Consider the following 52212-nt stretch of genomic DNA (forward strand, 5'->3'; position numbering starts at 1 on the left):
CCGCTCTACCGCGCCGAACTCCTTGGCCTTCGCCAACGCACGAAAGCGGCCGTAGGAAAACCATCTACATGATGAATGTGTAAGCGATTGCCGTGGGCGTTCCAGGCAGGGGAAACGCACCGGCCGCGCGAAGGAGAAGACAGGAAAGCGCTCATGAGGTAAATTACGCCATGGCAAGGTGGCCTGACCAAGGGTGGGTATGAGACAAAATACTATGAGCCGCCGAGGATGGGGGGCGTTTGCACTCGGGCTGGCAATGACCAGCCTGTTTTCCTCTGCGGAAGCGAAGGATCTGATGTTGGCGGAGATTCATCCGCCCGGACATATCATCGTCAAGGCGGAAGAACTGTTCGCCAGCCGGCTGGCCGAACTGACCAACGGGACAATCGCGATCCAGATCAAGCATAGCGCCCAGCTCGGCAATGAAGGGAAGTACTGGGAGAGCGTACGCAACGGCTCGGTCGATGTGGTCCGGATCAACCTTGGCGGCATGGTCAAGGACATCCAGTCGGCGCGCTTGCTGAGCCTGCCGTATCTGTTCCGCTCGCGCGAACACATGTGGCGGGTGCTCGGCGGCGAGTTCGGCAAACGGGTCAAGGCGGAGGTCGAGAAAACCGGCGCTGTCGTGCTGGCCTACTACGACAGCGGCGCCCGCTCGTTCTATACGACGCAAAAGCCGATCCAGAAGCGCTCGGATTTCAACGGCTTGCGCATCCGGGTGCAGGACTCGCCGGTCTACAAGGATCTGATCTCCGAACTGGGCGGCACGCCGGTCGTCGTTTCCTACGAGAAGGTCAACGAGGCGTTCAGCAAGGGCGAGATCGACGGCGCCGAAAACAACCTGCCCTCGTACGTGTCGAGCGGACATCACCAGTACGCCCGCTACTACAGCATGGACGAGCACTCGTCGGTGCCGGAAATCCTGCTGATGTCCAAGAAGACCTGGGACGCCCTGACACCCGAGCAGCAGAAGGCAGTGACGACCGCCGCCGCGGAATCGTCCGCCTACATGAAGAAATTGTGGGCGGAATCGGAAGCCCAGTCGCTGGCGAAAGCACGCAAGGACGGCGCGGTGATCCTGGAAAAACATCAGGTTTACTTGAGCGGCATTGAAACATACGCGATCAAGGTGTACTCGAAATACGTGACGAACTCCGGGGATCTCGGGGTCATCCTCGACATCTTGCGTTCCGACTAAGCCGTCGGCGAAGCGGGAGGAACGAAATGCAGGCGACACACGAATTGCGTTTGCTTGTCCTAGGCGCCGGCGGGATCGGCGGCTATTTTGGTGCGCGGATCCACGCCGCCGGCGGCGACGTCACCTTTCTCGTGCGTCCGGCGCGGGCGGCCGCCTTGCGCGAAAACGGGCTGAAGGTGTTCAGTCCGCACGGGGATCTGCAGATCCGGCCAAAGGTGCTGACGCGTGACGAGTTGCGCTGGCCGTTCGACGCGGTGATCCTTTCCTGCAAGGCCTATGACCTCGATGCGGCGATGGACGACATCGCCCCGGCCGTCGGGCCACGGACGCTGCTGCTGCCGCTGCTCAACGGTGTCTCGCATATCGACCGTCTTGCGGCTCGCTATGGCCGCGAGCGCGTCCTCGGCGGCGTCGCGCAGGCGGCGCTGCTGGTCACGCCGGAGGGTCACATCCGCCATTTCAACGCCACGCACCGGCTGATTACCGGCGTGTTGGATCGTTCCGGCGAAACGCCGCCGGGCCTGCCTGAGCTGGCGCGTGTGATTGCCGCATCGGGCGTAGATTTCATCCTCGCCGACGACATCGAGCAGGCGATGTGGAACAAGTTCGTCTTCTGGTCGGCCCTGGCCGGGGCAACCTGTACCTTGCGTGCCAACATCGGAATCATCCTGCAGACCCTTGGCGGGGAAGAGTTCGTCACCGGCCTGATTGCCGAGTGCGGACGCCTCGCCGAACTGGCCGGGCACGCGCTGACCGTTCCGCAGCTATCAACCTGCCGCTCCCTGTTGACCGAAAGCGGGTCCGTTCTCGAAGCGTCGATGCTGCGCGACATCGAGCGCGGCAACCAGACCGAGGCGGCATACACGCTCGGCGACCTGGTCGAGCGCGCCTGGACGCTGGGCATCAACGCCCACTGCCTGCGTCTGGCGTATACGCACATGCAGGCCTACGAAATTCGCCGCCGTATGAGGTAACACGTGCGCCCGGCAGAAGCGGAAAACGGTAAAGTAGCACCATGACGCCGGTTGCTTCTGCGAGGGGCGCAGCAGGGCCGACGGATTTCTCGGGGGAGATGAAAAATGCGGGTGCTGGTGTTGGGAGCAGGGGGAATCGGCGGCTATTTCGGGGCCCGAATGCAGGCGGCGGGCGGCGACGTGACCTTTCTCGTGCGGCCCGGCCGGGCCGCACAGCTGCGCGAGAAGGGCTTGCAGGTATCCAGCCCGCTCGGCGATCTGCAACTGGTGCCGAAAGTCGTCACCAACGAGGAATTGAACGAGGCTCGCGAGGTCTACGACGTCATCGTGCTGACCTGCAAGGCCTTCGATCTGCCGTCGGCGATGGAGGCGATCGCCCCGGCGGTCGGCGAACAGACGGCGATCGTGCCCTTGCTCAACGGCGTTCGCCATATCGACACGCTGGTCGGGCGCTTCGGCGCCGGCCGCGTGCTCGGCGGTGTGGCCCTGATCTCGGTAACGCTGATGCCGACCGGCGAAATCCGCCACCTCAACCAGTTGCATCGCTTCACCATCGGTTCGCTCGGCTGGCGGCCGTCCCCGTGGCGCGAGCCGTTCGCCAGATTGATGGAATCATCCGGCGTCGATTTTGTGCTGTCCGACAATGTCGGCCAGGCGATGTGGGACAAGGTTGTGTTCCTCTCTACCCTGGCCGGAGCGACCTGTCTGATGCGCGCCAGCATCGGCGTCATCATGGGTACGCTGGCCGGCGAGGGCTTCATCAACGGGTTGCTCGACGAATGTGCGGCAATCGCCGCCGCCAACGGCCGCAAGCTGGCGGATACGCAACTGACGGTGTACCGCAACATGCTGACCGACCGCAATTCGCCGCTGGTCGCGTCGATGCTGCGCGATGTCGAGGCCGGCAAGCCGACCGAGGCCGATCACATCCTCGGCGACATGGTCGCCTGGGGGGAGAGCAAGCAGGTCACCGCTCCCCAGTTGCGCCTCGCCTACTCCCACCTGCAGGCGTATGAACGCCGCAGGCAGGCCGACGCGCGCTGATTCCCGCTATTCGGGGGCCGAGGAGCGGATCAGGTAATCAAACGCCGAGAGCGAGGCCTTGGCCCCCTCGCCCATGGCGATGATGATCTGCTTGTACGGCACCGTCGTGCAGTCGCCGGCCGCGAACACACCGGGCATCGAGGTCTGACCACGATTGTCGATCTCGATCTCGCCGCGCGGCGAAAGGTTGAGCGTACCCTTCAGCCAGTCGGTGTTCGGCAACAGGCCGATCTGCACGAAGATGCCTTCGAGTTCAATCGTGAGTTTCTCACCGCTGGCGCGGTCCTTGTAGACCAGGCCGTTCACCTTTTCGCCGTCGCCGGTCACTTCGGTCGTCTGCGCCTGGGTAATGATCGTGACGTTGGGGAGACTGCGCAGCTTGGCCTGCAGCACCGCGTCGGCACGCAGCACCGGATCGAATTCGAGCAGCGTGACGTGGGCGACGATGCCGGCCAGGTCGATCGCCGCTTCGACGCCGGAGTTGCCGCCGCCGATCACCGCCACGCGCTTGCCCTTGAACAGCGGGCCGTCGCAGTGCGGGCAGTAGGCCACGCCGCGGGCCTTGTATTCCTGCTCGCCGGGCACGTTCATGTTGCGCCAGCGCGCGCCGGTGGACAGGATCACCGTCTTGCTCTTCAGCGTCGCGCCGCTGGCCAGACGCACTTCCGTCAGGCCGTCCGGGCAGCTTGAGAGCGCCTCGGCGCGCTGCAGGTTGATGATGTCGACTTCGTAGTCGCGCACGTGCTGTTCGAGCCCGGCGGCCAGCTTCGGCCCGTCGGTTTCCTTGACCGAAATAAAGTTCTCGATCGCCAGCGTGTCGAGCACCTGGCCGCCGAAACGCTCGGCAACCACGCCGGTGCGCACGCCCTTGCGTGCCGCGTAGATGGCTGCTGCCGCACCGGCCGGGCCGCCACCGACGACGAGCACGTCGAAGGCTGCCTTGGCCGCGATCTTTTCCGCTTCACGCGCGGCGGCGCCGGTATCGATCTTGGCGACGATCTCTTCGAGCGTCATGCGCCCCTGGCCGAACGGTTCGCCGTTCAGATAGACGGTCGGAACGGCCATGATCTGGCGTTCCTCGACTTCCTTCTGGAACACCGCGCCGTCGATCATCGTGCTGCTGATGCCGGGGTTGAGCACGGCCATCAGGTTGAGCGCCTGGATCACATCCGGGCAGTTGTGGCACGAAAGCGAAATGAAGGTCTCGAAGCGGAACGAACCGGAAATTGCGCGGATCTGCTCGATCGTCGCCGCCTCGACCTTCGGCGGGTGGCCGCCGGTCTGCAACAGGGCAAGGACCAGCGAGGTGAATTCATGGCCCAGCGGAATGCCGGCGAAACGGATCCGGGCGGACTCCCCCGGGCGGCCGACAGTAAAGGACGGGCGGCGGGCGTCGTGGCCGTCCAGACGAATCGAGACCTTGGCTGAAAGCGAGTCGATGTCTTCGAGCAGGCCGTGCAGCTCCTGCGATTTGGTGCTGTCGTCGAGCGAGGCGACGAGTTCGATCGGCTGCTGCAGGCGCTCCAGATACGCTTTGAGCTGGCCCTTGATGGCGGCGTCGAGCATTTTTTTTCTCCCTATGACGCGGATTGGCAATGAACAAACGATAAAACGGGCGGCACGTCCGAGCCCCGGCTTGCGCCGGGGCGACGGTCAGCGAGAGACTCAGATCTTGCCGACGAGGTCCAGCGACGGGGCGAGCGTCGCTTCGCCCTCCTTCCACTTGGCCGGGCAGACTTCACCGGGGTGCGACGCGACGTACTGGGCGGCCTTGACCTTGCGCAGCAGTTCGGAGGCGTCGCGGCCGATGCCGCCGGCGTTGATTTCGATGATCTGGATCTTGCCTTGCGGATCGATCACGAAGGTGCCGCGCTCGGCGAGGCCGGCTTCCTCGATCATCACGCCGAAGTTGCGGCTGATCACGCCGGTCGGGTCGCCGACCATCACGTACTCGATCTTCTTGATCGTATCCGACGCGTCGTGCCAGGCCTTGTGGGTGAAGTGGGTGTCGGTGGAGACGCTGTAGATCTCGACGCCCAGCTTCTTGAATTCATCGTAGTTGTCGGCGAGGTCGCCCAATTCGGTCGGGCAGACGAAGGTGAAGTCGGCCGGATAGAAGAACACCACCGACCACTTGCCGCGCAGGTCAGCGTCGGAAACGGCGACGAACTTGCCGTTGTGGTAGGCGGTGGTGTTGAACGGGAGGACTTCGGTATTGATCAGCGATTTCATTGTTTTATCTCCTTGGGTGGGTTGTTTATCGAAGCGACGGAAGAATGGTAGCGAGGGTTGATCTGTTTTTGAAATTAATTGTTCCAATATTGTCGATAGTTTTTATCTATCGATAAACCACCTTCCAGTAAGGTGGTGAAAATGGACACGAGGGCTCCACAAAATGTTCCGGATCAAGCGCTTTGCCGGGTGCTAAGATTGAAAAGAGCGCCACCCGGGCCGACTCGCTTCAAACAACCGAACTGTCGCCGGCGGGAGAGACGGTTCAAATAGGGAGGTCACGGTGCGCAAGCAGAATAAAGGCTTCGCCGCCGGAATGTCGGCAATGCATCGCTTTGACGGCTTCTTGCAAGCACTGCGGGAAAGGTCCATGTCACCTCGCTTCGCCTTGAGCGTAAGCCTGCTTGTGTTTGCGATGGCCTTGCTGCTCTCGGAGGCACTCCTGCGTTTCCGGGAGGCAGAGCAAGCCTCCCAGCGCAAGGTCGCCGCCGTGGGGTTCGCCTCTGAGTTGCGCGCGCGTGTCGACCGGGAACTCAACTCCGTACTTTATCTGGCAAGCGGCCTTGTCGGCTATCTGGTGGTCAGGCACGACCGCCTGGATGCAGACGAAGTCAACCGCATTCTCGGTGCTGTTCATGTCTTCGGTCGCCACGTGCGCAATTTCTCGATTGCCATCGACTACCGCATTTCCCACGTTTTCCCGATCAAAGGCAACGAGCAGGCACTCAATCGCGATTATCGGGAGATTCCCGAGCAATGGCCGACAGTCAGGAGATCTGTTGAATCTGGCGAGAGCGTGCTGACCGGGCCGGTTGCGCTGTTGCAGGGCGGTTCGGCGCTGATCTACCGGACGCCCGTCCAGATTGAAGGAAGGTACTGGGGCCTGCTATCCACGGTCATCGACATGCCATCCTTTCAGAACGCCGCCTTCACGGGACTTGACCAGAATCGTTTCGACTTTGCGATCCGCAGTCGCGACTTCACTGGCGCCGGCAGCGTGTTCGTCGGCAGCTCGGAGTTGTTTGACGACCCCTCAGTTATCACGCTGCAATCCGATGTCCCGGGAGGCCGTTGGGTGTATGCCGTCCGCGCGCGCGAGCCGGACGGATTCGGCAGACCGTCGGGAATGAGGATCCTCGGAGGATTGTTGGCGATGTTGGCGGCGTTCAGCATCCATACCGTTTTGCGACAACGCGGCGAACTGGCCCGCCACGCCGGTTTCGACAGCCTGACGGGGCTGCCCAATCGCCGCCTGTTCGACGACCGGCTGGACCAGGCCATCCGGCGTCAGGCGCGTACGAGATCGGGGTTGGTTGCCGCGCTGTTTCTCGATCTTGACGGCTTCAAACAGATCAATGACCGGTATGGACACAAGATCGGCGACGTCGTCCTGAAAACCGTCGCCGAGCGACTCCGCACCGAGGTTCGCCTGGTCGATACGGTCGCCCGCTGGGCCGGCGACGAGTTCGCCGTTGTCATCGAAGACGCCAGCCGGACAAATGTCGAGCAGTTGGTGGAGCGTCTGCGCGAGTGCGTTGCCCAGCCGATCGAACTCGCGAACGCATCGCTGCAGACGGGAACGTCGGTAGGCGTGTCCTTCTATCCCGACGAGGCCGTCACCGCCAATGAACTGCTGGAGTTGGCCGATCGACGGATGTTTGACGATAAGGCGCGACGGCGCAAAGCCTGAGCCTATTCCGAAGAGGCCCGACGCTGCCAGACATGCTCGGGTACAATACGCCTCTTTTTTAATCAACGACTTCCGGGGTTTTTGAGTGCTCGTCGCGTCCAACATCACCATGCAGTTCGGGGCCAAGCCCCTTTTCGAGAACGTTTCCGTCAAGTTTGGCGAGGGCTACCGCTACGGTCTGATCGGCGCCAACGGCTCCGGCAAATCGACCTTCATGAAGATCATCGCCGGCGAACTGGAACCCTCGGCCGGCAACATTTCCAAGGACGCGCACGAGCGCATGGCCTTCCTGCGCCAGGACCAGTTCGCCTACGAAGACCAGCGCGTCATCGACGTGGTGATGATGGGCCACCAGGAGATGTGGGCGTGCATGCAGGAGAAGGATGCGATCTACGCCAACCCGGAAGCGACCGAGGAAGACTACCTGCACGCGGCAGAGCTTGAGCACCACTTCGCCGAGTTCGGCGGCTACACGGCCGAAGCGCGTGCCGGGGAGCTGCTGCTCGGCGTCGGCATCCCGTCGGAACAGCATTACGGGCCGATGAGCGAAGTCGCGCCGGGCTGGAAACTGCGTGTGCTGCTGACGCAGGCGTTGTTCGCCGACCCGGACATCCTCTTGCTCGACGAACCGACCAACAACCTCGACATCGCGACGATCCGCTGGCTGGAAAACGTGCTCAACGACCGCAACAGCACGATGATCATCATCAGCCACGACCGCCACTTCCTGAACCAGGTGTGCACCCACATGGCGGACCTGGACTACGGCAAGATCACCGTCTATCCGGGCACCTACGACGACTTCATGGAGGCTTCGTCGCAGGCCCGGCAGCAACAGAAGAACGCCAACGAGCGCGCCAAGGAGCGCATCGCCGAACTGCAGGAGTTCGTGCGCCGCTTCTCGGCCAACAAGTCCAAGGCCAAGCAGGCCACCAGCCGGATGAAGCTGATCGACAAGCTCAAGCCCGAGGACATCAAGCCGTCGTCGCGGCAGTATCCGTGGATCCGCTTCGAATACGACGAGAAGGAAAAGCTGCACCGTCAGGCCTTCGAAATCGAGAACCTGTCGTTCGGCTACGACGGCGGTCCGAAGCTCTTCAACAACTTCGACCTGTCGCTGAACGCCGGCGACCGCCTTGCCGTGATCGGCGAAAACGGTGTCGGCAAATCGACGCTCCTCAAGCTGCTGGTCGGCGACCTCACGCCGCAGCACGGCGAAATCCGCTGGACCGAGAAGGCGCGCTTTGGCTACTACGCGCAGGACCATGCCGAGGACTTCAAGAGCGACACGCCGCTCACCGAATGGGTCGCCGAGTTCGCCCGCGCCAACGCCGCCGAGGGCGAGGATCTCGAGACGCTGATCCGTGGCACGCTCGGCCGCCTGCTGTTCTCCGGCGACGAGGTGAAGAAGCCGGTCAAGGTGATCTCCGGCGGCGAGCAGGGCCGCATGATCTTCGGCAAGCTGATGCTGCAGAAGCCGAACGTGCTGGTCATGGACGAACCGACCAACCACCTCGACATGGAGTCGATCGAGTCACTGAACACCGCGCTGGAGAAGTTCAAGGGCACGCTGGTCTTCGTCTCGCACGATCGCGAGTTCGTTTCCTCGCTGGCCACGCGCATCCTGGAAATCCGCACCGACGGGACGATCGTCAATTACCTTGGCACCTACGAGGAATACCTCGCCAGCCAGGGTATCGAGTGATCGGCGGGTGAGCGCCCACTGACCGTGATGCTGCGCCGGCTGTCCTCGCTGATCCTGCGCAGCATCGGCTGGCAGCCGGTCTTCGTGGCGCCACCGTGCCCCAAGTCAGTGGTGCTCGTCTATCCGCACACCTCGAACTGGGATTTTCCGCTGGGCATGCTCTTCCGTTTCTGGTGCGGCATCCGCTTTCACTGGGCTGGCAAGGATTCGCTGTTCCACGGGCCGTTGGGCGGGCTGTTCGTCCGGCTGGGCGGCATCCCGATCAACCGGCGCGAGCCGAACGGGACGATCGCCCGACTGGCCGGCGCTTTCGCGCAGAAAGAGACGATCCATCTGTGCATCGCGCCCGAGGGCACGCGTGCCCGCGTCGAACACTGGAAAAGCGGTTTCTACCACCTGGCCCGGAGCGTCGGCGTCCCGGTCGGCCTCGGCTTCATCGACTACCGCCGAAAGCGCATCGGCGTCGAATGCTGGATCGAGCTGACGGGCGACAAAGCGCGGGACATGGCACGCATTCGCGCCTATTACGCGGAAACTGCCCCGCTGCGTGCGGAAAATGCCGGCCCGATCCGGCTGAAGGAGCCGTGATTCATTGGCCTTGCTGTTTGGCGGCGGCCTTGGCTTCCGCCTTCGCGCGTTCCTTCGCTTTCTTTTCGATCTGCTCGGCGTGCTTCCTGGCGCGCTTTTGCTGTTCTGCCTGCCGCTTCGCCTGTTCCTCGGCCAGTTTTTTCCGGTTCTCCGCGGCCTTGCGCTCCTTGTCCGCCTGCTTCTGCGTGCGCTCGGCAGACTTGGCGGCTTCCTCCTCGCGGTAACGCTCGGCGCTTTTCCGTTGTTCGGCCTCGCGCACAGGGCGCTCGGCCTCGCGTTGCGCCTTTTCGGCCTCGACTTCGGCACGGTGAGCCTCGCGCTGGAATTCGCGCGCCGGCGCCTCGAGTTGGCGCGCGTCGATGATCGTTTGCGTGTAGCGCTTCTTGGCATCAACCAGGCAGTCATTGACCAGAATTTTCTGGTAGCAGGCGGCTTGCTCCGCGGCGTAGCGCTTTTCCGCATCGTTACGCATCGTCGCCGCCTGCTTTTGCTGCGCCTCGGCCTGTTCCAGCGTTTGCGGCACGGGGGCCGCGGATTGCGCCCACGCGGGCAAAACAGTCAGCAATGAAAGCAGGGCAATGGTTCGGCGCAGCATGAGCAGGTCTCCTTCGGGGCGCTAATCTATCAGAAATCCGGGGGCGCCTTGTATGCTACGCCGAAGGCCGTGATGTTGCCCTCGGCACGCTTCGCCGCTGGACTTTCATGCGTTCAGGATTATGCTGAATGAGCGTGCTACCATCCGGCGGTCATGCAACGCCGATCAGGATTCCCATCATGATGCTCACGGTCTGGTCCCGGATATTCCACCTGGCATCGGGCGGCCTCGCCCTGTTGGCGCTTCCGTTGGTGGTTGCCGCGCAACAGGCGGACGACGCCGGAACGTTCTCCCTGCACGGTTTCGGCACCCTTGGGGTGGCCCGCGCAAGTAATGGCCGGGCGGAAATTGCGCGGGATCTATCGCAGCCGGACGGCGTCTCCGACCATTGGTCGGGAAAAATCGACTCCAATCTGGGCGTGCAGGCCAATTACCTCGTCAACGACACTGTGGAAGCGGTCGTTCAGGCGGTCAGTCGCTACAGCCATCGCGGGAATTTTGCGCCGCAGATCACTGAAGCGCTCCTGAAGTACGATCCGAGTCCGTACCTCAGCGTGCGTGCAGGACGGGTGAGTACGGATTTCTTCATGCACGGCGATAGTCGGCTGATCGGTTATTCCCAGCTCAGCGTGCGCCCCAACATCGACTATTACTCGTCGCTGGCGATTTCTTTCCTTGATGGCGCGGATGCACAAGTCACCGCGCCGATCGGCGACGGGTTGTTGCGCGGCAAAGGCTATATCGGGTTCCTCGGCGAGAAGCTGCCCTTCGGCGGCGGCTACCTCGACCTGCGCGGCTCGCGGGCGATGGGCGCCTATCTCGATTATCAGGAAGGGGGGTGGCAGTGGCGGGGTGGAGTCGCCCAGATCCGTTTCAGGCACCGGATGCCCGATGCTGTCGGCGAATTGCAGGAGGATTTGCGGAACACCGCCCAGCCAGCGGCTCGGGACGCCGCAGATGCCTTTGACTTGCAGGGCACCCGCGCGCATTACTATTCCGCCGGGGTCGTCTATGACCGTGGGCCGTTCATGGCGCAATTGATGCTGGGGCGCCTGAGCTATGAAATGGACGCGATGCAGGATCAGGACGCCCTCATGTTCCTGACAGGCTATCGGGTTGGCGAGTTCAAGCCGTTTGCCGGTTATTCGAGAACTCGTACGCGCAGTGCGCGCGTGTCGTCCGGATTGCCGGATTCCGGCAGCAGCGCAGCGATCAACGCGAGGCTCGCCTCCATGCTGGCGGAGTCCGGGATGGATCAGCACACCTATACGCTGGGCATGCGCTGGGACTTCCGGCGCGACATGGCGCTCAAGGCACAGCTGGACATGATTCGCGGCAAGCCGGACTCCCTGTACACCTTCCGCAACGAAATGCCCGGCTGGAACGGCAGGACCAATGTCGTCACGTTGACCCTGGATTTCATCTTCTGATGAGTCGCGCCATGCGCCGCCACATGCTCGTCTTCGTGCTTCTGCTCATGCCGCTGCTGGCGGCGGCGGAGTCGATCGTCGTCGTCGCCAATCCCGATAGCGGCGTCACCACGCTGAGCCGCAACGAGGTGATCAACATCTTTCTCGGTAGCTTCCGGCAACTGCCGTCGGGCCTTGTCGCCTCGCCGGTCGACCTGCCTCCCGGACACCCGGTACGGGCGGAGTTCTATCGACGGCTGGTGGGGAAAAGTCCGGCCGAAATCAGTACGTACTGGGCGCGTCTTGTTTTTTCCGCCAGGACGCGGCCGCCGATCCAGACGGAACGGCTGGAGGACGCACTGTCTCTGGTCAAGGGGAGCGCGACGGTAATCACCTACCTGGAACGCAGCCAGGTGATGGGCCGGCTGCGGGTGGTGTTCGAACTGGCCGAGTAAGATGACGGGCCGTTGTTTTTCAGGTGGTTTTTCGAGATGAGCTGCATGCAATCATTCTGGCGACGAAGCATTGTCTGGCTGGCGGTTTCGCAGGTTGTCGGGGTCGCGCTGGTGGTCGGCCTGGCATTCGTGCTGGTGACCGCCTATGCCACGGAGTACTACACGCGGCAGGGCATGTCGCAGCGGATCACGGAGCTTCTCGCCACCGTGGAGAGCACGGCGCAGGTTGCCTGCTTTACCCGTGACCAGACGCTGGCCGGCGAAGTGGTCAAAGGCCTGGCGACGAACGGCGAGGTTTTCGCCGTCACTCTGGTCGGCGGAGGCGAGGTGCTTGCCTCCCATGTTCGCGACGCCGTCGATGGCGAACGAAGCCGCCAGGCTGCCGCTGCGCGGGTCAGCCAGCGAATCACCTCGCCGTTCGATCCCTCGCAGATGGTCGGCGAACTGACCATCGACCCCGATCCGGAAATCATTCGCCAGCGCGTCAGGGAGAACGGCGGTTTCGTCGCGCTGTTGCTGGTGTTGCAGTTGCTGGTCGTCGCCGCCGCGGTCATCGCGGCCGTCCTGTTGTGGATCGTGCGCCCGATCAAGAAGATGTCGGACCGGCTGCACGTGATGGATGCCAGCTCGATCGCGCCACTCCCCGTCCCCGATGGCCACGAAGGGACCGAAATCGGGCGGCTGGTGGCCGACATCAACCAGCTCGGCAGCCGTCTCGTCGCCGCTCGTGACGACGAACATCGCCAGCACGTCCAGCGCGAGATCGGCGAGCGGAAGTACCGGGCGATTTTCGAGAACGCCGATTCGGGAATCTTCGTGGTCGATTCGCGCGGGGTTTTCCAATCGTGCAACCAGGCGTTCTTCCGCCAGCTGGACCTGGCAAGCCCCGCGGAACGCAGCGGCGAGCTGGGCCTGGCAGGATTGCCCTGGTGCCAACCGGATCACCTCGTCGCACTGATCGAACGGTGCACTGTCCTGAACCAGTCGGTATCCGACGACTTCGAGTATGTATCCGGCAAGGACGATGCCCGCTGGCTTTGCGTCACGCTGACACCGGTCGGGGACGGGTTGATCCAGGGACAACTGACTGACATTTCGCGGCACAAGCTGGCAGAGCTGATGGCGCAACAGGAGGCCATTACCGATTCGCTGACCGGCTTGCTGAACCGCGACGGCTTCCTGCAGAAAATCGAGGAGGAAATCGCCGCCTGCGGCAACGAAATGAACGCCGGTTTTGCCATTCTCATCGTTGACCTCGACGGCTTCCGACGCGTCAACGAATCGATGGGACTGGCCTCCGGTGATCAGATCCTGTCCATCACGGCGCAGCGCCTTCGCTCCTGCCTGAAGAGCGGCGACATCGTTTCGCGTCTGGGAAACGACTCCTTTGGCATCGTGTTGCGCTCCGCACTTACCGAACAGGAGGCTGCCAACATCGCGGCACGCATCGCCACGGCCTTGAAGGGCTTCTTCGAGATCGGCACGACATCGTTGCAACTGGGTGGTTGCCTCGGCATCACCCTGTACCCGGCGGACGGAAGCGACCCGGCGACGCTCCTGCGCAACGCCGAGATGGCGCTCGATCATGCCCGTCTTGCCGGCAACGGACGCTACAGCTTCTTCGACGTGACCATGGCGAGGAATGCGGAACACCGCCGCAAATTGGAAAACGATCTGCGGTTCGCTGCGCGGCGCAACGAGCTCGCAATCCTCTTCCAGCCGATCATTGATTTGCCACAGCGGCGCATGGTCGGCGCGGAGGCGCTGATTCGCTGGATGCATCCCGAGCGCGGCATGATTCCGCCCGATGTGTTCATTCCTCTCGCCGAGGAGACCGGCGCGATCATCAACATCGGTCTCTGGATCGTCGAAACGGCATGCCAGCAGCTGGCAACATGGAAAAAGCAGGGGGCCGGATACTACATCTCGATCAACATCTCGGCGCGGCAGATTCCTGACGGCCTGCCGCCGATCACCCTGATCGAAACGGTCAACCGCTACGGAGTCGATCCGGGCAGTCTGGCGATCGAGATCACCGAAAGCGTCTTCATGGGCGATTCCGATGCCGCGCAGACTTGGCTCGATGCCGTGCACGAACTCGGTTTCCGGATCTATCTCGACGACTTCGGCACAGGCTACTCATCCCTGTCCTACATCAAGCGCTTTCCGGTCGACGTCCTCAAGGTAGACAAATCCTTCGTGCGCGACATGAGCGAGGACAACAGCGACCGGGCGCTCGTCGGAGCGATCATCAACATGGCCGGCAGCCTCGGCCTGACGGTCGTCGCCGAAGGCGTTGAGTCCGCGCACCACCTTGAACTGCTCGCGCAGGCCGGTTGCCGCTGCGTGCAGGGGTACTATCTTTCCCGCCCGGTACCGGTCGCCGAGATCGATGCTGCTGCCGAGCGGGTCGCCGGGTTGCTCGACGGAAATGTTCGGCCCCCCGGGGATGATGTGACAGTCGGCTTGCTTTCCGATAAAAAGCCTGTATAATCCGCGCCTCGCTCGTTTGATGTCTCAGACGGGCAGTTGCTGGGGAGTCGCCAAGTTGGTCAAGGCACCGGATTTTGATTCCGGCATTCGAAGGTTCGAATCCTTCTTCCCCAGCCATCCGGTTTCTTCCAGTCGGGCAGGTAAGCTTACCTGCCCGTATTGCTTTCAAGCTGTGCCCCGGGATCTTTGCTATGGCCTACGATAGCCTGATGGTCTTCACCGGCAATGCCAATCCGAAATTGGCTGCCGATGTCGTCAGACGACTGAATATCTCACTCGGCCGAGCCAAGGTGGGTCGCTTCTCCGACGGCGAGATTTCCGTCGAAATTCAGGAGCACGTACGCGGTCAGGATGTCTTCATCCTGCAATCGACCTGCGCTCCGACCAACGAAAACCTGATGGAGCTGCTGATCATGGTCGACGCGCTGAAGCGCGCCTCGGCCGGACGGATCACCGCCGCCATCCCCTATTTTGGTTACTCCCGACAGGATCGTCGCGTGCGCTCGGCGCGCGTGCCGATCGCCGCCAAGCTGGTGGCCGATCTGCTGGCCGCCGCCGGCGTGCAACGGGTGTTGACCATGGACCTGCACGCCGAGCAGATCCAGGGCTTCTTCAACATCCCGGTCGACAACATCTACTCGTTGCCGATCATGCTGGCCGACGTCTGGAAGCAGGATTTCGATGGACTGATGGTCGTCTCGCCCGACGTCGGCGGTGTCGTGCGCGCGCGGGCGCTGGCCAAGCGCCTCGAGTGCGACCTGGCGATCATCGACAAGCGCCGCCCGAAGGCCAACGTCTCCGAGGTGATGAACATCATCGGCGATGTCACGGGACGCACCTGCGTGCTGATGGACGACATGGTCGATACCGCCGGTACCTTGTGCAAGGCGGCCGCCGCGCTCAAGGAGCACGGGGCGAAAAAAGTGCTGGCGTACTGCGTACACCCGGTGCTTTCCGGTGCCGCGGTCAGCCGCATCAACGATTCGGCGATCGACGAACTGGTGGTCACCGATACGATCCCGCTTTCCGAGGATGCGCAGAAATGCTCGCGTATCCGCCAACTGTCGGTGGCCGACGTGCTGGCCGAGACGATCCGGCGGATCAGCAACGAGGATTCCGTGTCGTCGCTGTTCATCGAATAGTTTTTTCCCATACCCCGCCTGGTCGCGGGCGGGTTTTTACTTCAACCAGGAGTTGTCATGCAATTTGAACTGAACGCGCAAGCGCGCACACTGCAGGGGTCCGGAGCGAGCCGCCGCCTGCGTCGCGCCAAGAAGGTCCCGGCCATCATCTACGGCGGTACTGCCGCTCCGGAAATGGTCGAGCTCGACCATAACGACCTGATCCTCTCCCTCGCCAAAGAGGCGTTTCACTCGTCCGTCATTACGCTGAAGGTCGATGGCAAGCCCCAGACCGTCCTGCTGCGCGACGCCCAGATGCACGCCTACAAGCCGCAGGTCCTGCACGCCGACTTCCAGCGTATCGATGCAACGCACGCCGTGCACCAGAAGGTGCCGCTGCACTTCGTCAACGCCGAAGCCGCGCCGGGCGTCAAGCTCGCTGGTGGCACGGTGTCGCATGCGATGAATGACGTGGACGTAACCTGCCTGCCGCAGGATCTGCCGGCTTTCATCGAAGTCGACCTGAAGGATCTGCAAGCTGGCCAGACGCTGCACGTTTCGCAACTCGTTTTCCCGCAAGGCGTCAAGCCGATCATGCACGGCAGCGACGATCCGGTCGTCGTCGCCATCACGGCCAAGAAGGCGGCTGCAGCCGAAGGCGAAGAAGCTGCTCCTGCTGCCTGATCCATCGCCGTTTCGATGTGACAAGCCGTCGCCGGTTAATGCCGCGACGGCTTTCCGTTTTGGAGCGTCCATTTCGTGAGTAGAGCATGCCCGCCCCGCGTCTGATTGTCGGCCTCGGCAACCCCGGCGCCGAGTATGCGGACACCCGCCACAACCTTGGTTTCTGGTTCGTCGACCGGCTGGCCGGTGACCTGCGCGTCACGCTTGCATCGCAAAGTAAATTCCATGGCCTCGTCGGACGCAGCGGCGACCTGTGGTTGCTCAAGCCGTCGACCTTCATGAATCGCTCCGGCTTGGCGGTCCTGTCGCTGGCAAACTTCTACAAGATCCTGCCGAATGAAATCCTTGTCGTCCACGACGAGCTCGACCTGCCGCCGGGCGGGATACGCATCAAGCAGGGCGGCGGCAACGGCGGCCACAACGGCTTGAAGGACATCCAGTCACATTTGGGCACCCCGGACTTCTGGCGCCTGCGCCTCGGCATCGGCCATCCCGGCGATCGCAACGAAGTCATTAACTACGTTCTCAAGGCCCCGCGCCGCGAGGAGCAGGAACAAATCGACCGGGCGCTTGACCGCTGCCTGCTGGCCTGGGCGAGGCTCGGCGCGGGCGACTACGCGACCGCGCAACAGGCCCTGCACGGCAAGGCCACCTAAATGCTAAACGAATTGCAACGAACAGGATTATTACCATGAGCCTCAAATGCGGAATCGTCGGCCTGCCCAACGTCGGCAAGTCCACCCTCTTCAACGCGCTGACCAAGGCCGGCGTGGCGGCGGAGAATTACCCCTTCTGCACAATCGATCCGTCGGTCGGTGTCGTCGAGGTGCCGGACAAGCGCCTGGCCGCGCTCTCGGCCATCGTCAAGCCGCAGCGCGTGGTTCCCGCAGTGACCGAGTTCGTCGATATCGCCGGCCTGGTCGCGGGTGCCTCGAAGGGCGAAGGACTGGGCAACCAGTTCCTGGCCAACATCCGCGAGACCGACGCGGTGCTGCACGTGGTGCGTTGCTTCGCCAACGACAACGTGATTCACGTCTCCGGCAGCGTCGATCCGATCCGCGACATCGAGGTCATCGACACCGAACTGGCGCTCGCCGATCTGGCCACCGTCGAGAAGGCACTCAACCGCTACCGCAAGCCCGCCAGCGCGGGCGACAAGGAGGCCAAGCTGCTGGTCGCCGTGCTGGACAAGTGCTACGCCCAGCTCGATCAGGGCAAGCCGGTGCGCGCCCTCGACCTGTCGAAGGAGGAATGGGCCAACCTGAAGCCGTTCTGCCTGATCACCGCCAAGCCGGTGCTGTACGCGGCCAACGTCGCCGAGGATGGCTTCGAGAACAATCCGCGGCTCGATGCGGTGCGCGCGCATGCCGCGGCGGAGGGTGCCGAGGTCGTGGCCATCTGCGCTTCCATCGAAGCCGAAATAATCGAGCTGGACGATGAGGAAAAGCAGATGTTCCTCGCCGATCTCGGGTTGGAAGAACCGGGACTGGACCGCCTGATCCACACGGCCTACCACCTGCTCGGCCTGCAGACGTACTTCACCGCCGGGGTCAAGGAAGTGCGCGCGTGGACGATCCACAAGGGCGACACCGCACCGCAGGCCGCCGGGGTGATCCACACCGATTTCGAGCGCGGCTTCATCCGAGCACAGACCATCGCCTTCGACGACTTCATCACCTACGGCGGCGAGCAGGGCGCCAAGGAAGCCGGCAAGATGCGCTCCGAAGGCAAGGACTACGTGGTCAAGGATGGCGACATCCTCAATTTCCTCTTCAACGTCTGACGACGTTCCGGCGGCGAACCCGGGTCGCTACCGCGGCCGTTTCGCCCCGTCGCCGACCGGGCCGCTGCATTTCGGTTCCCTCGTCGCGGCCGTCGGCAGCTATCTCGATGCGCGCGCCCGCGGGGGCGAATGGCTGGTGCGCATCGAGGATATCGACGCACCGCGCACGGTGCCCGGGGCGGCTGACCATATCCTGCAGACGCTCGACAGCTTCGGCTTCGAGTGGGACGGCGAGGTAATCCATCAGAGTCGCCGTCTCGATCTTTATCACGCGGCGCTGGTGCGCCTGCAACTTGCCGGGCTGGCGTACCCTTGCGCCTGCTCGCGCAGCGAGATTGCCACGTCGGCGAGCCGCGCCTCGATCGATGGCGGCCTGCTCTATCCCGGGACCTGCCGCGCCGGACTGAAGGCGGGCGCGGCGGCGCGCGCCTGGCGCTTGCGCGTGCCCGACCGGGAATTCGTCTGCCATGACCGCATCCAGGGCGAGACGCGGCAGAACCTGGAAAAGGATGTCGGGGATTTCGTGTTGCTGCGCGCCGATGGGCAATACGCCTACCAACTGGCGGTCGTCGTCGATGATGCTGATCAGGACGTCAATGCCGTGGTGCGCGGCGCCGACCTGCTCGATTCGACGGCACGGCAAGTCTGGCTGCAGCAGTGTCTGGGGGTTCCGACGCCCGTCTACGCCCACTTGCCGGTTGCGGTCAATGCGGCCGGGGAAAAGCTTTCGAAACAGACCCGCGCGGCCGCCGTCGACCCGACGGACGGGGTGGCCATGCTGCGCCGCGTCATGCGTTTTCTCGGCCAGGCGGAGTGCCCGGACCGGAACGGCGGATCGCTGCGCGAATTCTGGCAATGGGCGATCGCCGCCTGGGATATGGCCCGCGTCCCCGCCGCGCGTGCCGTTTCCTCTGCCGAAACCTGCAGTCCTCAGTCGAAGGACAAAAGCGCCGACAACGCGGCGTGATCGGAGATGCGCGACCAGGGCGCGCCGGAATGTACCTTGGCCTGTTTTACTGCGAAGCCCCGCGCGTAGATCCGGTCGAGGCGAAGCACGGGACGTTTTGCCGGAAAACTGCGTCCCGGCGAACCGGATTCCCCGCTCTCGCCGGCAAATATCTCGCACAGGCCGAGGCGCCGCGCCAGCCGCGTGTCAGCCTCGTTGCGCCAGTCATTGAAATCGCCGGCAATGATCAGCGGCGCGTCAGGCCCGGCGACCTCCTCCAGATAGGCTGCCAGCGCGTCCATTTGCCGTCGCCGCGAGCGGGCAAAGAGCGAGAGGTGCACACAGACGCAATGGACGGGCACCGGCGTTCCCGGAATGCTGATCCGGCAGTGGAGCAGTCCGCGCCGTTCGAAGCGCAGGTGCGTGACGTCCTGGTTGAAAGCATGCTCGATCGGGAAGCGCGAAAGGATCGCGTTGCCATGGTGGCCATGATCGTAGACGACATTGCTCCCATACGCCGTCGCCTGCCAGACCTCGGCGGCCAGAAAATCATGCTGCGCCTCCTCCGGCCAGTTCTCGATCCGCGCGGCATGCAAGCTGTGCGCGCCCTGAACTTCCTGCAGGAAAACAATGTCCGCGCCGAGCTGCCGCAACTGCTCGCGCAGTTCGTGCACCATCATGTGCCGGTTGAACTGCGAGAACCCCTTGTGGATGTTGTAGGTGACGATGCGCAGGCCGGAGTTCTTCATGGCGCTCACGATACCGCGAGCATCCTCTCCAGCGCCAGCTTGGCCTCGACAAGTTCGTGTTGGGGGACGCGGATGGGATTGACCACGTGGCCTGCGGCGAGGTTTTCCAGCGTCCACGCCAAATGCTGCGGGTCGATACGCTGCATGGTAGAGCACATGCACACCGTCGGAGCCATGAACTGGACGGTCTTGCCTTCCGGCTTCACTTCTTCGGCCAGGCGGTTGACCAGGTTGAGCTCGGTACCGACCAGCCAGCGCGTGTTGGCGGGTGCTTCCTTGACGATCTTGACAATGTGCTCGGTCGAGCCAACGTAGTCGGATAGCTGGCAGACTTTGAAACTGCATTCCGGATGGGAGATGACCAGCCCGTCCGGATGCTCGCTGCGGAACTTGCGGATGTGCGCTGGCTGGAACATCTGGTGGACGGAGCAGTGCCCCTTCCAGAGCAGCAGTTTCGCCTTGCGGATTTGTTCGGGAGTCAGTCCGCCGAGTTCGAGATCGGGATCCCAGACCAGCATCTCGTCGAGCGGAATGCCCATTGTATGGCCGGTCCAGCGCCCGAGGTGCTGGTCGGGGAAGAACAGGATCTTCTCGCGCTGGCCGAACGCCCATTCGGCGATCGTCCGCGCGTTCGACGAGGTGCAGACGATGCCGCCATGCCGTCCGCAGAAGGCCTTCAGATCGGCGGCCGAGTTGATGTAGGTGACCGGGGTGAACTGCTCCTCGGCGTTCAGCACTTCGTTCAGTTCGCGCCAGCAGCGCTCGACTTTCGCCAGGTTGGCCATGTCGGCCATCGAACACCCCGCGGCCAGGTCGGGGAGGATCGCGGTCTGGTGCGGCCTGGACATGATGTCGGCCACTTCGGCCATGAAATGCACACCACAAAAGACGATGTACTCGGCGTCGGTTTGCGACGCCAGGCGGGCGAGCTTCAACGAGTCGCCGGTCAGGTCCGCGTACTGATAGACGTCGGCGCGCTGGTAGTGATGGCACAGAATCACGGCCTTGCTGCCGAGCTTTGCGCGGGCCGCGCGAATACGCGCATGGCACTCGGCGTCTGGCATTTGGCTGTACAGGGCGAAGTCGATGCTTGGGGCGTTCATGGATGCGTCTCTTGAATGACCGGAGACTTGCTCCGGGATGGATTTGATCAACTGTGCCAGGGCAGTCCGGCGAATCGCCAGCCGCCCAGCTTGCCGCGCTGGCCGTTGGCGTCCACGTTGCCTTCGAAGCCTTCGAGCACGTTGTAGCACTCGGTATAGCCAACCTCTGTAGCCAGGCAAGCGGCATTGTGCGAGCGGGCCCCGCTGCGGCAGATGAACATGACGAGCGACTCGGTGTCGATCTGGCGTTTGAGCTGGGCCAGAAAATCGGGATTCGGCTGGCCACCGGGATAGCTTTGCCATTCGATCTCGATCGCGCCCGGGATGCGACCAACCCAATCCCATTCAGCACGGGTGCGGACGTCAACGAGCTTGGCGCCGGGAGCATTCTGCCAGACGGCCCATGCTTCGGCGGGGGTAAGTGCCCCGGCATAAGGCAGGACGAGTTCCGCGACGCGGTCTTTCGCCTGTTCAAGTGTTCTGGAAAGCGATCCCATCGATATGGCTGCGAGTGTGGGTGAGGACAAAGTATAAACCGTGAATGGCGTTTCTTCGTTCCCTGAGGCAGCGTCAGGCGGCCATAGGTTCCGACAAGACCGAGTTTCAGTGCCGGACGAAAGCTGATAACGTGTGCGCCGACCGGAGCGAATATTGCTGGCGCACTATTGTGGTGCGACATTCTTTGTTTTTTGCACTATTGTGGTGATATTGCAGCCGAATCAGGCGGTGGCTGTTGCATATCTCGTGGTGGTTCGTTGGTGTGTGTTGGGTGGCATGGTTTCTGCTAGTACCCAGAGCACTTTTTTCATTGTCGCCGGAATGACCGGTACTCGCTGAGGAGACTTTGCAAATGGCAAGCCCGCAAGACGTTATCAAGATGGTCAAGGAAAACGAGGTCAAGTTCGTCGATTTCCGTTTTACTGACACCCGTGGCAAGGAACAGCACGTTACTGTACCGGTCAGCGCGTTCGACGAGGACAAGTTCGAGAACGGCCACGCTTTCGATGGCTCGTCCATCGCCGGCTGGAAGGGTATCCAGGCGTCCGACATGCAACTGATGCCCGATCCGGACACTGCCTACATCGACCCGTTCTTTGACGAAACCACCGTGGTCCTCACCTGCGACGTCGTCGATCCCGCCGACGGCCGTGGCTACGACCGCGACCCGCGCTCGATCGCCAAGCGCGCCGAAGCCTATCTGAAGTCAACCGGCGTTGGCGACACCGCCTACTTTGGCCCGGAACCCGAATTCTTCATTTTCGACGGCGTCGAGTGGTCGGTCGACATGTCCGGCTGTAACCTGAAGATCCATTCCGCTGAAGCGGCCTGGAATTCCGGCGAAAAGAACGAAGGCAACGGCGCCACCGGTCACCGTCCGGGTGTGAAGGGCGGCTACTTCCCGGTTCCGCCGGTCGACAGCCTGCACGACATCCGTTCGGCCATGGTGCTGACGCTCGAATCGCTGGGCGTCCCGGTTGAAGTGCATCACCACGAAGTAGCCAACGCCGGCCAGTGCGAAATCGGCACCCTGTTCAGCACGCTGGTCAAGCGCGCCGACTGGACGCAGATCCTCAAGTACGTCGTGCATAACGTGTCGTACCAGTATGGCAAGACGGCGACTTTCATGCCCAAGCCCATCGTTGGCGACAACGGTTCCGGCATGCACGTCCACCAGTCGATCTGGAAGGACGGCAAGAACATGTTCGCGGGCAACGGCTATGCCGGCCTGTCGGAAATGGCGCTGTTCTACATCGGCGGCATCATCAAGCACGCCAAGGCGCTGAACGCGATCACCAACCCCGGTACCAACTCGTACAAGCGTCTGGTTCCGCACTATGAAGCGCCGGTCAAGCTGGCCTACTCGGCGAAGAACCGCTCGGCCTCGATCCGCATCCCGCACGTCGCTTCCGACAAGGCGCGCCGTATCGAGACCCGCTTCCCGGATCCGATCGCCAACCCGTACCTGTGCTTCTCGGCCCTGCTGATGGCCGGCCTCGACGGTATTCAGAACAAGATCCACCCGGGCGATGCCGCCGACAAGAACCTGTACGATCTGCCGCCGGAAGAAGACGCGAAGATCCCGACCGTTTGCGCCAGCCTCGAAGAAGCCTTGGCCGCTCTCGACAAGGATCGCGAGTTCCTGACCCGGGGCGGTGTCTTCTCCAACGAATGGATCGATGCCTACCTCGAACTGAAGATGGACGAAGTCAACAAGGTGCGCATGACGACCCACCCGGTCGAGTTCGAGCTGTACTACAGCTGCTAAGCGGTTCGCGGCCAACGGAAAGGACGGGGACTCCCCGTCCTTTTTTATCGCTCGCAGTAACCGCCATTGCATTGTCTTTGCCTGACCCATCCAATACACTGACGGCCGGACCCGAGGCTTTTCCGGTAATTACAAGGGAATAGGATGATGGCGTTGTTTCCCCGACTTTGCATTTCAGGAATTCTGTTGGCGGCGATTCCGCTGGCGCACGCCGACGTCATGTATCAGTGCGTCGATGCCCACGGTCACAAGACGTTTTCCAACGTCAAGCTGTCGACCCCGGGAATGAAATGCTCTGCGATGGATCTCGGGCCAGCGACGACCGTCCCGCCCGCGCGCCCTGCCATCAAGACGCCCTCGCCGGCGAGCTTCCCCAAGGTCGGCGAAAACGATCAGAAGGCACGGGACACCGACCGACGGCGCATTCTGGAGAGCGAACTGGCGGCCGAGCAACAGAACCTCGAACAGGCGAAGAAGGAACTGGCCGCGCAAGAAGCCGTCCGTAGCGGTGATGAACGCAACTATCAACGGGTTCTCGATCGACTGGAACCCTTCAAGAACAAGGTGGCGCTGCATGAACGCAATATCGAAGCCATCCAGAGGGAGCTGGACAAGCTGCGCTGAGCACGCTCCGGCCGGGAGCACCCATGAATGAGCGTCCGAACCTCCCGTTCAGCGGGCTGGATCTACTTTCATCCTCGGTCATCCTGCTCGACGAGAATCTGGCCATTCGCTACCTGAATTCCGCCGCCGAGGATCTCCTGGCGATCAGCGGGAAAACCGTCGCCGGAGCAAAACTTTGCGACGTCGCCGCCTGCCCTTCGACTTTGCTAGACGCGCTGGACAACGCCTTACTGCATGGCTGGGGGCATAGCGGCCAGAACATCGAAATCCGACGAAACGACGACCTGCTGCTGCAACTGAACTGCACCGTCAATCGGGTAGACGCCGGTGACATCCGCCTGCTGGTCGAGCTCTGGCCGATCGACCAGCAGATCAAGGCGACCCGCGAGGAGCGGCTGCTGGAGCAGCAACTGGCCAACCGCGAACTGATCCGCAATCTGGCACACGAAATCAAGAATCCGCTAGGCGGAATTCGCGGCGCGGCGCAGTTGCTCGAACATGAGCTCAACAACCCCGCGCTGCGCGAATACACCCAGGTCATCATCAAGGAAACCGATCGCCTGCAGGACCTGATGAAGCGCCTGCTCTCGCCGCATCGTCCGATGCAGCCGGGTTCGGTCAACATTCACGAGATTCTTGAACGCGTACGCAGCCTGCTGAAGGCGGAATTCCCCAAGGCGCTGATGATCCGTCGCGATTACGACACGAGCCTGCCCGAGCTGATCGGCGATCGCGAGCAACTGATCCAGGCCGTGCTGAACATCGCGCGCAACGCGGCACAGGCGATCATGAACCGCCCGGAGGCAGAAGCCGAGGGGCTGATCACCTTCCGTACGCGCGTCGCGCGGCAGGTCACCCTGGCCAAGAAGCGTTTTCCGCTGGCGATCGAGCTGCAGGTCATCGACAACGGCCCGGGGATTCCGGAAGACATCCGGGAGCGGATGTTCTACCCGCTGGTTTCCGGGCGGGAAGGGGGCAACGGCCTCGGCCTCACGCTGGCACAGAACTTCGTGCTGCAGCATCAGGGCACCATCGAGTGCCAGAGCCGACCGGGATTCACCTGCTTCACGCTCCGCATGCCGTTGAATCTTGGTGAGGGGAAGGCGGCGGGTTGATGGCAAGCTATTTGCTATACCCTCCACATCCTGATCACGATGCCTGAGAAAAAAATGAAACCTGTGTGGATTGTCGACGACGACAAGTCGATTCGCTGGGTGCTGGAAAAGACCCTGTCGCGCGAGCAGACGCCGTTCAAGAGCTTTGCCTCGGCGACCGAGGCACTGGCGCAACTCGATGCCGGTGCCGAACCACCGCAGGTCCTGGTATCCGACATCCGCATGCCCGGCGAGTCGGGGCTGGATCTGCTGAGGAAGGTCAAGGAGCGCTTCCCCGCGCTGCCGGTCATCATCATGACCGCCTACTCCGACCTCGACAGCGCCGTCGCCGCCTTTCAGGGTGGCGCGTTCGAGTATCTGCCCAAGCCTTTCGACGTGGACCAGGCGCTGGAACTGATCCGCCGAGCCGTCGATGAGAGCTTGCACCAAGGTGGTGCAACCGACGAACTGGGCATGGTGCCGGAAATCCTCGGCAAGGCCCCGGCGATGCAGGAGGTCTTCCGCGCGATCGGACGACTCAGCCAGTCGTCGGCGACGGTAATGATCACCGGCGAATCAGGGACCGGCAAGGAACTGGTCGCGCGCGCCCTGCACCGGCACAGCCCGCGCGCGGACAAGCCGTTCATCGCCATCAACACAGCGGCCATCCCGAAGGACCTGCTCGAATCCGAACTGTTCGGCCACGAGCGTGGCGCGTTCACTGGTGCGGCCACGCAGCGCCGCGGACGCTTCGAGCAGGCCGAAGGCGGTACGCTGTTCCTCGACGAAATCGGCGACATGCCGGCCGAACTGCAGACGCGCCTGCTGCGCGTCCTCTCCGACGGAAACTTCTATCGCGTTGGCGGACATTCGCCGATTCGCGCCAACGTGCGCATCATCGCCGCCACGCACCAGAACCTGGAAGAGCGGGTCAAGGATGGCCTGTTCCGGGAGGATCTCTTTCACCGCCTCAACGTCATCCGCGTCCGCCTGCCGAGCCTGCGCGAACGGCGCGAGGACATTCCCATCCTGGCCCGCCACTTCCTGCAGAAGAGCGCGCAGGAACTCGGCGTCGAGGCCAAGCGGATTTCCGACGCGGCGCTGCGCCAGTTGTCGGCCCTCGATTTTCCGGGCAACGTCCGGCAACTGGAAAACGTCTGCCACTGGCTGACCGTCATGGCGCCGGGCCAGCTCGTCGATGTCGGCGACCTGCCGCCCGAGCTGCGCGAGGCGGCACCGGCAGCGGGCGGCGCCACCGACTGGGAAGGGGCGCTGGCGCAGGTGGTCGACCGTATGCTGAGCACCGACGAGGGGCAGGTGCACGAGAAGCTGACAAACGCCTTCGAGCGCATCCTGATCAACCGCGCGCTGATGCATACCGGCGGACGGCGGATCGAAGCGGCCCTGGCGCTGGGCATCGGACGCAACACCATCACCCGCAAGATCCAGGACCTCGGCCTCGACGGCGGGCGGTCGGATGAAACGGGGCAGGCGGCCGGATAATCGGCGATAATGGCGCCCTCGAAAGGTGCTGCCCGATGTCCGAATCTTCCGCCCAGCTGATCGATCCTTCGCGTTTGCCTGAACTGCTCGCCGAGACCCGCGGGCGGTTCAACGTCGTCGCACTGGCCGAGTGCGCATCGACCAACACGGTGCTGCTGCAGCTTGCCGAGGAGGGCGCGCCGTCCGGGACTGTCGTGGTCAGCGACCGGCAAACGGCCGGGCGCGGCAGTCGCGGGCGAACCTGGATGGCTTCGCCGGAGTCCAGCCTGACCTTCTCCGTATTGTGGGCTTTCCCGGGCGGGCTGGAACGCCTGTCCGGCCTGTCACTGGCGGTTGGCGTTGCCGTGGTGCACGCCTTGAGTCGTTGTGGCGCGACTGGCGTGCAGTTGAAATGGCCGAACGACATCCTTTACGGCCACGGCAAGCTCGGCGGCATCCTGGTCGAATTGCATGCCGATGAACAAGGCGCCAAGGCGATCATCGGCATCGGTCTCAATCTTCGCCTGCCGGAGAGTATCGGCGAACCGAGTGTTGCCGCCCTTCCCGCCGCGGCGCTCGAGCAGATCGTCGCCGAACTGCCTGAACGCCACCAGCTGCTTTCCCATCTGCTGCGTGCGCTGGCCGAAACATTCGATCGCTTCGCCGCCGACGGATTCGCTGCTGTCCGTTCCGACTGGCACGCCTGTCACGCCTGGCAGGACCGGCCGGTGCGCCTGCTGCGCGACGGTCGCGTCGACAAGGAGGGCGTCTGCGAGGGGGCGGATCTCGATGGCGCGCTGCTGGTGCATACCGCGCATGGCGTTGAGCGCTGCCTGTCCGGCGACGTCTCGCTCAGGCCGCTATGATCGTCGCCATCGACGCCGGCAACTCCCGCATCAAGTGGGGATGCCACGACGGGACTGCCTGGAAGGAGCGCGGCAACGTGCCGACCGATGAAGCCGAACGCCTGGCCGATGTGGCTGCGCGTTGGCCGGAGACGGCACGCGTCGTCGCCTGCAGCGTCGCCGGGCCGGCCGTCGAAACGGCTGTGCAGCACGCGCTGGGCGCAAGCGGTTTCTCCGTGCAATGGGTTCGCCCGGAGCCGTTCGCCCACGGCGTGCTCAATAACTATGAACAACCGGAGCGCCTCGGCGCCGATCGCTGGGCCGCGCTGGTCGGCGCCCGGCGCAAGGTGGCGGGGCCGTGCGTGGTGGTGTGCTCCGGTACGGCGACAACGGTTGACTGGCTCGATGGCGCGGGAAACTTCCGCGGCGGGCTGATCCTTCCCGGCATGCATCTCATGCTCACCGCACTGGCCCGCGGCACGGCACAACTGCCGCATGCCCGCGGGCATTTCCGCGACGAACCGCGCAACACCATGGATGCCATCGCCTCCGGTTGCCTGCATGCGCAGGCCGGCGCCATCGAGCGCATGTTTGCCAAGGTGGCCGCGGAAGAGCGCGGCGCACTATGCGTGCTGACGGGCGGCGCGGCACTCCGGCTCGTGCCGTGTCTCGGGGTTCCGTGCCGTGTGGAAGAAACCCTCATCCTCGACGGTCTGCTGCAATACGCCTCCGCAAGCTGAGCACGCCAGGGCGCCAGCCTCTATACTTCGGCTTTTCCGATTCGGCATCCATTTCCGGGAGTTCTCATGGAATCGTTGCGCTTTGTCCTTCCCCAATCCGAAATTCCGACGCATTGGTACAACGTCGTCGCCGACATGCCCAACGCGCCGCTGCCGCCGCTCGGGCCGGACGGCAAGCCGGCGACGCCGGAGCAGATGGGGGCCATCTTCCCGATGGCGATCCTCGAACAGGAGATGTCCGCCGAGCGCTGGATACCGATTCCCCAGGAGGTGCGCGAGATCTACCGGCTCTGGCGCCCCTCGCCGCTGGTGCGCGCGGCACGGCTCGAGGAAATGCTGGGAACGCCGGCGAAGATCTACTACAAGAACGAGGGCGTCTCGCCGGCCGGATCGCACAAGCCGAATACCGCCGTGCCGCAGGCGTACTACAACCGCCAGGCGGGTATCAAGCGCATCACCACGGAAACCGGGGCCGGCCAGTGGGGCTGCTCGATGGCTCTAGCCGGACAGATGTTCGGCGTGGATGTGCGCGTGTACATGGTCAAGGTGAGCTACCAGCAGAAGCCCTATCGGCGCTCGATGATGCAGACCTGGGGCGCCGAGGTGTTCGCCAGCCCGTCGGAAATGACCCAGACCGGACGCGATGCGCTGGCCAGGGATCCGGGCAACATGGGTTCGCTCGGCCTGGCGATTTCCGAGGCGGTCGAGGAAGCCGCCTCCCGCGCCGACACCAACTACGCACTCGGCTCGGTGCTCAACCATGTGGCGCTGCACCAGACGATCATCGGTCTCGAGGCGAAGAAGCAGTTCGAGATGGCCGGCGACTGGCCGGACGTGGTTTTTGCGCCCTGCGGCGGCGGATCCTCGTTCGCCGGGATGGCCTTCCCCTTCCTCGCCGACAACGCCGCCGGTGGGCGCAACGGCCGCATGGTGCGCCTGGTGGCCGTCGAGCCGAGCTCGTGCCCGTCTCTGACCAAGGGCAAGTACGCCTACGATTTCGGCGATTCGTCCGGCTTCACGCCGCTGATGAAGATGTTCACCCTCGGCCATGACTTCATGCCGCCGGGCATCCACGCCGGCGGCTTGCGCTACCACGGGGCATCGCCGCTCGTCTCGCAGCTCTACCACGAAGGCTTGATCGAGGCGGTGGCCGTGCCGCAACTGGCGACCTTCGAGGCCGGCGTGATGTTCGCCCGTGCCGAGGGGATCGTGCCGGCCCCCGAGTCGTGCCACGCCATTCGCGGCGCGATCGACGAGGCGCTGCGCTGCAAGCAGACTGGCGAGCCGAAGACGATCCTCTTCAACCTCACCGGGCACGGGCATTTCGACATGGCGTCGTACGATCGCTACTTCGCCGGCGAGCTCGAGGATTTCGCCTACCCCGAGGAAGCGATCCGGCAATCGCTGGAGCATCTTCCCAACGTCGGCTGACGTCACGGCATGAGAGGGCAATAATGCGCATCTTCGTATTCCTGCTGTTTCTGGCCAATCTGCTGTTCTTTGCCTGGACGCGGGGTTACTTCGGCGTTGCGGAGAATGCCGACGCGCTCCGGCTCAATCAGCAGTTGCGCGCTGATCAGGTACGCATCGTCGCCAACGATGTGCCGCCGCCGGAGGTCGCGCGTCCGGAGAAGAAAGTCGCCAAGCCCGAGGAGAAGGCGCCGGTCGAAACCTGCATCCTGTTGGCCGAACTGCCCCCGGCCGATGCCGATCGCCTGGAATCCTCCCTGACGGAATCCCTTGCCGGGGTCACGGCGGCGCGCACCAACTTTCCGGACACCTCGAGTTTCTGGGTGCATATTCCGCCACTGAAGACCAAGCGGGACGCTGAGATCAAAGCAGGTGAGCTGAAGGATCTTGGCATCAAGGAATACTTCATCGTGCAGGAGAGCGGCGCCAATCAGCTGGCCATCTCGCTGGGGCTGTTTTCCTCGTCGGATGCGGCGACGGCTGCACTCGCGAAGCTGCGCGAGCAAGGAGTGCGTTCCGCCCGGATCGCCGAGCGCCAGCTCAAGCCCGCGCTGGCACAGCTCGAACTCCGCGCCCCGGAAGCCAAAGCCGGAGAACTCGAGCAATGGCTCGCCAAAACAGCGCCGGGCGCCCGTCGCAGTGCCTGCAAGTTGCGGAACGCCTCCGGACAATGAGTTTCGTTGTCGGAGTGACAGGCGGCATCGGCAGCGGCAAGAGCACCGTCGCCAACCTGTTCGCCGAACTCGGCGCGGCCATCGTCGATACCGACGCGATTGCCCACGATCTGACCGGACCGTGCGGAGAGGCAATGCCCGAGATCGCCCGCGCCTTCGGCGCGATCATTCTGCACACCGACGGGAGTCTCGATCGCGCGGCGATGCGGCAACTGTGTTTTTCTGATCCCGAGGCTCGCAGGCGGCTGGAAGCAATCCTGCATCCGCTGATCCGCCGCGAGAGCGTAACCCGTTGCCGGCGCGCCAGTCATGCCCCTTACGTGCTGCTGGTCGTGCCGTTGCTCGTGGAGTCCGGCGCCTATCGCGAACACATCGACCGGATCCTGGTCATCGACTGCGCCGAGTCGGTACAGGTGGCACGGGTCAAGGCGCGCAGCCACCTGACCGACATTGAAGTTCGTGCCATCATGGCGACCCAGGCGAGCCGCGAAGAGCGCCGCGCGGCGGCCGACGACGTGCTGACGAACGACGATGGCCTCGATGAGCTACGCCCGCAAGTTCTTCGCCTGCACCACTGTTACGTCGAACTTGCCCGGAAGGCCCCGGTACGGGAAGATACTTAAGGCGGACTGTTGAGATTTGTTCGCAAATGTCTCAGAATGCAGGAAATTTCATCAATATTCCCTCCCCGGCGGCAATGTGACTACCTACGAATATCCCTTCAACGAGCGCATCAGGACCCTGTTGCGTCTGGAGGATTTATTCGAGAAGGCTGCCTACTTCATTCAACAGGAAGGGCCGCGCGAGCATCATGTGGTTCTCCTGTCGCTGTTCGAGATTCTTGAGGTTGCCGGGCGTGCCGACCTGAAGCTCGACCTGATTCAGGAGCTGGAGCGGCAACGCCAGTCGCTGCTTGCCTTCCGCAACAACCCGGATATCTCCGAGGAAGCGCTTTCCGGAGCGCTCTATGAAATCGAACAATCCTCCGCGGCCCTGCTGGCCATGACCGGCAAGATCGGCCAATACCTGCGGGAGAACGACTGGCTGATGGCCATCAAGAGCCGGGCGGTGATTCCCGGAGGCGTCTGCGAGTTCGACCTGCCGTCCTACCACTACTGGCAACATCAGGACGCGAAGACCCGGCAGGAGGCCTTGCAGGGCTGGCTGAAGCCACTGACGGCGCTACGCGATGGCTTGTCGATCGTCCTGCGCTTGCTGCGCGCCAGCGGAACGCCGGAAAATCAGTTGGCCAAGGGCGGTTCGTTCCAGTTGATGCTGGGCGGCAGCACATCGCAGATGGTGCGCGTCTCGCTCAAGGAGCCGCTGGCGTTCGTCCCGGAAATCAGCGCCAACAAGTATGCCTTGAACATTCGCTTCATCCGCCAGGATCTCGAAGCGAGACCGCGTCATCCCGACGCGGCGGTGGACGTTCCCTTTGAAATAGTGTTCTGTAATCTGTAGCAACATTTCTGGACGACGCTGGACGTCGCACAACACCCCAGGAAAGCCCCGCCGTAGCGGGGTTTGTTGTTTCTGGACGTCGCTGGACGTATCATGGCAGCGCGCCCTTTTTGAGTAGCTACGTGAGTAGCTAACGGGTGTTCTGAGTAGCTAAATTCACGGCAATGAGTAGCTAGGGGGCTTTTGGCGGGTCTGACCCGCCCAGGGGGAATCATGGGAAAACTGACAGACGTTGATATCCGCAACTGGATCGCTGCGGGCCAGCCGGTGGCCAAGTCGGACGGCGATGGGCTCACCTTCACCATGAGCACCAGGCAGGCGACGACCAAGGCCGGAACATGGGTGCTTCGGTACCGCCTCACCGGGATGAAGTCGCAGAAGGAGATCAAGGTTGGCAGCTACCCCGATTTATCCCTGGCGAATGCGCGGAAGGAAGCTGCAAAGCTGCGGATACGGGTCGAACAAGGGGAAGATGTTGCCAGGGAGAAGCAGAAGGAGAAGCGGAGCCGGGCCGCGGCATGGACCGTCAAGCACCTGGCAGACGACTACCTGGAGAAGATCGAAGGGCGCCTGTCTCCCTCAACGGTGAAGCAGCGCAAGCAACAGGTACGCGATCACATCACTGGGCGGTTGGGGAATCTACTTGTTGCTGATGTCACCCCGGCCGATATCGTGAACGCAACCGAAGCGGTTGCTGACAAGTCGCTACACGTCGCCCGACTCGTTCTGAGTACCTTGCATGAAATGTTCTCCCATGCGGTGGCTCGCCACGTCATCGACTCGGACCCATGCGCCCACGTTCGGGCAAAGGCAGTGCTCGGGTCACGGCCGGTCAATCGCACTCGCCTGATGCTCACTGAAGCGGAATTGCGCGCCATGTTGCCCGCCCTACCCTCGATCGGTCGGACCAACGAGGTGGCAATCAAAATCCTGCTGGCCACGTGCACCCGGATCGGGGAATTGATCGGTGCCAAGTGGGAAGAGATCGACATGGAGAAGCGAGAATGGACGATCCCGCCCGAACGGTCAAAGAACAAGAAGCGGTTCGTGATCCCGATTACTGACCAGGTGGCGTTCTGGTTCAGTGAGCTGAAAACAATGGCGATCGATTCGGCGTATGTGGCCCCCATCAAAACCCGGTTCAGCACGGAGGGTGGGGATAGGCCGATGGAGGCGACAACCTTGAACGCGGCAATCAATCGGATGTGCAAGGAACTGGGCGACAAGTGCCGACGTTTCACCCCCCATGATTTGCGATCAACGGCCCGCAGTCACCTGGGGGCATTGGGCGTTGATCTTCTGGTTGCCGAACGTTGCCTCAATCATTCCCTGGGCGGGCTGGTGGCGATCTACGATCAGCACGACTATCTGAACGAACGGCGCAAGGCATTGGAGCTGTGGACGGATTTCATCGTTGCTTGCGAGGTCGGGCGTGCCTGGAATGTGATTCCCCTTCGGAGGTCGGTTGCGTGAGTTTCACCCGCTCCATTTTTCCCTCTTGTTTACTTAAAAGCTTTGGTTGTATAGGTCATAACACGCTAACTTATTGAACGATGGAGTGAATTGGCAATAAAAATGACACGGCAGAAAATAGGTTGCGAGAATGACATAAGAATATACACTGCGACTTATGAAATACTTTGGTTTGGGGGATGTGATGGGACAGGCGAGGACACTGAACGAAAAAGAGCTGAAACTGCTTTTGCTTTATATCAGCACGAAAAAACACGCAGCACGAGACAGGGCGATGGTGCTGATGACATATTGGGGAGGGATGCGGATTGGCGAGGTGGCGGCAACGAAGATTGGTGATGTGCTGGCAGTGGATGGAACTATAAAACACGAACTGCGACTGACAGCAGCGCAGACGAAAGGACGGCACGCGCGGACGGTGGTTTTGGCGGATAAGCTGCGCAAGGAGTTGCTGAATTATTTACAGCAGCGATTTGGAGCGCGGCAGTTGATTGCGCTGAGCTATACAGACTATATGAATAAGCCACTTTTTGCGACGCAGAAGCGGGAAGGGTTTACAGCTAATACAGCGTGTTATCACTTTCATATGCTGTATAAGAGCGCGGGGCTTGCTGGCGCAAGTAGTCATAGCGGCAGACGCAGCTTTATAACGCAGCTGTCATCTAAATCAGTGCCATTAAAAGTATTGATGGAGCTTGCGGGGCATAGACAGGCGCAGACAACGATGCGCTATGTGGATGTGACGATGGATATGAAAAAAGCGGCAGTGGAATTGCTTTGATTGGGGCGGGTTAGGAGATAGAGGTAAAAATAATGAACAGCACTGTCTAAAATATTTCCCTCTACTGCTTCTCAATTCAATTCATTCTGTCTTTTCAGCAGCGCTGCCAACTTCCGTTTCACTATCTCTGTATGTGCCGCCATCGTCACCGCGCCTGCGTTCGCAATCGCGTCCCTCAATACCTCTTTCTTTATATCTTCCTTGCTGTAATTCGCTGCCATACCGCTGCTAACTTTGTAAACTGATCGCGTTGTAATTACGCGCGCAATGCTGTCTCTATCCAGCCCCAGCGTCGCTGCGCCTGCGTCAAAGCCTAAATCCCTGTCAAACCATATCCGCAAGCTGCCGTCGCCTTCAATAATTTCTTGTAAATATTCAATTGCCCGTTCGTATTTCGTCTCTGCCATATTGCGCAGCTTTATTGCCGTTTTTCCCTTCGCGCCGTCAGCCCTGTTTTCGAAAAAGTCGCCTTCGTGCACCAGCGCTTCGTATTTCTTTATTTCGTCGGGTTTCTGTTCAAATTCTTTCCGTCTATCAAGTTCTGCCTGCCACCTATTGCCGTAATCTTCAACACCTTCATTACCCAATGCCGCGCGCAAGTCGCGTATGCTGACCTTCTTTCCATTGTCCAGCTTGTCCAGCAGTTTCTGTGCTTTCGCCAAGTCAGCCATCGCCTGTCTCTTATTTCGTCAGCATCTTGCTCATATAAATCTCGTTGATTTTCCCACCGCTATTCAGTAGTTGCCGCGTCTCGTCGCCGCGCAACTGATCAATTGCTTTAATGACATTAAGATGGCTGTAATGTTTTTCTATCATCGTCACGCTCGTTCCCATCTGCTTCGCCAGCGTGTGTATTGGCACTTTGTCGTGTGTCAATGCGAAAGTTGCGTATGTGTGCCGCAAGCTGTAAAAAACCCTCTCTTGCCCAGTTTTTGGATCAATAAGTAAGTTGTGCTCGTCTAAATAGCTACGAAATAGCGCTGAAAAGCTCGTTTCCTTTTTTTGCTCTTCCAGTCTGAAAATATAGTCGTCGTTCTTTTCATTTATCAGCGTATCTACCAGCGCCTTGCCATAGTTCCGCTGCGCAATCCTTGCCAGCGCTTCCAGTGTCCGTTCAGTGCCAACTATCTCGCGCGCGCCTGTCTTTCCGCTCACTGCCATTATTACTGCCCGTTTGCTGCGCTTCACTTTCCTGTAGTCAGCTTGCGTGCCGTCGTCTTCAGTATCGTATTCGTCGTCGTATTCAAGCTGCCAGTCAATCTTTATTTGTGACCACTTCAAATTCATCAATTCTTTGCCAGGTCGTGCGCCTGTATCCAGCAGCACTGTGACATAGTCGCGCAATAATGGTCGCAGTTCCTTGCTTGTCTCTTTCGCCGCCCGTTCAATCCACGCGTCAAAGTTGCCCAGCAGCGCCCATACTTCGTCTAGTTCAAACGCCGCGCGTCTTTCTGATTTTTTCCCTTTGCTATCCAGCTTCAACCTGTTCGCTTCAGTCAAATAATTCCGCAATACTGCCTCGTCAAATACCCTGTTCAGTGCTGCGTTATGCGTCATCATCGTGCTTTGTGCTGGAGCTTTTTTCATTTTCACCTTGCGCCACGCGTCCAGCTTGTCCAGCACTGCGTAGTCAATACTCGCAATGTTGTAGTTGCCTAAAAATGGTATGAGATATTGCTGAATGACGATGCTGTAGTCAGCATAAGATGCTTTGCCGTGCCCACCCTTTGTCTCGTTCGCCATCCGCTCAAGCGCCAGTTTCGCAATGCTTCTGAATTTGCGCGTGATAACTGGTAAATTTTCCTGCTTGCGTATCTCTGCCTTTATCAGCAGCACTTTCGCAGCCTCTTTCGCCTTCTTTAAGTCGCGCTCTTTCGTCGTCGCTCGCTGCCACCTGCCATCAACTTTATAACGACACTGCCAAATATTGCTGCGCTCACGCCTGTATAGCACCAGCGTGCCTTCCATCAGTTCGTGTGTCGTTTCTTTTTTCTCTGCCATAGCAGCACTGTATTGCCGCCGTATTCAACGGTCAATGTCGTCTGTCTATTTTTTTCACGTCTACTCCAGCAGCACCAGCCATAGCGTGTACACCGCGTTATAGCCGTAGCCGTGCGCCAAGCGCTCTTCCTGCGCTTCTCAGCCGTTTTCGTAGCCCGCTATATACCCGCGCCTAAATAACAGCGCTATGCGCGCCGCAGCGCGTTTTGGAGAAAAACTGGGAATTTGAAAGTGTGTAAGCAGTGTGTAAGCGAAAAATAGACGCAAAAAAAGCACTAAGCTTGCGCTAAGTGCTTGATTTGCTTGAATAAATGGTAGGGCGTAAAAGATTCGAACTTTTGACCAACGGATTAAGAGTCCGCTGCTCTACCAACTGAGCTAACGCCCCACTGCTTTTCACACCTAGCAACATCCAAGGTGCTTGGTAGGTCGGGGGAGGTTCGAACTCCCGACCAACGGATTAAAAGTCCGCTGCTCTACCGGCTGAGCTACCGACCCGAAAAACAAGAGCGGACAATTATATTGGCCGCATTACCGACTGTCAACGAGCGCGGCTCATTTTTGCGATAATGTACTTATGAGTCATCAATCCCTCAAACGCTTCGCCTGGCTATCGATTGCCGCAGCGCTAGGTACCATCGCCCTGAAAACAGTCGCCTGGTGGCTAACCGGCTCGGTCGGACTGCTCTCCGATGCCCTAGAGTCGCTGGTCAACCTCGCCGGAGCAATGATGGCTCTCGCCATGCTCGGCATCGCCGAGCAGCCAGCGGACGATCAACATGCTTACGGGCACGGCAAGGCCGAATATTTCTCCAGCGGTTTCGAAGGCCTCCTGATTCTGTTCGCCGCCGCAGCGATTGGTATCTCTGCGGTGGAGCGACTCCTTAATCCCCAGCCGTTGTCCGATGTCGGAATCGGGTTGGCGGTCTCGGTCGTCGCGTCGCTGATCAATTTTTTCACCGCCCGCGTCCTTCTTGCCGCTAGCCACGAACACCGATCGCTGACGCTTGAAGCAGATGCCCACCATCTGCTAACCGACGTGTGGACCTCGGCCGGAGTCATCGTCGGGGTCTGCGCCGTCACTTTGACGGGCTGGTTATGGCTCGATCCGCTGATCGCCCTCCTGGTCGCCCTGAATATTGTCTGGACGGGCTGGAAGCTCGTTCACCGGTCCACCTCCGGACTCATGGATCACGCGCTGCCGTCTGAAGACCACACCCGCGTCGAAGCCATCCTGGCGCGCTATCGAGCTGAGGGGATCGATTTTCATGCCCTGCGCACCCGTGAGTCGGGGGCACGCCGCTTTGTCGAACTGCACGTTCTGGTACCCGGTGCCTGGTCGGTCAGGCGCGGCCACGATCTGGCCGAGAACGTCGAGAGCGACATCCGTAACGCGTTGCCACGCACCACGGTGATCACGCATCTCGAACCGCTGGAAGATCCCGTGTCTCACGAGGATATCGCCCTTGACCGCTGACGCGGGGCGTCCTGGATCACGTCCCGCGTTCGCCGGCATTGTTGCGACGATCCTGGTGTGGCCTTCCGCGGCATTTGCCTGGAACGCCGCTGGACACCGCCTCACCGCAGCCATCGCTTGGGACTTCCTTCGTCCCGCAGTCCGGGAGGAAGCCTTGTCGCTGCTACGCAGCCATCCTGACCACGCACGTTGGTTGCGCCGAACAGGAGCCTCCGACAACGCACGGAAGGCTTTCATCGAGGCGTCTACCTGGCCCGACGAAATACGCAAAGACACGCGGTTCTACTCGGCAAGCAAGGAGGTACCAACTCCCACATTGCCGGGTTTTCCCGACATGGAGCGGCGCGGTAACTGGCATTACGTCAATATCCCGCTCGACGGTGCGCCGGACGGCAAGGCGCTTTTCGGAGAACTCGGGCGTCGTCTGCCCGAACTGATCAAACTCTTGCGGGAATCGACTGACGAGAGGGAACGCAGTTATGCCTTGCCCTGGCTCATTCACCTCATTGGTGATGCACATCAGCCGCTGCACACTAGCGCCCGGGTGAATAGGCAGGGGAGATGGGACAGGCAGGGAAACAACCTGCAGATCAACAATCCGTTCAACTCACGCAAGCCGCTCATGACCTTGCACAGTTTCTGGGATGACCTGGCCGGGCCGCGCTGGCTGCGCGGCAAAAGGCTTGATCAGACAGCCAGGGAGTTGCTTGCTGCCCATCCACGGCCACCACGCTCAACTTCCGGCCGGCAGTGGATCCGCGAAAGCTGGAGGTTGGCGCGTGAAGATGGCTATCCGGCGAGCAAAGAGTCGATACCGGTAATCACAAAGACATTTTTTGATCACAGCCGGGAGATCGCTCGCCGGCGAGTCGTTCAAGCCGGCTATCGCCTCGCCGACGTATTGAACGAGGTGCTTGCCACGGACGAACGCGCTCAGCGATAGCCGCCGGCCAGCGCCCGCAAGCGAGCCACACGCTCCTCGGTCGCCGGGTGGGTACTGAAAAGATTGGCGATGCCGCCACCGTGCAGCGGATTCATGATCATCATCTGTGCCGTGGCGGGGTGTTCCTCGGCCGCGATCATCGGAATCCCGCGTGCGTAACGGTCGATCTTGGTCAGCGCGTCGGCCAGCGCGTTCGCATCGCCAGAAATCTCCGCACCACCGCGGTCCGCTTCGAACTCGCGCGCACGGGAAATGGCCATCTGGATCAGCGACGCGGCGATCGGTGCGAGGAGGGCAACCGCGATGGTGGCGATCGGGTTTGCCGGTCGACCTTCGGAATCGCGTCCGCCGAAGAACATCGCAAAATTGGCCAAGGCAGAGATGGCCCCGGCCATCGTCGCCGAAATCGTCGAAATCAGGATGTCGCGGTGCTGCACATGCGCCAGTTCATGCGCCATCACCCCACGGATCTCGCGCGCGGAGAGAAGATTCAGGATTCCCGTCGTCGCCGCCACAGCAGCGTTTTCCGGATTGCGGCCGGTGGCGAAGGCATTCGGCTGCGCCTCATCGATCAGGTACACCCGCGGCATCGGCAATTCTGCCCGTTGCGCCAGCTCGCGCACCATGGCATAGAACTGGGGAGCGGACGTCTCATCGACTTCCTGCGCGTTGTACATGCGCAGAACCATCTTGTCGGAAAACCAGTAGGCGAAGAAATTCATCGCGCCACCGAAAATCAGCGCCATGATCATGCCGTTGGCCCCGCCAAGGTATCCGCCGATCGCGCCAAACAGCGCCACGATGCCCGCCATCAGGACGGTCGTCTTTAACCAGTTCGCCAGCATTGCTGGAATCTCCTTCCGTTATCTCTGCCGCAAGCTTAGATTGGGCAGAGCAGGAAAAATTCAAGATGCCGAGGAAAACACCGCGCCCGGCAGCAAGGCGTTACCGGCCAGGAATTGCGCTGCCGAAAGGCGTTTCCCGCCGGCCTTCTGCAACTCGCCAAGGCGCAAGGCCCCCTCGCCGCAGGCGACGACGATTCCTTTCCGATCAGCAGAAATGACGGTTCCGGGCGCGGCCGTCTCGGGAACGGCAACCGCCTGCCAGATTTTGACCTGGACTCCGTCCAAGGTAGTCGATGCGCCGGGAAACGGGTTGAATGCGCGAATCTTGCGTTCCAGCTCCCCAACGGGCAGAGACCAATCGAGCAAGGCTTCCGCCTTCTCGATCTTGGCCGCGTAAGTCACCCCTTCATCAGACTGGGGAGAGGCGGCAAGAGGAAGTTGCCCCAGCGCCTCAACGATAAGTCGCGCGCCAAGTTCGGCCAATTTGTCGTGCAGCGACCCCGCCGTTTCGTCGGCGGCGATCGGCAGGCGCCCGGAGAGAAGCACCGGTCCGGTATCCAGTCCGGCCTCCATCTGCATGATGCAGACACCCGACTCGGTATCACCGGCGAGAATGGCGCGCTGTATCGGCGCAGCGCCGCGCCAGCGCGGCAACAACGAAGCGTGGATGTTGATGCAGCCGTAACGCGGAAGATCCAGCACCTCTTGCGGGAGAATCAATCCGTACGCCGCGACGACCATCACATCGACGTCAAATGCACGTAACCGCTCGCGCGCCGACGGGTCCTTGAGCGACGAAGGCTGATAAACCTCGATTCCGGCGGCCTGTGCCAGCGCCTTCACGGGCGAGGGCCGAAGTGTCATGCCGCGCCCTGACGGCCTGTCCGGTTGAGTGAGTACCAACACCACCTCATGCCCGGCAGCCAGGATGGCGGAGAGGGATTGCGCGGCGAATTCGGGTGTTCCGGCAAACAGCAGTTTCATGCGGTGATCTTCGCCTGCTTGGCAAGCTTGGCCTTGATGCGCGTCTGTTTGAGTTGGGACAGGTGCTCGACGAACACCTTGCCGTCCAGATGATCGATTTCGTGCTGGAGGCAGACCGCGAGCAAACCATGCGCCTCGATCGTTCGCATCTCTCCCTTCAGGTCGAGATACTGCACCACCACACTCTCCGCTCGCTCGACGTTGTCGTAAATGCCGGGAACGGACAGGCAGCCTTCTTCACACACCTGTGTTCCGGCCAGTTCGGTGATCTCCGGATTGATGAGTGTCAGCAACTCGTCGCGTGCTTCTGAAACGTCGATCACGATTACCCGCTTATGGACATCGACCTGCGTTGCCGCCAGACCGATCCCCGGAGCCTCGTACATCGTTTCAGCCATATCGCGGGCAAGCCGCTTTATGCTTTCGTCAATTTCCCGAACGGCCGTAGCGACCTTTTTCAGACGCGGGTCCGGGAAGCGAAGAATCGGGAGTAGAGCCATAAAAAAGCTTGATTGAATAAGTAATTATGTGCAGAATCTAATGCAACATCTATAAAGACGGCGCAATATCCGGGCAGGCAAAATTGGACAAAGTTGCTTTGAATCGGTTCGCGATTTGTCTTGTCCCGAAGTCTTTCCAAGCCCGGATGCGCGCCTGACGAGGATAACACGATGATCCGCTTTCTATCTGTGCTCTTTCTAGCCGCGGCGGCGACATTTAGTAATGCTGCCGAGGAACCCTTGAAATTGTCCAACACCGCCCCCGATCGCTATGTCGTGGTTCGCGGCGATACCTTGTGGGACATTTCGGCGAAATTTCTCAAGCAGCCGTGGCGCTGGCCCGAAATCTGGCGCATGAACAAGGCCCAGATCAAGAATCCTCACCGCATTTATCCCGGGGATGTGCTCGTTCTCGGACGCGATGCTTCTGGTGCCCCGTTGCTGCGACTCGAATCGAAGGTTCGGCCGCAAATCTATTCGGAGCAACTGACCCAGGCGATTCCGCCGATTCCGCCCAACGTCATCGAACCCTTCATTGCCGCGCCGCTCGTCATCGAGCAGAACGGTTTCGACAATGCCGCAAAAATCGTGGCGACCCAGGAAGATCGCGTATTCCTCGCGAAAGGGGATACCGCGTACGTCACCAACGCCGACCCCGGCAAAAAGAACTGGCAGGTGTTCCGCAAAGGTGAGCCGCTGCGCGACCCGGAGGACCCCGAACGCATCCTTGGCTATGAAGCCTTCCATCTCGGCTCCGCCACGCAGGTACGTCCGGGCGACCCGGCGATTTTTGAGATCGTTACTGCGAAACAGGAGATTGGCAGCGGCGACCGCCTCATCCCGTCCGTCCGTCCCGAACTCGTCGACTATGTGCCGCACAAGCCGGAAAGCGGCTTCAAGGGTCGGGTCGTCTCGGTTTATGGAGGTGTGGGTGCCGGCGGCAGGTTGTCCATCATTTCCCTCAACCGTGGCAGCAAGGACGGCGTTGAAATCGGGCACGTGCTGGCGCTGGAGAAAAACCGTACGGTCGTCCAGCGTGACGAAAACGATCGGAAAACCAGCGTCGTCATCCCGGCGATCCGCTATGGCCTTGCCTTTGTCTTCCGCACATTCGAGCAGATTTCCTACGCGCTGGTGCTTCAGTCGGATGGAACCGTGGACGTCAACGACTTTCTTTCTACTCCGTGACGCCACATGACCGACGGTGAGTCGTTAACCAACTGGTTGAGGCTCACCCTGATTCCTGGAATCGGCGGTCAGACCCAGCGAAAACTGCTCTCGGCGTTCGGCTTACCGGACGCCGTTTTTTCTGCCGGTTCTGCCGCATTGCGGGCCGCCGTTGGTGAAAAGGCAGCCAGCCTGTTGCTTGAGGCGAACAATGAAGCCGAAATCGAAGCGGCGGTCACCTGGGCCAGCGGTGAGGACCAGCATATCGTCACGCTGGCAGATTCCGAATATCCCCAGGCCCTGCTGGAAATAGCCGATCCACCAACACTGCTCTATGTCCGCGGGCGGCTAGCGTTGCTGAACCAGCCCACCATCGCCATCGTCGGCACCCGCAATCCGACGCCCCAAGGACTGCGAAACGCAGAGGCATTCGCCGCAGCACTGGCTGAAGGCGGATTCGTCGTGGCCAGCGGTCTCGCTCTTGGCGTCGACGCTGCAGCGCATCGCGGCGCGCTTTCAGCTAAGGGAAAGACCGTGGCCTTCATCGGAACCGGCATCGACCGGGTTTATCCTGCAAGAAACAGGGAATTGGCCCATGAAATCGGGACCAACGGCGCGATCGTTTCGGAATTCCCGTTGGGAACGCCGGTTCTCGCTTCCAATTTCCCGAGGAGAAACCGCCTTATCTCGGGAGTTTCACGCGGGGTTGTCGTCGTCGAAGCCGCGACCGAGAGCGGTTCATTGATCACCGCCCGCCTGGCTGCCGAACAGGGTCGCGACGTATTCGCCATCCCCGGCTCGATTCATTCTCCCCAGTCGCGCGGTTGCCACCAGTTGATCAAGCAAGGGGCGAAGCTGGTAGACAGCGCACAGGACATTCTCGAGGAATACTCCGGCGTCAAGTCGAATGAAAACCGCGCGGTTAACTCTGAGGGAAACAGTAGTGCCCCACCTTCAGTCGAGGAGAGTGTTCTCAAGCATTTGGGATACGAGTCCTGTTGCCTTGATGAACTGGTCATACGCACCGGGATGGCCACAGATGCGCTTTCGGTAATTCTTCTGCAACTGGAACTGGAGGGACGGGTTGCGCTGCTGCCAGGGAATCGGTTTCAGCGCATGGCGCCTCTTTGAAGTCTGGCGGGCCGGGAAATACGTTTCGCGTCCGCACCATTACACCCCGAGTTGGCCACCTGCTTTCCGAGGGCTCGCTTGCCAAGCTTCCGGCACTGCTCTTATCATGCGTCGCAAATTTCACTGACGCACAAACATGTGCGGCAGGTATCCATTCCCTCGCTGTTCCCGCGGACTCCATACATGAGCAAAAAGCTGATCATCGCAGAAAAACCATCCGTCGCTGCCGACATTGCCCGAGCGCTGGGCGGCTTCGCAAAACACGACGACTATTTCGAGGGCGAGGAAGGGATCATCTGTTCTGCGGTCGGCCATCTGCTAGAACTCGCCTGTCCGGAAGAATACGAAGTCAAGCGCGGGAAATGGTCGTTCGCCCACCTCCCGGTAATTCCGCCGCATTTCGACCTTCGCCCGATCGAGAAGTCAGAATCCCGGCTCAAGCTCCTTACCCGCCTGATCAAGCGAAAAGATGTCACCGCTCTCGTCAATGCATGCGATGCGGGCCGCGAAGGCGAGCTGATTTTCAACTACATCGTCCAGCACTCGAAGTCCAGTAAGCACGTTGAGCGGTTGTGGCTCCAATCAATGACACCACAGGCCATCCGTGATGGATTCAGCCGTCTTCGCCCCGGTGTCGAAATGCGCGGGCTTGCGGATGCTGCCGTATGCCGTTCTGAATCGGACTGGCTCGTCGGGATCAATGGTACTCGGGCAATGACGGCCTTTAACTCCAAGACCGGCGGCTTCCATCTGACCACCGTTGGCCGAGTGCAAACCCCCACGCTCGCGCTGATCGTCGAGCGCGAAGAGAAAATCCGCAAGTTCAAACCACGTTCCTATTGGGAGGTGGAAGCGAACTTTCTCTGCCAGGCGGGCGAGTACAAGGGGCGCTGGTTCGACGAAAAATTCAGCAAGGGAAAAGGCGAGGAAGACGAGCATCTTCGTGCCGACCGGATTTGGGATGAAGCAACTGCGCAGCGTCTGCGCGACAAGTGCCAAGGTCGTCCCGGGGTCGTCACCGAAGAAGCCAAGCCGTCGTCACAGCTGTCGCCACTGCTCTACGACCTCACGAGCCTGCAACGCGAGGCAAACAGCCGTTTCGGTTTCTCCGCCAAGGCCACACTCGGTCTGGCGCAGGCGCTGTATGAAAAGCACAAGGTGCTCACCTATCCGCGAACCGATTCCAGAGCGTTGCCGGAGGACTACCTCGGAAGTGTTCGCGAAGCGCTGAAGATTCTGACCGGCGAGGGTGCCGGAAAGGGACATGACGAGGCCTTGCTTGCCAGATATTCGCCATTCGCCCACCAGATTCTTGCACGCAACTGGGTCATTCCCAACAAGCGCATTTTCAATAACGCGAAGATCTCTGATCACTTCGCCATCATCCCCACGCAACAGGCCCCGAAGCACCTTTCCGAGCCCGAGCAGAAGCTGTATGACATGGTTGTCAAGCGCTTCCTCGCGGTTTTCTACCCGGCAGCGGAATATCTGATCACGACGCGGATCACGCGGGTCGAAAGCGAGCCTTTCAAAACCGAAGGCAAGGTCTTGGTCAATCCGGGCTGGCTTGCCGTCTATGGTCGCGAAAGCCAGGAGGGCGAGGAGGGCAGTCTTGTTGCGGTAATTCCTCAAGAGAAGGTCGCGGCGGACGAGATCGCACTGAACGGCTTGGCCACCCGCCCGCCAGCCCGTTATTCGGAAGCGACGCTGCTGTCGGCGATGGAAGGCGCCGGAAAGATGGTGGACGACGAGGAGTTGAAGGCGGCAATGGCTGGCCGTGGACTCGGTACGCCGGCAACCCGTGCACAAATCATCGAAAACCTGATCGGGGAACAATACGTTCATCGCGAGGGGCGCGAATTGCTGCCTGCGGCCAAGGCGTTCTCGCTCATGACCCTGCTCAACGGGCTCGGCGTTCGCGAACTCACCGCCCCCGAGCTGACCGGCGAGTGGGAGTACAAACTGGCGCAGATGGAGCGGGGAGAGTTGTCCCGCGAAACGTTCATGAAGCAAATCAGCGCCATGACCCAGCACATCGTTGATCGGGCCAAGAGCTACGACAACGACACGATTCCTGGCGATTTTGGGGAGCTATCCACGCCTTGTCCAAAATGCGGTGGAACAATCAAGGAAACCTACAAGAAATTCCAGTGCCAGGGATGCGATTTTTCGCTATGGAAAATCGTCGCCGGTAGGCAGTACGAAGCCTCGGAGATCGAAGAGCTGCTGGAGAAGCGTCAGATCGGACCGTTGTCTGGCTTCCGCAACAAGATGGGACGGCCATTCAACGCCATAATCAAGCTTAACGAAAGCCATCAACCCGAATTCGACTTCGGACAGGGAATCGGGGAAGAAAACGGCGGAGAAGCAATCGATTTTTCTGGACAAGAGCCGCTCGGTCCTTGCCCCAAATGCAGCGGCCGCGTCTTTGAACACGGAATGTCCTATCTGTGCGAGAACTCGGTTGGCGCCACCAAGAGTTGTGATTTCCGTTCTGGAAAAGTGATCCTCCAGCAAGCCGTTGATCGCGATCAAATGGCAAAACTCCTAGCAACGGGAAAGACGGATCTGCTCACAGGCTTCATTTCCGCGCGTACCCGACGCAAGTTCTCGGCGTTCCTTGTCCGTGGATCGGATGGAAAAGTCGGATTCGAGTTCGAAAAGCGGGAAGCTAAACCTGCTGCATCTGGAAAACAGCGGAAAGCAACTACCGCCAAGAAGTCGGCGGCCGACGATCAGGGATAGCGGAAACTGTCGGCGTTCCCCGCGAACCCAAGCTATCGTGTTTCACGTGAAACCACCGGGCGATCGGTGGTTTCTGTCCCTTACAGCAGACGCACCCCGGACGGTGGCGCGGCGGCGATCGCCGCGCAAAGAACGTCGATGACCTGCGGTCTCGGGAAGGTCACGCGCCACGCGAGCGCTACACGGCGTGTAGGCTCAGGTGCCGCGAAGTTTCTGATGCACAACAGATCCGACCCCGAAGGCCACGATTTCGCCGCGGAAACGGGCACTACCGAGATCCCCGCCCCGCTGGCGACCATGTGTCTGACCGTTTCCAGCGAACTTCCTTCCAAGGCTCCCTCGATTCCACCGGGTTCTGACAGCTTCGGGCAGGCCTGTACGACCTGATCGCGAAAACAGTTTCCTTTCCCCAGCAGCAGAAGATTCTCCGCCGCGACCTGATCCCGCGAGATGAGGTCGTTGGCGGCCAGCGGGTGAACACACGGCAAAGCAACGCAGAATGGCTCGTCATAGACAGGGCGGGTGACGATGCCCGGTTCATCGAACGGCAGCGCGATAATGATTACGTCGAGCTCGCCTCTGCGTAACTGCCCGGCCAAGGTTGCCGTGAAATTCTCATTGATGAACAGCGGCATCTTGGGCGCATGCTCATGTAGTGCCGGAATCAGCTTGGGAAGCAGATAGGGGGCAATCGTATAGATCACCCCAACCCGCAGGGAGCCGATCAAAGGATCTTTTCCCTGCCCGGCAATTTCATTCAGCCTATCCGCTTCCTGGAGTACGCGCTCCGCCTGCCGGGCGATTTGTTCGCCAATCGGTGTCAATTGGACATCGGCCGAACTGCGCTCGAACAGGGTGACACCAAGCCGATCCTCGACTTTCTTGATTGCCACGGAGAGCGTCGGCTGGCTGACATGGCACTTCTCCGCTGCCCGCCCGAAATGACACTCTCGGGCCAGCATTACGATATAACGGAGCTCGGTAAGTGTCATGCCAAGGTCCGCCGGAATCTAGACGTCGATGTTTCTCGCCGCCAGGGCGTTACTTTCAATGAAATTCCTGCGCGGTTCGACCAGTTCGCCCATCAGGGTCGTGAATATTTCGTCAGCACCGATCGCATCCTCGATCTGGACCTTGAGCAGGCGCCTTACTTGAGGATCCATCGTCGTCTCCCAAAGCTGTTCCGGGTTCATCTCTCCCAGACCTTTATAACGTTGTTTGGAAACACCACGTTCGACTTCGTTGAGTAGCCAGCGCATGGCCTCGGCAAAGCTCGACACAGCCTGTTTCTTCTCCCCCCGGGAGACAGTCGCACCCGGACCGAAAAGATCGGCCAGGATCGTCGCTGTGCGCCTTAGCTGAACGTAATCGCCGCTACCAACAAAGTCTTCGTCGATTGCACTGACCTTTAGATTGCCATGACGAACTCGTTCGAGGCGCAATTGCCAGCTTTCTTCCGCCGAATCGAAATAAGCGTAGATGCGGATTTCCGCTCGTGCGGCAACAGCTTGTGCGAGAACACTGGCGCTGGCGGCGGCGGTCGATTCATTCGAAAGATCGACTTCCACATTCGCATCGATCAACGCATGCAACACGTCGGCATCGATGAGATGCCCCAGTCGATTTATCACCGATTCTGCGAGAAGGTACTCGCGGGCCAGTTGTTCGAGCGCAGCCCCGGCAATTCCTTCAGCGCCAGCCCGTGGAATGATCGTTGCATCGTTCAGCGCCAGTGAGAGAAGGAACTGGTTGAGCGCCTGATCGTCCTTGATGTATTGCTCCGTTTTCCCGTGTTTGACCTTGTAGAGCGGCGGCTGGGCGATATAAATGTGCCCGCCTTCAACGAGCTCGGGCATCTGCCGGTAGAAAAACGTCAACAACAGGGTCCGGATGTGGGCGCCATCAACGTCCGCATCGGTCATGATGATCAGCCGGTGATAGCGCAGCTTCTCGGGCTTGTATTCGTCTTTGCCGATTCCTGTGCCAAGCGCCGTAATCAGCGTGGCGATTTCCTGTGACGAAATCAGCTTGTCGAAGCGTGCCTTTTCGACGTTGAGGATTTTCCCCTTGAGGGGAAGAATCGCCTGAAACTTGCGGTCACGTCCCTGCTTCGCCGATCCGCCAGCGGAATCTCCCTCGACGAGATAGAGCTCGCACAGGGCCGGATCCTTTTCCTGGCAATCGGCCAGCTTGCCCGGTAAGCCGACGCCGTCGAGCAGCCCCTTGCGCCGGGTCATTTCCCGTGCCTTCCGCGCGGCATCGCGCGCGCGTGCGGCTTCGACGATCTTGCCGGTAATGACTTTGGCGTCGGCAGGACGTTCCTGGAGAAATTCGGCGAGGCGCGCTGCCACCACTTCCTCGACCGCCGGCCTTGCTTCGGAAGAGACGAGCTTCATCTTGGTTTGCGAAGCAAACTTCGGATCAGGCATTTTCACCGAGAGGACACACGCCAACCCTTCGCGCATGTCATCACCGCTGATATCGACCTTGGCCTTCTTGGCGATATCGTTTTCTTCGATGTACTTGTTGATTACCCGGGTCATTGCCGCCCGCAGGCCGGTCAAGTGGGTTCCACCATCCGATTGGGGAATATTGTTGGTGAAACACAAAACCTGTTCGGCGTAGGAATCGTTCCATTGCATGGCCACTTCGACGCCGATGGTCGCGTTACCGCCGGCAATTTCGGATTCGCCTGCCGCATAAAAAACGTTGGGATGCAATACCGCTTTGGATCGATTGATGTACTCGACGAACCCTTGTACTCCGCCCAGAAAGGCGAAGTTTTCTTCCTTGGCGGTACGTTGATCGATCAGCCGGATTTTTACGCCGTTATTCAGGAAGGACAACTCGCGCAGGCGTTTGGCAATCACTTCGTAATGAAACTCGACGTTGCCAAAAATTTCCTCGTCGGCCATGAAATGGACTTCGGTACCACGCTTTTCCGTGCTTCCCACTACTTTGAGCGGGGATACCTCGACACCGTTCTGGATTTCGGTGTGACGGTCAACCACGCTGCCGCGACTGAAATCCAGCTGATATTTCTTTCCGTCCCGCCGAATGGTCAAACGAAGCCATCTTGACAAGGCATTGACGCAGGAAACGCCAACGCCGTGCAATCCGCCGGAAACCTTGTAGGAATTCTGGTTGAATTTTCCACCGGCATGCAGGACGCACAAGACGATCTCGGCAGCAGAACGCTTCGGCTCATGCTTGTCGTCAAACTTGATGCCCGTCGGAATCCCCCGGCCATTGTCGGCAACAGAAATGGAATTGTCGGCATGAATGGTGATGAGGATATCGTCGCAGTGACCGGCCAACGCTTCATCAATGGCGTTATCAACGACCTCGAAGACCATGTGGTGCAGACCGGTTCCGTCCGAGGTATCACCGATATACATGCCCGGCCGCTTGCGAACCGCCTCCAAACCTTCAAGTTGCTGGATACTCGACTCGTCGTAGGCTGGTTGACTGCTGTTGTTCATGCTGTTCCCGATTTCTGTTTCACGTGAAACTTAACAATTCTTCTATTCAAAAACTAAATCCGCATCGGCATGACGACGTATTTGAAACGATCGTTGCCCGGAACGGATAAGAGAGCACTCGAATTGGCGTCGTTGAATCCCCATTCAACCATTTCCGATGCGGTATTGTTCAGCACGTCGAGCAGATAACCTACATTGAAGCCGACATCGATTGGATCGCCCGAGTATTCCACTTCGATTTCTTCTTGCGCTTCTTCGTGCTCGGCGTTTGCCGCCATGATCTTCAAGCTGCCCTGAGCCAGGATCAACCGGACCCCCCTGAATTTCTCATTGGTAAGGATTGCCGCCCGAACCATCGATTGGAGAAGAACAGTGCGATTCAGCAGAACGTGATTCTTCAAGGATGCTGGAATGACGCGTTCGTAATCCGGGAACTTTCCGTCAATCAGCTTGGAAACCATGGAAATATTGCCGAACTGGAAGCGGATCTGGTTTGCCGTCGTTTCGATTACCAAGGGCTCATCGCTGTCGGAAAGCAATCTGTTGAGTTCCAGAACTGTCTTTCTCGGAAGAATGAGCTCCTGCCTCGGCAGCGAGACATCGTTGCCAATCTCCATGCTCGCGTATGCCAGACGGTGCCCGTCGGTAGCCACCGCACGCAGTTCACCGCCATCAATCAACAACAACAACCCGTTCAGGTAATACCGGACATCCTGTGCAGCCATCGAAAACTGCGTCTGCGCCAGAAGATGGCGGAACTTCTTTTGCGTCAACTCGACTCTGCCTGCCTGGGCATCAGAGATTGCCATCCGCGGAAAATCCTCCGGTGGCAGCGTCTGCAGGCTGAAACGACTTTTCCCGGCCTTAACCTGAAGCCGTTTTTCATCGAGATCCAGCGAGACCTCGGCGCTTTCCGGCAGTGAACGCAGAATATCCTGAAGCTTCTTCGCTCCGACCGTCACCGCTCCGTCAGCAGCGTTGTCGGTTACAACGCTGGAGGTAGTAATTTGGATCTCGATGTCTGTCGCCAGGAATGTCAGTGTATCTCCCTGTTTTTCCAGAAGAACATTGGAGAGAATCGGCAAGGTATGCCGCTTCTCGACGATTCCGGAGACCGACTGGAGCGGCGACAGGAGAAGATCCCTCTTGGTTTTAACAAGATTCATATTTATATAAATCCTATAAAGATAATCTCAAGAACAATTCTGTGGATAAGGTAAACAATTAATTTTAATTCAGTAACTTGGATACTCTAAACGGACAACAGAAACTCATGTATCGGGTTGTGGATAAAACTGAACAACTTTTTTACCCAGTCAAAAAACTTGAGTTATCGACAATCAAGCCACAGCTTTTTCCCCGGTTACCCACACCAGTTGACTATTATCCTTTCAATACCTGCAGCAAAACGTGGACATCGTGATTCAGTTCATTGTCCTTCGTCTTCAAGCTTTCGATGGTTCGTACAGCATGAAGGACGGTGGTGTGATCGCGTCCGCCAAACGCGTCGCCGATTGACGGATAGCTTTGCGAAGTCAGGTTTTTGGCCAGCCACATCGCGATTTGTCGCGGACGGGCAATCTGTCGTGAGCGCTTCTTCGAAAATAGATCGGCAACCTTGATCTTGAAGTAATCGGCAACCGTTTTCTGGATGTTCTCCACGGTAATTTGTCGATTGACCGCACCGATCAGATCCTTCAACGCTTCCTTGGACAGCTCCAGGTCAATTTTTCGTCCATGAAACGATGCGTAGGCCAAGACCTTCTTCAAGGCGCCTTCCAGTTCCCGAACATTGGAACGGAGATGCTTGGCGATGTAAAAGGCTACCTCGTCGTCAAGGCCGACTCCCTCGATTTCCGCCTTCTTTTTCAGGATTGCCACGCGCATTTCGATTTCCGGTGGCTCGATCTGGACGGTGAGTCCCCAGTCGAATCGCGTAATCAGACGATCTTCCAGACCGGAAATATCTTTCGGGTAGGTGTCGCAACTGATCACAATCTGCTTTTTTGCTTCAATAAGAGCGTTGAAAACAAAGAAGAATTCTTCTTGTGTACGATTCTTCCCATTGAAAAACTGGACATCGTCAAGAAGCAGAACGTCGAGCGAACGGTAATAGCGCTTGAAGGCGTCGAAAGACTTGGTCTGGTATGCGCGAACAACGTCGGAATAATAATCCTCGGCATGAACGTAACGGACGACCTTGGACGGATTCTGCTCGAGGATACGATTCCCGATCGCGTGGATGAGGTGTGTCTTTCCAAGCCCCGCACCGCCATAAATGAACATCGGGTTGTATGCGCCCCCCCCGGGATTCGTGGCTACCTGGATGGAAGCTGCGCGAGCCAGATCGTTGGCCTTCCCTACGATCAGATTTTCGAAGGTGAAACCGGGAATAAGCCGTGTTTTTTCGTAGGCAGGGACAGGGTAGGACCGTGCCGGAACATGTTCCGCCAGTGTTTTTTCCGCTGGCGCTGGACTGGAAATGCTACTTTGACGCGGAATCTCCAGCTTTTTGCTCGGTGAGGAAAACTCTTTTTGGCCAACAGCCAGAGAAATATCAATCGGGCATGAAAAGAACTGATTGCCCAGTTCTTCGATTCGACCAAGGTAGCGTTCCTTGACCCACTTAAGGATGAAACCGTTGGGTGCGATCAGACGCAACCCGTCTTCAGGATTGTCCTCTCCCTCCAGACGCAGTGGGCGAATCCAGGTATTGAATTGCTGAGACGACAATTCCTGCTCGAACTGGCTCAGACAAGAGTTCCAAAAGCTACTCATTAATAAAAGTCAACGAAAATCAAGATGAAGAACGCGCTGACGCCGCCAGGATCAACACGCAATAACGCTGGAACAATCGATTTATAGGTGGCGAACTGCCATCCATTGATTGCCCGGGAGGAATACAAAAAAAGCCTTGGCTGCTATCCGATTGCGCAGCCGGCTGAAGCTTGCGGAAGGCAAAGATGGCCTAAATTTTAACCCGCCGGAGAATAGTTATCCACAGCGTGCAGAAAATTTGATCTCGCAAAGCTACCGTCGATCGTTGAACCGTTTGCGGACGCGATCGCGCTCCTGTCCTTCACGCAGGACGAACCATCGAACCTTTGAGGACGAAGAACAACAATTGAATCGCGATTCTTTCTGCAGGTATTGGCAGGATAGCGAGTCCGTCCTGAATAACCGACTTCAAAGCACGGCGAAGGGGCGAAATTCGGGGCGCGGCGCTTGCCGGCGATTGGTGTCGGCAATGGAGAAGCA

At 60.2% G+C, this 52212-nt stretch carries 47 protein-coding genes and 3 tRNA genes; 32 read left to right on the forward strand and 18 right to left on the reverse strand.

The features are described from left to right. Positions 1 to 214: 214 nt before the first annotated feature. The 3 genes from BO74_RS10455 to panE all read left to right on the forward strand — a co-directional run bounded on the left by BO74_RS10455 (position 215) and on the right by panE (position 3216). Positions 215 to 1198 carry a TRAP transporter substrate-binding protein gene (locus tag BO74_RS10455; RefSeq protein WP_496442138.1) on the forward strand — a complete coding sequence of 328 codons (984 nt, stop codon included), beginning with the start codon at positions 215 to 217 and terminating at the stop codon, positions 1196 to 1198. 26 nt (positions 1199 to 1224) lie between these two features. Continuing rightward, positions 1225 to 2172, forward strand: coding sequence for a ketopantoate reductase family protein (locus tag BO74_RS10460; RefSeq protein ID WP_496442140.1), 948 nt, complete (start codon positions 1225 to 1227; stop codon positions 2170 to 2172). 105 nt (positions 2173 to 2277) lie between these two features. Beyond that, on the forward strand, positions 2278 to 3216 hold the full coding sequence (gene panE / locus BO74_RS10465) for a 2-dehydropantoate 2-reductase (protein ID WP_496442142.1): 939 nt from the start codon (positions 2278 to 2280) through the stop codon (positions 3214 to 3216). A 6-nt stretch (positions 3217 to 3222) separates the two neighbouring features. Here panE and ahpF read toward each other — a convergent pair whose 3' ends face one another. Together ahpF and ahpC are read right to left on the reverse strand one after the other, a co-directional pair. Beyond that, positions 3223 to 4782, reverse strand: coding sequence for an alkyl hydroperoxide reductase subunit F (gene ahpF, locus BO74_RS10470; RefSeq protein WP_496442144.1), 1560 nt, complete (start codon positions 4780 to 4782; stop codon positions 3223 to 3225). Positions 4783 to 4881: 99 nt separating this feature from the next. Then, complete coding sequence (gene ahpC, locus BO74_RS10475; RefSeq protein WP_496442145.1) at positions 4882 to 5448, reverse strand: alkyl hydroperoxide reductase subunit C; 567 nt, start codon at positions 5446 to 5448, stop codon at positions 4882 to 4884. A gap of 370 nt (positions 5449 to 5818) precedes the next feature. On the opposite strand from ahpC, the gene BO74_RS10480 reads away from it, so the two are divergent. From BO74_RS10480 to BO74_RS10490, 3 genes are all read left to right on the forward strand, one after another. Next, a complete protein-coding gene (locus BO74_RS10480) occupies positions 5819 to 7138 on the forward strand; it encodes a GGDEF domain-containing protein (RefSeq protein WP_496442146.1) in 1320 nt (439 codons plus the stop codon). An 85-nt stretch (positions 7139 to 7223) separates the two neighbouring features. After that, positions 7224 to 8843 (forward strand): ABC-F family ATPase, encoded by a 1620-nt coding sequence (locus tag BO74_RS10485; RefSeq protein ID WP_496442147.1) that lies wholly within the window; start codon positions 7224 to 7226, stop codon positions 8841 to 8843. Positions 8844 to 8870: 27 nt separating this feature from the next. Further along, positions 8871 to 9431 carry a 1-acyl-sn-glycerol-3-phosphate acyltransferase gene (locus BO74_RS10490; RefSeq protein WP_496442203.1) on the forward strand — a complete coding sequence of 187 codons (561 nt, stop codon included), beginning with the start codon at positions 8871 to 8873 and terminating at the stop codon, positions 9429 to 9431. A 1-nt stretch (position 9432) separates the two neighbouring features. Here BO74_RS10490 and BO74_RS10495 read toward each other — a convergent pair whose 3' ends face one another. After that, on the reverse strand, positions 9433 to 10026 hold the full coding sequence (locus BO74_RS10495; RefSeq protein WP_496442148.1) for a hypothetical protein: 594 nt from the start codon (positions 10024 to 10026) through the stop codon (positions 9433 to 9435). Positions 10027 to 10154: 128 nt separating this feature from the next. Here BO74_RS10495 and BO74_RS10500 point away from each other — a divergent pair, with 128 nt between their 5' ends. From BO74_RS10500 to gluQRS, 9 genes are all read left to right on the forward strand, one after another. Next, the gene (locus tag BO74_RS10500) at positions 10155 to 11456 is read left to right on the forward strand and encodes a hypothetical protein (protein WP_496442149.1); all 1302 of its coding nucleotides are present in this window, start codon (positions 10155 to 10157) and stop codon (positions 11454 to 11456) included. Further along, positions 11456 to 11890: a hypothetical protein gene (locus BO74_RS10505; protein ID WP_496442151.1), complete on the forward strand. Its 435-nt coding sequence runs from the start codon at positions 11456 to 11458 to the stop codon at positions 11888 to 11890. The genes BO74_RS10500 and BO74_RS10505 overlap by 1 nt, the downstream gene beginning before the upstream one ends. 45 nt (positions 11891 to 11935) lie before the next feature. After that, a complete protein-coding gene (locus BO74_RS10510) occupies positions 11936 to 14383 on the forward strand; it encodes a putative bifunctional diguanylate cyclase/phosphodiesterase (protein WP_496442153.1) in 2448 nt (815 codons plus the stop codon). Positions 14384 to 14423: 40 nt separating this feature from the next. Then, a tRNA-Gln gene (locus tag BO74_RS10515) sits at positions 14424 to 14500 on the forward strand. Positions 14501 to 14574: 74 nt separating this feature from the next. After that, positions 14575 to 15525 (forward strand): ribose-phosphate pyrophosphokinase, encoded by a 951-nt coding sequence (locus tag BO74_RS10520; RefSeq protein ID WP_496442154.1) that lies wholly within the window; start codon positions 14575 to 14577, stop codon positions 15523 to 15525. A gap of 57 nt (positions 15526 to 15582) precedes the next feature. Further along, positions 15583 to 16188, forward strand: coding sequence for a 50S ribosomal protein L25/general stress protein Ctc (locus tag BO74_RS10525; protein ID WP_496442156.1), 606 nt, complete (start codon positions 15583 to 15585; stop codon positions 16186 to 16188). A gap of 86 nt (positions 16189 to 16274) precedes the next feature. Then, positions 16275 to 16844 (forward strand): aminoacyl-tRNA hydrolase, encoded by a 570-nt coding sequence (pth, locus tag BO74_RS10530; protein ID WP_496442157.1) that lies wholly within the window; start codon positions 16275 to 16277, stop codon positions 16842 to 16844. A 35-nt stretch (positions 16845 to 16879) separates the two neighbouring features. Further along, entirely contained in the window at positions 16880 to 17971 is a 1092-nt protein-coding gene (gene ychF / locus BO74_RS10535; RefSeq protein ID WP_496442158.1) for a redox-regulated ATPase YchF, read from the forward strand. Then, on the forward strand, positions 17937 to 18938 hold the full coding sequence (gene gluQRS, locus BO74_RS10540; RefSeq protein WP_496442160.1) for a tRNA glutamyl-Q(34) synthetase GluQRS: 1002 nt from the start codon (positions 17937 to 17939) through the stop codon (positions 18936 to 18938). The genes ychF and gluQRS overlap by 35 nt, the downstream gene beginning before the upstream one ends. On the opposite strand, the gene BO74_RS10545 is transcribed toward gluQRS, so the two are convergent. From BO74_RS10545 to BO74_RS10555, 3 genes are read right to left on the reverse strand one after another with little or no spacing between them, the layout of a single operon-like run. Continuing rightward, complete coding sequence (locus BO74_RS10545) at positions 18902 to 19666, reverse strand: endonuclease/exonuclease/phosphatase family protein (protein WP_496442205.1); 765 nt, start codon at positions 19664 to 19666, stop codon at positions 18902 to 18904. The genes gluQRS and BO74_RS10545 overlap by 37 nt on opposite strands. A 5-nt stretch (positions 19667 to 19671) precedes the next feature. Continuing rightward, positions 19672 to 20769 (reverse strand): quinolinate synthase NadA, encoded by a 1098-nt coding sequence (gene nadA / locus BO74_RS10550; protein WP_496442161.1) that lies wholly within the window; start codon positions 20767 to 20769, stop codon positions 19672 to 19674. 47 nt (positions 20770 to 20816) lie between these two features. Continuing rightward, the gene (locus BO74_RS10555; RefSeq protein WP_496442163.1) at positions 20817 to 21266 is read right to left on the reverse strand and encodes a rhodanese-like domain-containing protein; all 450 of its coding nucleotides are present in this window, start codon (positions 21264 to 21266) and stop codon (positions 20817 to 20819) included. 353 nt (positions 21267 to 21619) lie between these two features. Between BO74_RS10555 and glnA the strand changes: the two genes are divergently transcribed. The 12 genes from glnA to BO74_RS10615 all read left to right on the forward strand — a co-directional run bounded on the left by glnA (position 21620) and on the right by BO74_RS10615 (position 33679). Continuing rightward, a complete protein-coding gene (gene glnA / locus BO74_RS10560) occupies positions 21620 to 23035 on the forward strand; it encodes a type I glutamate--ammonia ligase (protein WP_496442164.1) in 1416 nt (471 codons plus the stop codon). Positions 23036 to 23221: 186 nt separating this feature from the next. Then, a complete protein-coding gene (locus tag BO74_RS10565) occupies positions 23222 to 23659 on the forward strand; it encodes a DUF4124 domain-containing protein (RefSeq protein ID WP_496442166.1) in 438 nt (145 codons plus the stop codon). A gap of 23 nt (positions 23660 to 23682) precedes the next feature. Beyond that, entirely contained in the window at positions 23683 to 24774 is a 1092-nt protein-coding gene (gene glnL / locus BO74_RS10570) for a nitrogen regulation protein NR(II) (protein WP_496442167.1), read from the forward strand. A gap of 54 nt (positions 24775 to 24828) precedes the next feature. Further along, on the forward strand, positions 24829 to 26256 hold the full coding sequence (ntrC, locus tag BO74_RS10575) for a nitrogen regulation protein NR(I) (protein WP_496442169.1): 1428 nt from the start codon (positions 24829 to 24831) through the stop codon (positions 26254 to 26256). Between the two features lie 35 nt (positions 26257 to 26291). Next, on the forward strand, positions 26292 to 27101 hold the full coding sequence (locus BO74_RS10580) for a biotin--[acetyl-CoA-carboxylase] ligase (RefSeq protein WP_496442170.1): 810 nt from the start codon (positions 26292 to 26294) through the stop codon (positions 27099 to 27101). Then, positions 27098 to 27820 (forward strand): type III pantothenate kinase, encoded by a 723-nt coding sequence (locus BO74_RS10585; RefSeq protein ID WP_496442171.1) that lies wholly within the window; start codon positions 27098 to 27100, stop codon positions 27818 to 27820. Before BO74_RS10580 ends, BO74_RS10585 begins: the two co-directional genes overlap by 4 nt. 66 nt (positions 27821 to 27886) lie before the next feature. Further along, complete coding sequence (locus BO74_RS10590) at positions 27887 to 29251, forward strand: TrpB-like pyridoxal phosphate-dependent enzyme (RefSeq protein ID WP_496442173.1); 1365 nt, start codon at positions 27887 to 27889, stop codon at positions 29249 to 29251. Positions 29252 to 29274: 23 nt separating this feature from the next. Then, positions 29275 to 29964 carry an SPOR domain-containing protein gene (locus BO74_RS10595; protein WP_496442174.1) on the forward strand — a complete coding sequence of 230 codons (690 nt, stop codon included), beginning with the start codon at positions 29275 to 29277 and terminating at the stop codon, positions 29962 to 29964. Continuing rightward, positions 29961 to 30587: a dephospho-CoA kinase gene (gene coaE, locus BO74_RS10600; RefSeq protein WP_496442175.1), complete on the forward strand. Its 627-nt coding sequence runs from the start codon at positions 29961 to 29963 to the stop codon at positions 30585 to 30587. The genes BO74_RS10595 and coaE overlap by 4 nt, the downstream gene beginning before the upstream one ends. 76 nt (positions 30588 to 30663) lie before the next feature. Next, the gene (gene zapD, locus BO74_RS10605) at positions 30664 to 31425 is read left to right on the forward strand and encodes a cell division protein ZapD (protein WP_496442176.1); all 762 of its coding nucleotides are present in this window, start codon (positions 30664 to 30666) and stop codon (positions 31423 to 31425) included. A 213-nt stretch (positions 31426 to 31638) separates the two neighbouring features. Further along, positions 31639 to 32898: a tyrosine-type recombinase/integrase gene (locus BO74_RS10610; protein WP_496442178.1), complete on the forward strand. Its 1260-nt coding sequence runs from the start codon at positions 31639 to 31641 to the stop codon at positions 32896 to 32898. A 157-nt stretch (positions 32899 to 33055) separates the two neighbouring features. Further along, positions 33056 to 33679: a tyrosine-type recombinase/integrase gene (locus BO74_RS10615; protein ID WP_496442180.1), complete on the forward strand. Its 624-nt coding sequence runs from the start codon at positions 33056 to 33058 to the stop codon at positions 33677 to 33679. 71 nt (positions 33680 to 33750) lie between these two features. On the opposite strand, the gene BO74_RS10620 is transcribed toward BO74_RS10615, so the two are convergent. The 4 genes from BO74_RS10620 to BO74_RS10635 all read right to left on the reverse strand — a co-directional run bounded on the left by BO74_RS10620 (position 33751) and on the right by BO74_RS10635 (position 36178). Beyond that, positions 33751 to 34350 carry a hypothetical protein gene (locus BO74_RS10620; RefSeq protein WP_496442181.1) on the reverse strand — a complete coding sequence of 200 codons (600 nt, stop codon included), beginning with the start codon at positions 34348 to 34350 and terminating at the stop codon, positions 33751 to 33753. Between the two features lie 10 nt (positions 34351 to 34360). Continuing rightward, positions 34361 to 35680 (reverse strand): tyrosine-type recombinase/integrase, encoded by a 1320-nt coding sequence (locus BO74_RS10625; protein WP_496442182.1) that lies wholly within the window; start codon positions 35678 to 35680, stop codon positions 34361 to 34363. A 312-nt stretch (positions 35681 to 35992) separates the two neighbouring features. After that, positions 35993 to 36068 (reverse strand) — tRNA-Lys (locus BO74_RS10630). A 34-nt stretch (positions 36069 to 36102) separates the two neighbouring features. Further along, positions 36103 to 36178, reverse strand: a tRNA-Lys gene (locus tag BO74_RS10635). Between the two features lie 79 nt (positions 36179 to 36257). Here BO74_RS10635 and BO74_RS10640 point away from each other — a divergent pair. Then, positions 36258 to 37157: a cation diffusion facilitator family transporter gene (locus tag BO74_RS10640; protein WP_496442183.1), complete on the forward strand. Its 900-nt coding sequence runs from the start codon at positions 36258 to 36260 to the stop codon at positions 37155 to 37157. Beyond that, positions 37147 to 38100, forward strand: coding sequence for a S1/P1 nuclease (locus tag BO74_RS10645; RefSeq protein WP_496442185.1), 954 nt, complete (start codon positions 37147 to 37149; stop codon positions 38098 to 38100). Before BO74_RS10640 ends, BO74_RS10645 begins: the two co-directional genes overlap by 11 nt. Here BO74_RS10645 and htpX read toward each other — a convergent pair. Genes htpX through def form a run of 3 tightly spaced genes read right to left on the reverse strand, consistent with a single transcriptional unit; the run spans position 38091 to position 40429 of the window. Beyond that, complete coding sequence (gene htpX, locus BO74_RS10650; protein WP_496442186.1) at positions 38091 to 38945, reverse strand: zinc metalloprotease HtpX; 855 nt, start codon at positions 38943 to 38945, stop codon at positions 38091 to 38093. The genes BO74_RS10645 and htpX overlap by 10 nt on opposite strands. 60 nt (positions 38946 to 39005) lie before the next feature. Continuing rightward, entirely contained in the window at positions 39006 to 39929 is a 924-nt protein-coding gene (fmt, locus tag BO74_RS10655) for a methionyl-tRNA formyltransferase (RefSeq protein ID WP_496442188.1), read from the reverse strand. Next, entirely contained in the window at positions 39926 to 40429 is a 504-nt protein-coding gene (gene def / locus BO74_RS10660) for a peptide deformylase (protein ID WP_496442189.1), read from the reverse strand. The genes fmt and def overlap by 4 nt, the downstream gene beginning before the upstream one ends. A 171-nt stretch (positions 40430 to 40600) precedes the next feature. On the opposite strand from def, the gene BO74_RS10665 reads away from it, so the two are divergent. The 3 genes from BO74_RS10665 to BO74_RS10675 all read left to right on the forward strand — a co-directional run bounded on the left by BO74_RS10665 (position 40601) and on the right by BO74_RS10675 (position 45472). Beyond that, positions 40601 to 41617: a LysM peptidoglycan-binding domain-containing protein gene (locus tag BO74_RS10665; RefSeq protein WP_496442190.1), complete on the forward strand. Its 1017-nt coding sequence runs from the start codon at positions 40601 to 40603 to the stop codon at positions 41615 to 41617. Positions 41618 to 41623: 6 nt separating this feature from the next. Continuing rightward, positions 41624 to 42727, forward strand: coding sequence for a DNA-processing protein DprA (gene dprA / locus BO74_RS10670; protein WP_496442191.1), 1104 nt, complete (start codon positions 41624 to 41626; stop codon positions 42725 to 42727). A 183-nt stretch (positions 42728 to 42910) separates the two neighbouring features. Beyond that, positions 42911 to 45472 (forward strand): DNA topoisomerase III, encoded by a 2562-nt coding sequence (locus tag BO74_RS10675; protein WP_496442193.1) that lies wholly within the window; start codon positions 42911 to 42913, stop codon positions 45470 to 45472. 80 nt (positions 45473 to 45552) lie between these two features. Here the strand turns inward: BO74_RS10675 and BO74_RS10680 are convergent, their stop codons facing one another. The 5 genes from BO74_RS10680 to BO74_RS10700 all read right to left on the reverse strand — a co-directional run. Then, positions 45553 to 46464: a hydrogen peroxide-inducible genes activator gene (locus BO74_RS10680; protein ID WP_496442195.1), complete on the reverse strand. Its 912-nt coding sequence runs from the start codon at positions 46462 to 46464 to the stop codon at positions 45553 to 45555. 18 nt (positions 46465 to 46482) lie between these two features. Then, positions 46483 to 48954 (reverse strand): DNA topoisomerase (ATP-hydrolyzing) subunit B, encoded by a 2472-nt coding sequence (gene gyrB, locus BO74_RS10685; protein WP_496442197.1) that lies wholly within the window; start codon positions 48952 to 48954, stop codon positions 46483 to 46485. Positions 48955 to 49007: 53 nt separating this feature from the next. Beyond that, positions 49008 to 50120, reverse strand: a complete 1113-nt coding sequence (dnaN, locus tag BO74_RS10690; protein WP_496442199.1) for a DNA polymerase III subunit beta — start codon at positions 50118 to 50120, stop codon at positions 49008 to 49010. A gap of 217 nt (positions 50121 to 50337) precedes the next feature. Then, entirely contained in the window at positions 50338 to 51732 is a 1395-nt protein-coding gene (gene dnaA / locus BO74_RS10695; protein ID WP_496442200.1) for a chromosomal replication initiator protein DnaA, read from the reverse strand. A gap of 197 nt (positions 51733 to 51929) precedes the next feature. Then, a partial coding sequence (locus BO74_RS10700) for a hypothetical protein (RefSeq protein ID WP_496442201.1) occupies positions 51930 to 52212 on the reverse strand: 283 nt, incomplete at its 5' end.

The organism is Propionivibrio pelophilus DSM 12018 (assembly GCF_059569095.1).

Bases quoted from the DNA above. Each gene is read 5' to 3' on its own strand.
- BO74_RS10610 (WP_496442178.1), top strand. From the start codon at position 31,639: ATGGGAAAACTGACAGACGTTGATATCCGCAACTGGATCGCTGCGGGC.
- BO74_RS10620 (WP_496442181.1), bottom strand. From the start codon at position 34,350: ATGGCTGACTTGGCGAAAGCACAGAAACTGCTGGACAAGCTGGACAAT.
- ychF (WP_496442158.1), top strand. From the start codon at position 16,880: ATGAGCCTCAAATGCGGAATCGTCGGCCTGCCCAACGTCGGCAAGTCC.
- BO74_RS10585 (WP_496442171.1), top strand. From the start codon at position 27,098: ATGATCGTCGCCATCGACGCCGGCAACTCCCGCATCAAGTGGGGATGC.
- fmt (WP_496442188.1), bottom strand. From the start codon at position 39,929: ATGAAACTGCTGTTTGCCGGAACACCCGAATTCGCCGCGCAATCCCTC.
- BO74_RS10640 (WP_496442183.1), top strand. From the start codon at position 36,258: ATGAGTCATCAATCCCTCAAACGCTTCGCCTGGCTATCGATTGCCGCA.
- glnA (WP_496442164.1), top strand. From the start codon at position 21,620: ATGGCAAGCCCGCAAGACGTTATCAAGATGGTCAAGGAAAACGAGGTC.
- glnL (WP_496442167.1), top strand. From the start codon at position 23,683: ATGAATGAGCGTCCGAACCTCCCGTTCAGCGGGCTGGATCTACTTTCA.
- BO74_RS10500 (WP_496442149.1), top strand. From the start codon at position 10,155: ATGAGCGTGCTACCATCCGGCGGTCATGCAACGCCGATCAGGATTCCC.
- BO74_RS10625 (WP_496442182.1), bottom strand. From the start codon at position 35,680: ATGGCAGAGAAAAAAGAAACGACACACGAACTGATGGAAGGCACGCTG.
- htpX (WP_496442186.1), bottom strand. From the start codon at position 38,945: ATGCTGGCGAACTGGTTAAAGACGACCGTCCTGATGGCGGGCATCGTG.
- BO74_RS10460 (WP_496442140.1), top strand. From the start codon at position 1,225: ATGCAGGCGACACACGAATTGCGTTTGCTTGTCCTAGGCGCCGGCGGG.
- BO74_RS10555 (WP_496442163.1), bottom strand. From the start codon at position 21,266: ATGGGATCGCTTTCCAGAACACTTGAACAGGCGAAAGACCGCGTCGCG.
- BO74_RS10520 (WP_496442154.1), top strand. From the start codon at position 14,575: ATGGCCTACGATAGCCTGATGGTCTTCACCGGCAATGCCAATCCGAAA.
- pth (WP_496442157.1), top strand. From the start codon at position 16,275: ATGCCCGCCCCGCGTCTGATTGTCGGCCTCGGCAACCCCGGCGCCGAG.
- dnaA (WP_496442200.1), bottom strand. From the start codon at position 51,732: ATGAGTAGCTTTTGGAACTCTTGTCTGAGCCAGTTCGAGCAGGAATTG.
- dnaN (WP_496442199.1), bottom strand. From the start codon at position 50,120: ATGAATCTTGTTAAAACCAAGAGGGATCTTCTCCTGTCGCCGCTCCAG.
- BO74_RS10665 (WP_496442190.1), top strand. From the start codon at position 40,601: ATGATCCGCTTTCTATCTGTGCTCTTTCTAGCCGCGGCGGCGACATTT.
- nadA (WP_496442161.1), bottom strand. From the start codon at position 20,769: ATGAACGCCCCAAGCATCGACTTCGCCCTGTACAGCCAAATGCCAGAC.
- BO74_RS10505 (WP_496442151.1), top strand. From the start codon at position 11,456: ATGAGTCGCGCCATGCGCCGCCACATGCTCGTCTTCGTGCTTCTGCTC.
- BO74_RS10580 (WP_496442170.1), top strand. From the start codon at position 26,292: ATGTCCGAATCTTCCGCCCAGCTGATCGATCCTTCGCGTTTGCCTGAA.
- BO74_RS10525 (WP_496442156.1), top strand. From the start codon at position 15,583: ATGCAATTTGAACTGAACGCGCAAGCGCGCACACTGCAGGGGTCCGGA.
- ahpC (WP_496442145.1), bottom strand. From the start codon at position 5,448: ATGAAATCGCTGATCAATACCGAAGTCCTCCCGTTCAACACCACCGCC.
- gluQRS (WP_496442160.1), top strand. From the start codon at position 17,937: ATGGCGACATCCTCAATTTCCTCTTCAACGTCTGACGACGTTCCGGCG.
- BO74_RS10590 (WP_496442173.1), top strand. From the start codon at position 27,887: ATGGAATCGTTGCGCTTTGTCCTTCCCCAATCCGAAATTCCGACGCAT.
- ntrC (WP_496442169.1), top strand. From the start codon at position 24,829: ATGAAACCTGTGTGGATTGTCGACGACGACAAGTCGATTCGCTGGGTG.
- gyrB (WP_496442197.1), bottom strand. From the start codon at position 48,954: ATGAACAACAGCAGTCAACCAGCCTACGACGAGTCGAGTATCCAGCAA.
- BO74_RS10615 (WP_496442180.1), top strand. From the start codon at position 33,056: ATGAAATACTTTGGTTTGGGGGATGTGATGGGACAGGCGAGGACACTG.
- BO74_RS10455 (WP_496442138.1), top strand. From the start codon at position 215: ATGAGCCGCCGAGGATGGGGGGCGTTTGCACTCGGGCTGGCAATGACC.
- ahpF (WP_496442144.1), bottom strand. From the start codon at position 4,782: ATGCTCGACGCCGCCATCAAGGGCCAGCTCAAAGCGTATCTGGAGCGC.
- BO74_RS10675 (WP_496442193.1), top strand. From the start codon at position 42,911: ATGAGCAAAAAGCTGATCATCGCAGAAAAACCATCCGTCGCTGCCGAC.
- dprA (WP_496442191.1), top strand. From the start codon at position 41,624: ATGACCGACGGTGAGTCGTTAACCAACTGGTTGAGGCTCACCCTGATT.
- panE (WP_496442142.1), top strand. From the start codon at position 2,278: ATGCGGGTGCTGGTGTTGGGAGCAGGGGGAATCGGCGGCTATTTCGGG.
- BO74_RS10480 (WP_496442146.1), top strand. From the start codon at position 5,819: ATGTCACCTCGCTTCGCCTTGAGCGTAAGCCTGCTTGTGTTTGCGATG.
- def (WP_496442189.1), bottom strand. From the start codon at position 40,429: ATGGCTCTACTCCCGATTCTTCGCTTCCCGGACCCGCGTCTGAAAAAG.
- BO74_RS10490 (WP_496442203.1), top strand. From the start codon at position 8,871: ATGCTGCGCCGGCTGTCCTCGCTGATCCTGCGCAGCATCGGCTGGCAG.
- BO74_RS10545 (WP_496442205.1), bottom strand. From the start codon at position 19,666: ATGAAGAACTCCGGCCTGCGCATCGTCACCTACAACATCCACAAGGGG.
- coaE (WP_496442175.1), top strand. From the start codon at position 29,961: ATGAGTTTCGTTGTCGGAGTGACAGGCGGCATCGGCAGCGGCAAGAGC.
- BO74_RS10510 (WP_496442153.1), top strand. From the start codon at position 11,936: ATGCAATCATTCTGGCGACGAAGCATTGTCTGGCTGGCGGTTTCGCAG.
- BO74_RS10680 (WP_496442195.1), bottom strand. From the start codon at position 46,464: ATGACACTTACCGAGCTCCGTTATATCGTAATGCTGGCCCGAGAGTGT.
- BO74_RS10595 (WP_496442174.1), top strand. From the start codon at position 29,275: ATGCGCATCTTCGTATTCCTGCTGTTTCTGGCCAATCTGCTGTTCTTT.
- BO74_RS10495 (WP_496442148.1), bottom strand. From the start codon at position 10,026: ATGCTGCGCCGAACCATTGCCCTGCTTTCATTGCTGACTGTTTTGCCC.